Source organism: Desulfobaccales bacterium (genome assembly GCA_041648175.1).
Lineage (GTDB): Bacteria > Desulfobacterota > Desulfobaccia > Desulfobaccales > 0-14-0-80-60-11 > 0-14-0-80-60-11.
In genome coordinates, this window is the sequence record JBAZPO010000008.1 from 57,672 (window position 1) to 114,765 (window position 57,094).

Consider the following 57,094-nt stretch of genomic DNA (forward strand, 5'->3'; position numbering starts at 1 on the left):
GGCGCCATGTACCGTCAGGATCTCCACCCGGGAGGCCTGGGCCCGGGGGTCTGGTGGCTGAAAGGTTGCTTGTAAGTTAAAATCAGCCTTATTAAAGGTGGTCTCCGGGATTCCCGCTTCCGCTGCGGCCACCAGGTCCAGGTAAGTCCGGGCATTGGCCACCCCCAGAGGGCCTTCCCAGGTGGCTATCCCGGTCCAGGCGCAAGTTTCATCGAGCCAATCCGTCAGGATGTCGGCCAGGGGCCGCCGCCCCACCTGGCGCCGGGATAGCTCGAGCGATTCGGCCAGCGCCGGTAATTCCCCGGGGGAACCACCCTCAGCGGCCAGGCCGCACAATCTTTCGACCCACAGATCCCCCGGTGCTTGGGCCACTTCGGCCAGGGCCGCCAGCCCCAGAGGGTTCCAAGGACCTCTCAGGACCCCGGCCCAGGCCACCTCATCCTGGGGGCGGACCAGGGCCCTGGCCAGATTGTGGAGGTGGGCTACGACCCGGCTGTCGGCCAGCTTCAGTCCCTCTCTGACCCGGACGGCCAGCCCGGCTTCGCCCAAGGCCGTCAGATACAGGGGCAGATGGGTTCGGGTGAAGAGCAGGATGCCGATATTTTCTTTTTCTTTTAATGTTAACAGGCTTTGGGCCACCTGTTGGGCCAGCCAGCGGGCTTCCAGTTCCCGGGCCGCCAGATCGGTTTCCCCGGTGAACAGCGCCAGATGAGGGGCCGGACCCTCTGGAGCGCCGGGGCGGGGTTCGGCCCGATGGAACTGAGCTCCCGCAGTGCCGCCGGACATGACGGTGCCCTCGAACACCTGGTTGGCCCATTCGATCAGGGTCCCGGTGGCCCGGAAGTTTGTGGTCAGCCACAAGGGCGTCAGCGGCAAGGGCGACGCGGCGCCGCACGGCAAGCCGTTACGGGATTCCATAAACAGGCGAGGCCTGGCCTGGCGCCAACCATAGATGGACTGTTTGGGGTCCCCCACCACCATCAGGGTGCGTCCGGCGCCTGTCTGCCAGCCGGACATCAGCTGGCACAGCAGGGTCATCTGGTTTTCGCTGGTGTCCTGGAATTCATCCACCAGGAGATGCTTGAGCCGCCAATCCAGGCGCAGCATGATCTCGGTGGGGTCGTCCTCGTTGAGCAAATTCAGGGTCGACTGCTCCAAAGCCACGAAATCCAGGGCGCCGCGCCGGGCACAGAGCTGCTCGTAAACCTTCAGGGCTTCCCCCACCAGGATGACCAGGTCCTGGAGGGCTGCGGCTTCCTCCGGCGAGGCCCCGGAGGGGGTAAGGTCCCGGCACTGCTTCAGGGTCCGGGTCACATCCGGCGGCAGATCTTGAAGCAGCGCGGCCCACTTTTTCTGATTAACACCTTCAGGAAATCCGTCTTTGACGGAGAGGCGTTTGCGCGGCTCTCCCTGACTGGCGGTCAAAAGCACCTGGCTCATGGCCTGCCAGCCGGGCAGATCAGCAGGCGCGGTGCCGGGGATCACGGCAGGGAGGATGTCGCCGTGGGGAGCCCCCTGCAATTCCTGCCAAAATTCCGGCCAAGCCTGCCCTAACTTACTGTCTGTCAGCCCGGCCCGCAACCTGTCCAGGACCGGCACCAGTACCATCTGGAAGCGAGTCTCCAACAGGCGGCGGTATTGGGTCGCGTCCCGGCTGACCCGGGCCAGCGCCAGGAACTCGCCCAGGCTGTCCCGGCGGGACAAGAGCCCGTGCAACTCTTTGGCCAGACGCCGCCAGTCGTTGTTGAGGCGCACCAGGCGGCGCACCAGGGCCTGCCGCACCGCGTCGGTGGGGGAGCGGGCGTTCAGGCGGGTGCGCAGTTCTTCCAGGGCTTCGGCCTTGAGCCACCGGTCCTCGTCTTCTTCCAGGAGCGTGAAAGTAAGCGGCACCCCGGCCTCCTGGGGGGCCAGCTTCAGGAGTTGAGCGCAGAAGCCGTGGAAGGTCATGATAGGCAGGCGCTCCGGGGTCAGCTTGAGCGCCGCCTCATCGGCGTGACGCCGAAAAACCGCGGCCGCCAGTTCCTGGAGCTTCAAGTCCAGGGGGGAGGCATCGGGGCCGGGGGCGTGCCGTTCCCAGAGGAGTCTCATGACCCGGGCGCGCAGCTCGCCTGCGGCCTTGCGGGTAAAGGTCAGGGCCAGCATCTCCTCGGGGGTGTCCACCCGGGCCAAAAGCGTCAGGAACCGGGCCAGGAGCACCGAGGTCTTGCCACTGCCCGCCGGGGCCTCCAGGTGAAAGCCTTCAAGCGGCCCCATGGCCTGGTCCCGGACGGCCTGATCGGCGGGCTGTTCATTAGACATGTCGATAATAAAAAACCGCCATTCTGAGCACTTGCTCTGTGGGCAATTCGAGAACGTCCCTACGGCTTGTTATAATCCAAAACTTAGTGTCGTGTCCCTGGTATCCTTTTCTTAATTCCTAAGCTGAGCGGCACGACGCTTTTTTACCGAGTCCCACTGTAGCGCCTCGTTAGTCCAGCAGTTTTACTTCCTGACTACGATATCCTTCTTGGTGCTTTCGACGATTGTCACCAACTCCTCCTGTTCCTTAGCGGGCACCCCGTAGTTGTTCATCGCTCGGCGGAAGTCCGCCAGCATGGCCTGCCACTCCTTCTCGCTGATATTGAGATGAGCATGGGACTCCTTCATCCCTCGGCCTGTGTATTTGCATGGACCACCGGTCTGCTGGCATACCAAAGCGGTCAGGTGATATTTCAGGCCGGCGATTGGCACACGCTCTCGGGCTGCCTTGATAGCTGGGTTGGCATTAAGCACATCGTTCGCGTACAGCAGATCGATGAATGTGTCCACCACAACAGAGATCGGATAGACCCCTCCTAGCCTGTCGTAGAGGGATTTGGCCGGCTTCGCCTCGGCGGCTTGGGCGGAACCCACCCCAAGTAGTGCAGCCAAAAAGCTCGTAAGTATTAATGTCCTTACAAATGACCGTGTTTTGAGCATGACCATTCCTCCTTTGGTTTTGTCTAATTGTAAGAACTTTAAATTCGAATTTCAATTTTGCTCATCTTCCCCGCCCTCCAAGGCAATGGACTGGCTGAAACCGCAAAGGAGACAGTAGGGGCAATAATTACAGGCCCCCAATTCCTTTCCCGCCGGGGTCGGGTTGGGGTCGGGACGGAAATCACCTGCGGCCAGACGTCGGCCCAGGGCCGACACCCGCTCAACAAAGGCTGCAGCTGCGGCCTGCCACTTTTCCGGAGTGGCGTTAAAATCTTCGTGCTTCAAATGATGGGACCGGGGCGATTTGAGGCCGATGAATCCGGCCCGAAGACTCGCCGCCACCTGGCTCACCGACGCCCGGCCTTGCTCCACGGCCAGGAGATAACAGGGCAGTTGGGGTTCTTCCAGGTCCTCCAAGACCTTCTGCTTTTTCGGGATTTCACCGCTCTTGTAATCCCAGACTACGAGGTCGTCAATCTCCGGATGATAATCCAGGCGGTCGATGCGGCCTTTCAGAGCAAAGGGCCAGTCCTGACAGTGAAGGTCCTGGAATCCCACTTCCGTGTCCAGCCAGCGCCAGCCCGCTTCGAACCGTTCCCTTTCCAAACGCAGCCATTCCCAGAGCAGGCCGGCCTCCCCCAGCCAGCGGTCGGCCTCCGCCTGCCAGTGAAGATCGAAGCTCAAAGGGGCCAGCACCTTATGGACGGCTTCCCTGAGCAATCCCTGGGCCCGCTCGTGGTCCCAAACCCTTTCCTGTTCGAGGACCTCCCTGAACTCCGAGGCAAAGAGGGCCAGCACCTCATGCAACAATTGGCCCCGTTCCCGGGGGTCAAGTCCTGCCTCGATTTCCGGCAGTTCCCTGACCTTTAGCACATGCTCCAACAAGAAGCGGCATGGGCATCTCAGGGCGGTACTGATCTGGCTCAGGGAGATTTGGCCGGGCAAAGCAAGGGATAGGATGTGGTCCGCATATCCCGGCCAGAGCGGAGACCCCGCAGCCTCAAAAGCCGACCGGACGGCCTGCGACCGTAGCCAGGCCGGATGCGGGGAGGAAAGGACCGCCATCTCGGCTTCGGACCACTCCCCCAGATACAGCGGCGTGCTCACCCGCTCTTCCTGTTCCACCAGCTTAGGCCGGGTGAAGGTGAGGTGAGACGCGGTCCCTAAAAGATTCGCAAAGAGTCCCGCGGCAAAATGGTGCTGGCTCTGGTACGTCCCCCCCAGAACCTGGCGCTTTTCGGCGGCGGAGAGCAACGGCAGGGACCGAGGCGGCGCCGGCAGGACGCCTGAGTTCATCCCCAGGCAGAAGACCCGGGAAAAGTCCAACCCCCGCATCTCCAGGAGCCCCAAGATCTGAATCCCAGCGGTCTGAATTCCCGGCCCCGAAAGAATTACCCGGTGTGCCCCAATCTTGAGCCACTCTATGAACTCGCCGGCTTCAATTTTCTCTGAGTTCAGGGCGTTCTCCACTTCGGCCAGCAGGTCCGTGAGGCGAGCCCAGGCCTCCGTATCGACACCGTTCAGACCCCGGGGAAAGCCCAATTCCTGCCAGGCCGCCTTTAATTGAAGACACCACTCCTTCGCCGGAGCCGCGGGCATGTTCAGGAAATTCCAAACCCGATCCAGACGTGCCAGGACACCGGCCTCGGCCTCTGTGCGCATAAACCGAGTCACCGTCTTCCGCAGACGGTCCCAGCCCTGATCGCACCTATGCTCCCGAAAGAGCTGATCCCAGCGGGCCAGCGGCCGGCCGTGGATGTGCACCTTCCCATAGTAGGGGGACAGGAGCAGGGAGACCAGGTCTTCCCGGCGCTCCCGGTCGGCCAGGAATTGCACAGGCAGGAGCCCGGCCAGAAAGAGGGGGGCTTCCGAAAGGCTTGGGCCCCGGGAAAAGTTGTAGGCCCAGGCGCTCTCGGCTTCGGGCGGCCCCAGGACTTCGGCCAGGACCCGCCGCAGATGGGGAGTGTAAGTGGTGTCCATGTCCATGGCGGTGACCGCCAGGCGATGAAGCGGCGCACCACCTTGGGCCAGTTCCACCAGTTGGGCCGCCACCCAGTGCAGCTCTTGCTGGGTGTCGGGGAGACTCACCGCCTCCTGGACGTTATTCTGATCGCCTCGCACCTGAAGATACTGCACTTGGGCGCGGCGACTGACCTCCTGGAGCCAGAGCTCTTCCTGAGGGGCCGGGGTTTCCAGGCAAGCCACCAGGACCCGGCCGGGGAGCTCGAGCTTGCCTGCCCTGAGCGCGGCCATGAGATAGGCCGGGAGATCCCCGGGGCTCAACCAGTTCTCCTGGCGCAGCAAGTCGCTATAGATATGGGTGACGTGGCGGCGCCAGGCCACCAGAGGGGAATCATCCGTAGGGCGGGCGTCCCCGCCCGCCATCTTTGGCCCCAACAAGTAGCGGCACATGAGGATATGGGTTTCGTCCAGGGCCTCGGCCCAGGACAACTCCGAGGTGGAGCCGCTTGGGAGCAGTGCGGCTTTGAGGGCCTGCCGCCACAGGGCCAGGCGCACCAAAGGCGGGGCCAGGGCTTCTTGGGGCCAGAGTCTTTGAAAGAGTTCAGACCACCAGGCCTGCAAAGTGCGCAGGGCCAGGGGTTCCCAGGCGGCGCGGTGTGCCTGTAACGCGCCAAGTCGTTGCCGGTGCCAGATCTGGTGCGCCAAACGCTGGTGCGGCACCACCGTGAGGGTGCCGGGACCGGCCTGGGCCAGCACGTAGTCTTGCAGGGCGGCGCCGGAAGAAAAAGTTTTTTGAGAGCTCCCAGATAGCATAATGGGGCGTGGGGGAGAGCTAAGTGCCGATGGGCGGGCACAGAGGCCCGCCCGACCTACTCAACTTTATCAAGCAGGCTGCTCCTGAACCTTGGCGTTATTCAAAATCTCCCGTAATTCCTCGCCTTCCAGAACCTCCTTTTCCAGGAGGATTTTAGCGGCCTTCTCCAGGATAGGGCGCTCATTTTCCAAGACTTCCCTGGCCCGCTGATGGGCCCGGTTCACCAGCGCCGCCACCTCTTGGTCGATCTCCTGGGCCGTGGTTTCGCTGTAATCCTTGGAACCGGGGGGCATCATGGCTTCCAGGAACAGGGGGCGCCTTTCCCGCTCAAAGGTGATGGGACCGAGTTTTTCGCTCATGCCATACTCCCGAATCATGGAGCGAGCGATATCCGTGGCCCGGTACAGATCGTTCTGGGCTCCCGTGGAAATCTCGTTGAAGGTCAACTCTTCCGCCACCCGGCCTCCCATCATCACGGCCATGCGGTCTTCCAGTTCGGTTTTGGTCATCAAATAGCGGTCTTCGGTGGGCAGTTGCATGGTATACCCCAGCGCGCCGATACCCCGGGGAATGATGGAGACCCGGTGCACTTTGTCGGTGGTGGGCAGAGCTTCGGCCACCAGGGCATGCCCGGTCTCGTGATAGGCCACAATCTCCTTTTCTTTGGGATTCATGACCCGGTTGCGTTTCTCCAGCCCCGCCACCACCCGGTCGATGGCCTCTTCGAAGTCGTCCATCTCCACGGCAGTCTTGTTTTTCCGGGCCGCCAGCAGAGCCGCTTCATTGACGATGTTGGCCAAATCGGAGCCTACCATACCGGGCGTGCGAGCTGCCAGGGTATGGAGGTCGACATCCGGGGAAACCTTGATGGTCCGGGTGTGAATCTTCAAAATATCTTCCCGGCCCTTCAGCGAGGGCCGATCTACCAGGATGTGGCGGTCAAAGCGCCCGGGCCGGATCAGAGCAGGGTCTAAAATCTCGGGCCGGTTGGTGGCGGCCATGATGATCACACCTTTGCGGGTGTCGAACCCGTCCATTTCGGACAGCATCTGGTTCAACGTATTTTCCCGTTCTTCCGGGCCTCCCATGGGAGAAAAGCCCCGAGCCTTACCGATAGCATCCAGTTCGTCGATGAAGATAATGCATGGCGCCTTTTCCTGGGCCGTGGCAAAGAGATCCCGCACCCGGGCCGCGCCCACCCCCACGAACATTTCCACAAAATCGGAGCCGGACAGGCTCATAAAAGGCACGCCGGCCTCTCCGGCCACAGCCCGGGCTAATAGGGTTTTCCCGGTTCCTGGGGGACCCACCAACAGAACGCCCTTGGGCAGGTTCCCGCCCAAGACTTGGAATTTGGCGGGATTTTGTAAAAATTCAATGATTTCCTTCAGTTCCTCTTCGGCTTCTTCCACGCCGGCCACATCCTGGAAAGTGACCTTGGTTTCGTCCTGGACGTAAACCTTGGCCTTGCTCTTGCCCACAGTCATGAGGCCGCCAGTGCCGCTGCCGATCTTCCGGAAAAAATACATCCAGATGCCGATTAACAGCGCGAAGGGCAGCACCCAGGAAATGAGGGAACTGAGCCAGGTATTTTCCTGGATGGCTCGGTACTTAATGCTGTTCTTTTCCAAGAGCTTCACCAAGTCAGGGTCTGCCATCCTGACGGTGGCGAAGGCCGGGGGTTTCTTCTCGAACTTTTTTTCCAGGGTCTGGGGCAGGTCGGGTTTTTTCCTCTCCTTCGCCAGGTCTTCGATACCTTTGGGGAGCAGGCTGCCAGTAATGGTATCGGTGCTGATGGCCAGATCATCGACCCCATTGGTTTCCACCAGATGGCGAAATTCACTGTAACTGATCTCCACCGACTGCTTGGCGACGCTGTAATATTGGACTATCAGCAGCAGCACCAGCATGCCCAGCACATACCAGATGATTGTGCGGCTTGGGGTGGAAGGCGGGTTTGCGGCCATAATTACCTCATAACTCTCATATCGGGGATTTCTTTGCCATAATATAATGATTAGGGGGGGATAAGCAACTAGGCTCTTCTTTGGGGCTTGCGGATGGGCGCGGCGCTTCCTAACGTATGAATAGGTCGGGGCAGGTTTCAAACCTGCCCCTACTAATGACTATGCAGATTTAATAAAACCTGAGCCAAAAATTTACCCATCAAGGAGTTACTATGGAAGGATTAAAGAACTTGGATATCGACAATCTTCCCCTCCCCAAGCTGGTGGAAGAACTCCACCGGGCCGCCAAAAATTGCCAATGTGAGGGGACCCGGGAAACCGTGTTTGTTTCGCGGGGGCGGGATAATGTCGTGAATTGTCTAGCGTGCGAACCGATCTATCAGGTGCTGGAACCGTTGGAGGCGGCGTTAAAGCTGCTGCGAGCTTGATGATGACCCGCACTCGCCGGACAGCCTTAACTCCGGCGTTTAGCGGTCAAATAAGGTGGGGTGAGACCCTCTCCGGGGCAGCTTGGCGAAATACTCCGCGGCCCGGTTGGTGGCCATGCGGCCCCGGGGGGTGCGCTGCAAGAAGCCGCACTGCATCAGGTAGGGTTCATAAACGTCTTCCAGGGTGTCTTCTTCTTCACACAGGGCCGCGGCCAGGGTGCCCAGCCCCACCGGACCACCGTCATAATTCTCCAGGATGGTGAGGAGAATCTGGCGGTCCATGCGGTCAAACCCCAGTTGGTCCACATCCAGCAGGGTGAGAGCGGCATCCGCCATTTCCCGGTTGATGCGGCCGTCGCTCTTAACCTGGGCGTAATCCCGCACCCGTTTCAAGAGCCGGTTGGCAATACGGGGCGTGCCTCGGGAGCGCCGGGAGATCTCTTGCGCCCCATCGGCATCGATCTCTATACCCAGCACCTGGGCGGCCCGCAGGGTGATTTGGACCAGCTCTTCCACCCGGTAAAAATCCACCCGGAGCATCAGGCCGAAGCGGTCCCGCAGGGCCGGGGTGAGCAGGCCAGCCCTGGTGGTGGCCCCCACCAGGGTGAAATGGGGCAACTCCAGCTTCAGGGAACGGGCCCCGGGCCCTTGGCCGATAATGAGGTCCAGACGGAAGTCTTCCATGGCCGGATAGAGGATTTCCTCAACTACGGTGGGCAGGCGGTGGATTTCGTCGATAAACAGAACGTCTTTGGGGGCCAGATTGGTGAGCAGGGCCGCCAGGTCCCCGGCCCGCTCCACCACCGGTCCCGACGTGGTCTTGATGCCGCCGCCCATCTCGTGGGCGATGATGTAAGCCAGGGTGGTCTTTCCCAGCCCCGGTGGGCCGTGCACCAGGATGTGGTCCACCGCCTCGCCCCGGGCCAGGGCTGCGGCCAGGGCGATCTCCAGGTTGCGCCGCAGTTCCTCCTGGCCCACGAAGTCGGCCAGAGTCTGGGGCCGCAGCCCCGCCTCCAGCCCCAGATCATCCGCCTGGAGCCGGGGATTGACGATGCGTTCTTCCTGGGTCATATGCGGCTAATGTACCTTAGCATCAGCATATTTGCAAGCCGGGCCGGTCCGCGGTTCTGCCGGAAAACCTTGGCCCTGAAGCCAAAGGTTTGATAGACTGCATTTACGCATCAATTACGGCAAATAAGCGAGAAAGGGCGCTGCATGGCAGAAGCAACGGAACCTAAAAAAACCGGAAGACTTGGGAATCTCCAGATTCACATGGCCAATGAAAGGACCTTTCTCGCCTGGATCAGAACCAGTATTGGCATTATGGCGTTTGGTTTTGTGGTCGAAAAGTTTGCCTTATTTATCGATAAGATAGCCTATTTCTTGGGGAAGGACCATTTTCCTGAAGTTCCGCCTCATTCCTCCTTAGGATATTCCTCAATTTTTGGCATAATCTTGGTGGCAATGGGTGCGTTGATGGGCGCATTATCATTTGTGAGATATAAAAAAGTCGAACGAGAAATCGACGACGATACCTATCAACCCTCATTACTGCTTGACATAATGGTGACTATGGGAATGCTGGCAATTGGGATCTTCCTGGTTCTTTATATGATCCACAGTATTTAATGGCTTCCCCTCTTTGATTATGCAATTCGCAATATCCGCACAGGGCATCGGCAAGGCCTTCCGCACCGGTTTTTGGAAGCCGCCCAAACAGGTGCTCCAGGAGATTGACCTTCAGGTCGCCTCCGGGGCCATCTTTGGGGTATTAGGCCCCAACGGCGCGGGAAAGACCACCCTGATTTCCATCCTGGCCACCCTGCTCCTGCCGGATACCGGCCAGGCGCAAGTCTTGGGTCTGGATGTGGTTAAGGATGCCGCGCGGCTCAAGGAACGCATCAACCTGGCGGCCAGCGGGGCTCATTTCCTCTGGTGCATGACGGTGGAGGACAATCTGAGGTTCTACGGCCGCCTCTATGGACTGGGAGGCCGGGCCTTGATGAACAAGGTGGAAAGCCTCCTGGACCTGTTCGGGCTGGCGGAATACCGCACCACCACCTTTGAGCGCCTCTCCACCGGCCTCAAGCAGCGTCTTGCCCTGGCCAAGGCCCTGATCAACGACCCCGAATTGCTCTTCCTGGATGAACCTACCTCCGGCCTGGACCAGGAGATGGCGCAGCATATCCGGGAGGAAATTCTCCGCCTCAACCGGGAGACCGGGGTCACTATGCTCCTGAGCACCCACAATTTGCGGGAAGCCGAGATGCTCTGCACCGAAGTGGCCTTTTTGAAGCAAGGCCGGCTGGTGACCGGAGGCCGCATCCCGGAGTTGCAAAGGCGCCTGGGACTTGGAGACCACCTGAGCCTGCGGTTTAAGGATTCCCCCGCGCCCTTAGATTATGGCCGGCTCCCCGGGGTACTGAATCACCGCGTAGAGGACTCCCGGGTGGAACTGGTCCTGGACCGGGCGGACGACCGGCTGCCCGTCATCCTGGAAGCCATATTCCAGACCGGCAAGAAACTGGCCCAAATGAAGGTCAAGCCCGTGGACCTGGAAGAAATTTATCGTGAGATTACGCATTAACCTTTATAAAATCTGGGGTTTCAGCGTCCGCAGTTCGTTGGTGAACCGGCGCAATGTTTTTGCCATGCTTGAGATGCTCTTCTGGCCGCTCATCGGCATCTTTTCCGTGGGTTTGCTGACCCGGTTTCTCAACCTAGAGGCCGAAACGGTCTCCTTTATCCTCATCGGCGCGGTGACCATGAACACCGTCCAGATCGCCCAACTGGACCTGTCTTACGCCTTGTTGTATTCCGTCTGGTCCAAGAGCCTGAAACATGAATTCATTGCGCCGGTGCGCCTGTCTCATATCCTTATCGGTTCGGGTCTGGTGGGGTTGATCCGGGGTTTTCTGGTCTTTGCGGTTATGGGATTATTAAGCGTCTATTTTTTCGACATGGACCTGACGCGGCCGGGCCTGGACGGCTTGCTGTGGTTCCTTTTGGGCATGTTCCTCAACGCCGCCATCATCGGGGCGCTGGTCCTGGCGCTGGTGCTGCGCTTTGGCCAGCGGGCCGAAGTCGCGGCATGGGCCTTTTCTTACCTCATGCTGCTGTTGTGTGGCCTCTATTATCCCATCAGCGTGCTGCCCGAGAGTGTTCAGGTCCTGGCGCAATTCATTCCTCTGACCTATTTTCTCGATTATTTCCGCCACTTCTATGGCTTCCCCGCGGCCTCTCCCCACCCCCTGCTTTACGGTTTCGGCCAAAGTGTGATATACCTTTTCCTCAGTTACGGCCTGGTTTCTCTGACCTTGCGCTCCGCCTACAAACGGGGCACCTTGCTGCGCTTGTCGGATTAAATGCGGAAACAGAATGTGGTAGGGGCGGGTTTCAAACCCGCCTCTACAGTATAGTCATAATCTGTCCTTTTAATTGAAAACCAAAAACTAAAAACGGTATTTTACATGATCGGCGTCTTTGATTCAGGCTTCGGCGGGCTGGTGGTCTTGCGGGAATTCTTGAAGGTCCTGCCGGATTATGACTATCTTTACCTGGGGGACAATGCCCGCATCCCTTACGGCACCCGGTCCGACCGCGTGGTGATCCGTTTCACCGAACAGGCGGTGGATTATCTCTTCCGGCAGGGCTGCCGCCTCATCGTCCTGGCCTGCCACACCGCTTCAGCCCGGGCCTTGCGCCGCATCCAGCAGGTCTTTCTGCCGGCTCATTACCCCGGCCTCCGGGTCCTGGGGGTGTTGATCCCCACGGTGGAGGAGGCTGTGGCCCGCACCCGGGTAAAGCGCATCGGAGTCATCGCCACCGAAGGCACGGTGATCTCTCAGTCCTTTGAATTGGAGCTGAAAAAGCTGGACCCGGAAGTTTCGGTCGTGCAGCAGGCCTGTCCGCTCCTGGTCCCCATCATCGAGTCCGGGGAGCAGGACTGGGAAGGCACCACCCTGATCCTGCGCCGCTACCTGGCCCCCTTTAAAGACCGGGTGGACACCCTCATCCTGGGCTGCACCCACTACTCCATCCTCAAAGACCAGATTCGAGCCATCCTGGGCAACGGCCACGACCTGATCTGCTCCGGCCAGGTAACTGCGGCCAAGCTGGTAGATTACCTCAAGCGCCATCCCGATATGGAGAGCCGCCTGAGCCGGGGCGGAAACCGCCGTTACCTCACCACCGACCTTACCCCGCGTTTTGCGCAGTTGGCCAGCCTGTTTATGGGCCACCCTCTGAGTTCTGAAGTCGTGGAATTATAAAAGCTGCAGTAAGTCAGGCCCGCGCAAGTCACCGGCATCACAGGGTAAATGAACTGTTATAACAGAAAACGCCCCTACACCGAAGCTGGGGCGTTTTATCAGCTAACCTGATTGGTCCGTGAAATTATCCTTTTTGCCGCCGTCTCAAATATCCCAGTCCCAGAAAATTGAGTAACCCGGTGCCTAAAAGCAGCACGCTTGATGGTATGGGAATGGGAATGATGGCCGGTCTCCCGGCCAGGGAGAGAATGTCCCCGCTGGAATCGAAATCGACGACATCTAAGAAACCGAAGGTTCCAGCGAAGATATTGTGCGAGGCATTGCCGTTCACGTCAGCATCCGTTAAGCCGAGGCTGGCGCCGAACGGAGTAACGGTATTGCCAATCTCGCTTTCATTTTTCTGGGCGCTGGAGACCACAAAGGGGAGATAGCCAAAAAAAGTATCATCGGGGGTGAGTCCCGCGCCGCTGTTGCTCTCGGCCATGGCGTAAAGGCCGCCACCGTTATTCAGGAAATTGATGATGTCACCCTTCCGGTTGTTCAGAATATCGAGTTCGGCCTGAGTCAGAATACCGCCGAAATCGGAGGCCACCACGATGGCGCCATAGGTGGATCCCAAAGAATTCAGGGCGGTATTCAAAGTAGCAGCCGTGGCCAGATCGAAGTTGACCCCTAAGGTGTAGCCGCTGGCGATGATTCCATTGATGCCGTCGACGTGCCCGGCAGGAGGGGAAATCTGCGATTCCACAAAGAGGAATTTAGTGGCCCCAGCCGCGACAAAGGAGTTAAAGGCCGGGTCCATGACAAAATTAATAGCCGTTTGATTGATGTGCTGGGCCCCCACGGCATTGCCTCCCAACAAGGCATGGAAATCAGGGTCGTGTCCGGTGAGGAAAACGGAGCCGGCCACAGCAGAGGCCGCAAGACCTCCAACCAGCAAAAGGGCCATAACACATATGGCAAGTCTACGCATCGTCACTCCTCCTTTCTTTGAAGTTTGGATTTGCATAAGAGTCGTGACAATAAATTAGTCATTGATATTATATTGTAAAGAATTATATTCTAAGATAAATATTTTATTATAAATAAGCATTGAGCAAATTAGATTATTAAATATCTTGTTACAGAAAAACCGGGAGTTAACAGGGAGAAGATCGTAAGGCGAGCCACTTGGGGTCCGCCAGGACTACCGAGGTTTCCACCTGACGGGGCGAGATGGTCCAATAGGTGCGGAGCAGACGGTCCTTGGTCACGGGCGTGACCAGCTTAAAGCCATGCTTTTCATAGAAGCGGATGGCCCACCAGGCCGCGGCCCAGGTGCCCACCAGGATCGGTCCCGGGATATGATCCATAAGATGGGTCAACAGGCGCGCCCCCAGCCCCCGGCGTTGGGCCCCGGGGGATACATAGGCGTGGCGGATGAGGGTCACTTCCCCCAAGTCCTGGCGCCCCATCACCCCTAAAAGGCCCTCTTCGCCCTCGTAGCCGGAAAAGTCAACCCCCGCGGCGATCTCGGCCCGCAGTTCCTCTTCGGGCATGTAGGGCTCCTGCCAGCAATCCGCCGGGATTACCCCTTTATATTTCTGGGCAGCCTGGTTGATGATCGCCAGGGCGGCGTCAATTTCGTCGTGCTGAAGCGGCCGGATCATAGGTCAGGACGCTTGGGGCTGCTGCGGTGGCGGGGGGTAGTGGTCTTCTTTGAGGCGGTGGCCACATTCGGGGCAGAAGGTGGACTCAAGGGCCATTTTTTTCTGGCAGTATGGACAGGTGGACTCCTGGGCCGCCGGCGGATAGTGTTTTTCTTTGAGGCGCTGGCCGCATTTGGGGCAGAAAGTAAACCCCAGGCCCACTTTTTGCTGGCAGTTCGGACAGGTGGACTCTTGGGGTGGCGGCAGGGTGGGCTCCGGGGGATACTGGAAGGGATTGGAATACTGGCGGGTCACCTCCGAACCGGCCTGGCGCATCTTGGCCACGAACCTGCCCAGGGTTGCAGCGTACTCGGGCAGTTTTTCAGGGCCAAAGAGGATAAACGCCAGAATTACGAGGATGATCAGCGTCTCGAAGTCAATCCCAAACATGCCTGCACCCGCGATCAGACTTTCGCAATCGGCTGTCCACAATTAGGGCAGAATTTCACGTCCCCGGTATAATCCTTTTGACATTGGGGGCAGGTGAAATGCTTGGAGGCAGCGGCATTGCTGGGGGGAATCTCAATCGGAGACGCGACGCTGTCAGGGTCTTCATGAGCCTTTTTAAAGCTCCGAATGGCCTTGCCAATACTGTCTCCCAGCTCCGGCAGGCGCCGGGGCCCGAAGAGCAACAGGGCGATGGCCAGGATGATGATTAACGTGGTGATATTGTAACCAAACATGTGGCGCCTCTGGTTGCTAAGGATTTAATATTAATATAAGAAAAAAATGAAAGAACCGCAAGGGGGGGAGAGCAACTCCGTTATGGACAAAAACCCATCGCTCTTTACACCGCCACAGCCTCTGGCCGCCCAGATGCGCCCTCGAACCCTGGCCGAATTCGTGGGCCAGGCCCATTTGGTGGGCCCCGGACGCCTGTTGTGGCGATCCCTCAAGGCCGGCCGGCTTTTTGCCTCCATGATCTTCTGGGGTCCCCCGGGGAGCGGCAAAACCACCCTGGCCCGGGTCATGGCTGCAACCCTTAGCTGCCACTTTGCCAGCCTGAGCGCGGTGATGTCCGGGGTGGCGGACATTCGACGCGTGGTAGAGGAGGCGAAGCGCTACCAGGGCCAGGGGCGGCGCACCGTGGTCCTTATCGATGAGATTCACCGCTTCAACAAGGCCCAGCAGGATGCCCTCCTGCCCCACGTGGAGGAAGGGCTGATCACCCTGATCGGGGCCACGACGGAAAATCCCTACTTCGAGATTATCGGGGCGCTCCTCTCCCGGGCCAAAATCTTCATCTTCGAGCCCCTCACCAAGGCCGACGTCCTCACTATCCTAAAGCGGGCCCTTAAGGATAAAGACCGGGGTTTGGGGACCCATAAAGCTGAGGTCACCGCTGAGGCCCTGGACTACCTGGCAGAGATGGCCGGAGGGGACGCCCGGCGAGCGCTCACTGCCCTGGAACTGGCCGTGTTGAGCACCGATCCCGATCAAGGGGGCGTTATCCGGGTGGACCTCGCCGCAGCCAAAGAGTGCATGCCCCGGCGGGACCTGATTTACGACCGGCAGGGTGATGCCCACTATGATACCGTGAGCGCTTTCATCAAGAGCGTCAGGGGGTCGGATGTGGACGCGGCCCTCTACTGGCTGGTCCGGATGCTGGCCGCCGGAGAGGACCCCCGCTTCATTATGCGGCGGCTTTTGATCCTGGCTTCCGAAGACATCGGCCTGGCTGACCCCAACGCTCTGGTGCACACCGCCGCCGCGTCCCGTGCCCTGGAATGGGTGGGCCTGCCGGAAGGCCAGTACCACCTGGCTCAGGCCACGATTTACCTGTGTCTGTCCCCCAAGAGCAACTCCGCTCAGGCCTACTTTAAGGCCAAGGCCGCCCTGGAGGACAGAGGCGCCACCCAGGTGCCCACGCCTCTACAAGACGCCCACCGGGATCGGAAGGGATTGGGGCATGGTCAGGGGTATCTTTATCCCCACGATTTTCCCGGTCACTGGGTGGAGCAGGAGTATCTCCCCGAGAATTTGGCCGGCGCGAGTTTTTATGAACCGGGAACAGAAGGCCGGGAGCCGGAATTATCTGCACGCTGGCGGACTTTACGGCCCCAAGGCTCGAATATTACCAGGGATGAAAGCGAAGGAGGGGAAAAAGATCAGGGGTAGTAGGTGGCGGGCCTCCGTGCCCGCCATGTAAGGTGCGCACTGCGCACCTTACTTCCTGCACAGGCGAGACGCCTGTGCCACCAAGGCCAACGAAAAACTAAAAACAGTATTAACCGGCGGATACCCGCTTCCGGCCCCGCATCACCACCAGCCCCACCAGCCCCGAGCCCAACAGCACCAGGCCGGGCGGCACCGGAATGACCACGGCCTCCGTGGTTAAGGCGTTCCCAAGCCCAGCTTGGGAACGAGCCTAAGGGTAGCGCAGGCGCCCTCGCCTGCGCTCAAACGAGGTAGAGATACCATGTAGTGCGCACTGCGCACCAGACATGGCCCAGGCGGGACGCCTGGGCAACCTTCTTACGGCAGTTATACTCATTGCCAAAAGAGGTTCTTGCAAATATCTCCCTGCCTGTCATTCTGAGGGAGCGAAGCGACCGAAGAATCTCATAAGTGGCTGAAAATACGAGATCCTTCGCTTCGCTCAGGATGACAAAACGGCTTTTTGCAAGAACCTCAAAAGTTTTTTCTTATTAACCCCTCACCCTACCCTCTCCCACAAGGGGAGAGGAGAATTAGAGGAAAAAACTTTTGGCAAATGCTATATTTATAATTTTGCACCCGCAAAAGTGAAAATTTAGCGGCACCGCAATCGGCGGCGTATTGAGAAAATTGTTTACAATAAAATATATTGCCATATATCTAAAGTCAATTAATTTATAATAAATAAGAGTACAAGATAGTTAAAAACCTCCTAAGGGTTCAGTCCTGGTTCAGATAAAATTAATTAAAAAAAGGAAAATAAACCGGATCCTATTGGACTTTGGCGCCGGGAGTGCTTATAATTTAAACAAACCGTTACTGGGGGAGCACCATCTGCCCAAGGAGGGTGCAGGTGCCATGTCCCGCATATTATTTGCCGACAGCGAACCTCACATCCAGCAGTTGTGTCTAGAGGAATTGCAGGATGAGGGCTATGAAGTGAAGGTGACCGGGAGAGCTGACGATGTGGTGCGCCTGGCGGAAACCTTCCAGCCCGACATGGTCATCCTGGAAACGACGCTGCCGGATATGTCCGGGTTGGAGGCCGGACGCCTGATCAAAGGCAGCAACCGTAAGACTCGGGTGATAATCTATTCCTTTTTCCCTCCTCCTCACGATCTTTCCAGTTGGGGCGCCGATGATTATGTGATAAAATCCCCTAATCTGGACCGTCTCAAGGCGGCGGTGCGGCGTTTTCTGCCCGCCTAAGTACCGCCTTTCCGGAGGTCAGCATGGCGATTATGGAGATTAGCGTGGTCCCTTTGGGACTGGGGGACACCAGTGTGGGCGATTTCGTCGCCCAGGTGATCAAATACCTCCAAGCCGAGGGTATTCCCCATGAACTTACGGACATGGGCACCTTGATCCACGGCCACGCGGCCCGGTTGCTCAAGGTGGCCCAGGTCCTGCACGAACTGCCCTTTGAGCGGGGTGTCAACCGGGTGGTGACACATATCACCATTGATGATCGCCGGGACAAAGACGTCCATTTGGGCGACAAAATAAAATCGGTAAAGGCAAGACTTAAATAAAATAGATGGTGGCACAGGTTTTTATCCTGTGCAGACACAGGCAGAAGCACCCTACCCCAAGCACAGGTTGAAAACCTGTGCCACCGGATGGAATCCTGGTTCCCAAAGCTCTTGCTTGGGAACCACCTTGTTTGACGGTGCGCGGGGCGCACCCTAAACCTGGCACAGGCTGGAAAGCCTGTGCTACTTTCGTAAAAGGATATGGCAAACCAGAAAAAGGATTATTATCAGGTCCTGGGAGTATCCCGGGACGCCGGCGTTGACGAGATCAAGAAAAAATACCGTCAGGTAGCCCTTAAATTCCACCCCGACCGCAATCCCGGCAACAAAACCGCTGAGGATAAGTTCAAGGAGGCCGCCGAGGCCTACGAAGTCCTGCATGACCCTGAAAAGCGACGCCTCTACGACACTTACGGCCACGAGGGCCTGTCCTCTACCGGGTTTACAGGCTTCCGGGATTTTTCCGACATCTTCAGCTCCTTCAGCGATATCTTCGGGGACGTCTTCGGGTTCGGAGGCGGTTTTGGCGGGGGCGGGCCTCGGCCCCAGCAGGGCAATGACCTGCGCTACGATCTGACCCTGGATTTCCTGGATGCGGCTTTAGGCACCGAGGTGACTGTGGAGGTGCCCCGGGTGATCACGTGCCGTACTTGCAGCGGCAGCGGCGCCAAACCCGGAACCAAGCGGACCCCTTGCCCCCAATGCGGTGGCCGGGGAGTGGTCTCTCGCAGCCACGGCATCTTTCAGATCACCACCACCTGTCCCCGCTGCCAGGGTATGAAGGAATTTGTGGCCGAAGCCTGCCCCGACTGCCACGGCGAAGGTCGTCTCCGGGAAAAGAAAAAGCTCAAAGTAAAAATCCCCCCCGGCATGGACAGCGGCACCCACCTGGTCATGCCCGGCGAAGGCAACGGCGGCGTGCACGGCGGCCCCTCCGGGGATCTATATATCGTCATGCATGTTAAGCCGCATGAATTTTTTGAGCGCCAAGGTAACGACTTGCACCTCACGGTCCCGGTGTCCTTCGTCCAGGCGGCCCTGGGGACTCGCTTGACCATCCCCACCTTGCAAAGCTCCCACGAACTTGTCATCCCGCCGGGCACCCAACCCGGAGAAGTGATCCGGCTCAAAGGCGAAGGGGTCCCTTACCCCAAAGGCCAGCGCAAAGGTGATCTGTTGGTTGAGGTCAGGGTAGTCATCCCCCGGAAACTGAGCGCCCGGCAGCAGCATCTGTTGGATGAACTGGCCAAGGAAGAGCCCGAGTCCCAGGCCCCTCTGGGAGAGGGCGAGGCTCATGACGAAGACGAAGGGCTGCTGAAAAAACTTTGGCATACCTTCACCGACTTGGGCCACGACCATAAAGACCAAAAGAAATGAGTTTAAAGGCGCTGCCTTTGTGGCAGCGCCCTGCATATCCCTCCGCCCCAAGAGTTGATTTCCTCGGCTCTGGTGGTGATCCGGCATCTTAAGGGCAATCAAACCTGAACCAGCCTTCCCCTTGCCTTGCTTCGTCGGCGTGATTATTTAAAAAATATTGCGCCGCCGGAGCCCTATACTCATTGCCAAAAGAGCCTCTTGCAAAAGTCTCTTTGCTTGTCATTCTGAGGGAGCGAAGCGACCGAAGAATCTCAAAAAGGAGAGGAAAATGCGAGATCCTTCGCTCCGCTCAGGATGACAAAAGGCTTTTTGCAAGAAGCCTCAAAAGTTTTTTCTGATTATCCCCTCACCCTACCCTCTCCCACAAGGGGAGAGGAGAATTAGAGGAAAAAACTTTTGGCAAGCGCTATAAAGGTGCGGATTCGCCCATCCCCTTCGTTCCTGACGTCGACTATTTATATTGACAAGGGACGCTACTTGAGTAATTATTCACAATCAGACCGGTATGTGCCGGGAAGGGCAATGCTATGGCCATTGATCTCAACCTTGTGATCGGCGGCGCCGCGGGCCAGGGAGTCCATACCATTACGGGCCTCCTGGCCAGGATCATGGTGCGGCAAGGCTGCCACGTCCTCTACGTCCAGGACTATCAGTCCCGCGTTCGGGGCGGCCACCTCTTCAACCGCATCCGCATATCCGATCAGCCTTTGGTGTCCTCCCGGGAGGGCATCGATCTTTTAGTGGCCCTGAACCAGGAAACCGTGTCCCTCCACCAAGACGAGCTGGCGCCCGGAGGCATGATCGTCTACGACGCTTCGGTGGTCAAGGACTTGCCCCAGGGAGTGGGGAGCCTCCCCCTGAAGGCTGGCGAGCTTTTGCCCGACACCAAGGCCGCAGAAGTGGCCATCAACGCCGGCGCCTCCGGGGCCATCCTGGGTCTCCTCAAGCTGCCTTTGGACCCCTTTCTGGCCATGGTGCAGGAGACCTTTAAGGACAAGGGCGCTGACGTTGTGGCGTGGAACCGCCAGGCTGCCGCTCAGGGCCACAAGCAGGCCGCGGCAGTAGGCAATCACCATTCCCTGGCGGGGATCAAGGCCCCTGCTCAGCCCCGGCTTTTGATCAGCGGCCATGAAGCCATCGCGGTGGGAGCTCTGGCCGCGGGCTTGCAATTTGTCAGCGGCTACCCCATGACTCCCTGGAGCAGCGTTTTGAACGCCGTGGGGAGCCGGGCCGAAAAATGGGGGGTAGTGGTGGAACAGGCGGAAGACGAGATCGCCGCCATCAATATGGCCCTCGGCGCCTCTTATGCGGGCGTCCGGGCTATGACCGGCTCCTCCGGTGGCGGCTTTGCCCTCATGGTGGAAGCCCTGGGCCTGGCCTCGTGCTCCGAGACCCCCCTGGTCATCGTGGAAGCCCAGCGCCCGGGCCCCAGCACCGGTCTACCCACCCGCACCGAGCAGGGTGACCTCGGTTTTGTGCTCTATGCCAGTCAGGGAGACTCGCCTCGGGTGATCCTGGCGCCGGGCACCCCGGGCCAGGGATTCGCCTTGATGGCCAAAGCCTTCAACCTGGCCGACCGCTATCAACTGCCGGTATTCGTCATTACCGACCAATACTTCGCGGATACCAATTTTACCTGCGAGACCCAAGACTTTCCCAGCGAAGTTAAGATCGAGCGAGCCTTGACTATGGGCGAAGTCAAAGGCCCCTACGACCGCTATGCCTATACCGACAGCGGGGTCTCGCCCCGCCGCCTGCCCGGCTTCGGCCCCGTGGTGGTGGCCGATTCCGATGAACACACCCCGGATGGCCACCTCACCGAAGACTTGCAGGTGCGGATCAAGATGCACGACAAGCGCCTGCGCAAGCTTAAGGGGCTGGTCCAGGAATTTGACGGCATCACTACCATGGGCCCGGCTGACGCCCCTTTGACCCTGGCTTGCTGGGGCTCCAGCCTGGGGCCGGTGGCCGAGGCCGTGGCCCGGCTCAATGCCGACAAGACTCCGGCCCGCATGGTCCATTTCAGCGAACTCTGGCCCTTCCCGGCAGCAAGGGCAACACACGCCCTGGGACGCCCGAAAAAACTGGTGATGGTGGAGATGAACGCCACCGGCCAGTGCAACCGGCTGCTGCGCCAGGAGACGGGAATGAACGCCGATCGCCTGGTTCTCAAGTATGACGGGGCACCGTTTACCCCGGAGTATATTCTCCGGGGGCTGGCCGGTGAAGCTTAGGAGGCGCCATGTTGCCAATTGACCTCTATCAGGGAATCGAGTCGGCCTGGTGCCCGGGTTGCGGCAATTTCGGCATGCTCAAGGCCTTCAAGCATGCCCTGGCGGAGCTGGAAATCCGGCCGGAAGCTTTCGTGGTGGTCTCGGGTATCGGCCAGTCGGGGAAATTTCCCCACTATCTCAAGTGCAACACCTTTAATGGCATTCACGGCCGCACCCTGCCCGTGGCCACGGGAGTGCGCTTGACCAATCATGAACTGAAAGTGGTGGCCGTGGCCGGTGACGGGGACTGCTACGGCGAAGGCGGCAATCACCTTCTGGCCGCGCTGCGGCGTAACCCCGACCTCACCCTGGTGGTGCACAACAATCAAGTTTACGCCCTCACCAAAGGGCAGGCCTCACCCACCAGCGACCAGGGGTATAAAACTCTGCTGCAGCCCCACGGGGTGGCCTACCCACCGCTGCATGCCCTGGCTCTGGCGGTGGCCCAGGACTGCTCCTGGGTGGGCCGGGGGTTTGCCGGAAAAATAGAGCACCTTACTGGCCTCTATAAACAGGCCTTGACTCACAAAGGCTTCGCCTTGCTGGAAGTGTTGCAGCCGTGCGTGACTTTCAATAAGATCAATACTTACCAATGGTACCAACAGCGGGTTTATGACGTTGAGAAAGAACCGGGCTACGACCCGGAGAATGAACTCTGGGCCTATCAAAAGGCCAAGGAGTGGGGGGAGCGCATCCCCATCGGGGTGATTTATCGTAACCCCCGGCCCACTCTGGAGGAGATGCAACCGGTGCTTAAGGCCGGCCCCTTAGCGCGACAACAACCAGAGCGTCCTGTAAGGGAGCTTCTCTCTGACTTTTTCTAAGAGGTGTCTTGGCAAAAGTCAAAGTTTAATTTGAAGAAGCGTCCTTTAAGGAGCTTCTGGCAGACTTCTTCTAAAAAGGAAATGACAATGACGGCAGAAAAAGAACTTCGGTCCTGGGATATCCTCAGAGAGCCCAATCGCATCTTGCTGGAGGAAGACTACGGCTCCAAGATGGAGCTTTTGATCTACACGTTAACCTGGGCCGTCGAGATCGGCCTCTGTTTCGCCCTGGCCATCGCCTATCTCCGGGGATAAAGATGTCCGCTGCGGCGGCTGACAGCGCGGTTTTGGCACCCTTGGGATGGTAAGGCTGGGTTATGTTGCAAAACGCTACGCTTTATAACTCCGGGATAAGCGCGTTTTTTTGAATATGGTTTATAAATTTTTTGCTAATCATATTGAAATAAACTTGCATAGGGCATAGAATATACTCAGAGGAGAACCCTCAGCATCAGATTTTTGACGAACCCGCTAACTAGCGGGAATCAGGCAGTAAGTAGGCGCGAGGCAGGAACCCACCACTCCTGGGGGTTACCACAGGCACTGGCGTAAGCAAGTTCGCAGAGCCAAGGTACCTTTTGCGGCACAGGCTCAGGGAGGTGTGGTGAGACCATGATAAATGAATTGTTAGCTCCGGGCGGCAGCCTGGAAATGGTGGAGGGGGTTTTTAAGAGCGGCGCCAATGCCGTGTATGTTGGGGCCAAAGGCTTCAGCCGCCGCAAGTGCGCCTGGGAGTTGGAAGACAGCCAGATCGGGGAAGCGGTTCGCATTGCCGACGATTACCAGGGGAAGATCCGGGTTGCCTTGAACGCGGAAATCCCGGTGGAAAAATTAGCCCTGGTGGTGCAAAAGGTCGAAAAGTACGCCCACTTCGGCGTCGAAGGGGTGATTGTGAAAACCTCGGCGGTGATGCAGGAAGTACACCGGCTTATCCCGGAATTGGTCATTCACGCCAGCGTGGGTTGCAATATCCAGACCCAGGAGGAGATGGCCCGCTTTAAGGCCTACGGCGCCACCCAATTAGTGGCTTCCACGGAAATCGACACCGCGGCCAAGCTGACGCGGTTCAAACGGGAAGCCGATGAACTGGGGCTCAAGACCGAGATTTTGGTTCACGGCAACCGCTGTATCGGCGGGGTCGGAAATTGTATGTTCCACGAACTTATCGCCGATTCTTACATCCGGAAGGTCTATCGGGATGAAGATGGCAACGAGGTCGTGGAGTACGAAGGCTGGCCCGACCGGAGCGGCAGCTGTTTTCGTATCTGCCTGCTCACTGATGAGCAGCGTCGGAAAGTTTTGTCCAAACGCGGGCAACCGCTGGAAAAGATCGAGGCCATCAACGCACGGGTCCGGCAGCATCCTAACGTGGCTTTTGCGATCCTGGGTGATGAATTGAAAGCCTACCTGAACCTGGGAATCGCCACCATCAAGGTCCAGGGCCGGGAGTATGCAGTTACCATGATCTCCCGCATGATCGGCTGTTACCGTCAGCTTATCGATGCGCACGCCCGGGGTGAAGACATCAACAGTGCCTTTTACCAGCGGATTCAGGACACGCTGGCGGCCCTGGTGTCTGAGCGGGATCAGGCCCGGATGGAAAAGACCAAGGAACTCCATCGCCATATCGTGGGATTGTAGAATCTATCATTTTTGTTGATTGATCGAATAAATTTACTTTCTTGTCACGAGAAGCCTGCCTTATAATAGGGCAGGCTTTTTTATGGGCATGAAGTATTCCCCTTTAAGGAATTGTTGGGGTGGCTGAATTAAGATTAGGCATGAGGCGATAGCGGCTGTGAAGTCCTTTGACGATTCTTTCGAGCCTACGGGCTTATCCTTCTGGGTCGGCCTGCTGCTAAGCATCCTGATTCTCGTCAGCAGTTTTTATAACCTGGCCAATTATCCCACTATCTGGTGGGATGAGGCCATCTTTTCCGAAACCGCCGCTAACCTGGCGCAACATAACCGCTACGCCTTTACGGTGCAAAGTCCCAATCAGTTAAATGATCTGGACTTTCGGATCAGCGCGGGGCCCGCGGTGATCCTGCCCGTGGCCCTGGCCTACAAAATTTTCGGCGTCAATCTGTTTTCCGGCCGGCTGGTGTCCGGGGCCTATCTGGTCCTCACCTTCCTGGCCCTGTTCGTGGTGTCCCGTCGCCTCTGGGGCTCCTTTACGGCCTTGTTGGCCGTGGCCCTGGCCCTTCTGGGCACCGATGTTTTTTACTGGGGCCGCTCGGTCTTGGGGGATATTCCTGCCCTGGGGCTCTTCCTGTGCGCCCTCTGCTTTCTGATCCGGGGCCTTGAATCCCGACCGCTCTGGCCCCTGTTGTTGGGCGGGGTATTTTTGGGGCTGGCTTTTGACGCCAAGGAATTTTATGGCCTGGCCTTCCTACCCCCTTTAATTATTATGGCCCGGCAGACCTGGGGCGAAAAAAGGCGTCTGGCGCTTCGGGTCCTGGCCTTCGCCGTTGGTGCGGCCTTGCCGCTATTGGCCTACCTGTTGCTCAAGGCGCTGATCCTGGGGAGCCTGTCAGGCGCGGCCCTCCATTTCCTGGCGCAGAAAAAGCTCCTCTGCCACGAGTTTTTCACGCCCCTGACTATCGGCCGCATCTATCCCGAGAGTGTGCTTTTGCTGCTGCAGGACCCGCTTTTCTGGCTGGGAGCCCTGGGGGTTGTCTGGATCTGGAAGAAAGAAACTCCCTCCATCGGGATGAACTTATGGATTTGGAACTTCCTGCTTTGGAGCGCGGTTTACCTTACCGCGGTCTTTTGGCACCGCTTCGCTCTACCGGCCCTTTTTTTGGCTTGTCCACTGGCCGCTTATTTCCTCAAGCAAGGTGCGACCCGGCTGGCAGCCGGGGACTGCGCCCGCCCGCCCCGCTGGTTGGCCCCTGGCATCATCGCGGTTGGTCTCGTCCTGTTCTGTCCGGCCACCGGCCTGGATTTTTTTAAGCAGATCCTCACCTGTCGCAGTGATACCCCCATGCGCCTGGTACAGTATCTCCGCATGCACGTGCCCAATCGCTGCCTCATCGAAACCCCGGAATATGAACTGGCCTTCCTGGATGATGACCACCGAATCCACCTCATGCCGTCATATTACTTCGTGGAATCCACCCCGGACCAGGTAGTGCTGCATAACCCCAGGAAAGAACCTTATAACTTTGATCAGGTGGGGGCCGACGTCCTGATCCTGGGGACCTTCGGCAAGGGCGTTTTCAAGCAGATCTATCCGGCGGCGCGCATCAACCGGGAGTGGCGCCGCATCGCCCAGGTAGATTATTACGATATCTATATATTGAGAAAATCAGAAAAAAAGATGTTACAATTGATCAATCGAACCTTGGCCTCCTACCATAAAGATAGTCTGATCAGACTTGCCAGTCAGAACGATGTCCAGCCAGCGCCGGTTAATACGTTCCATCACTGATTTCCGCCGCCTCTATCGGCAGCTCGCTTCCGGTGACCTGGTGGTCGGCGTCCTGGCGGTGCGGTCCGGCGAAGAGATTAAAATGCTGGACCTGATGGCCAAAGAAGTGGCCTTCTTCCCTGCGGTTCTGTCCCAATTCTTAAGCCGCTCCAAAGCGGCCCAGGCTGAAGTTTTGGCGGACTATATGGTTCCCGGGAGTTTTGTGGCTTATGCCCTGGCCGATCTGGCCGCACACCTCCCCGAATTTCAGGGCCGGGATGCAGTGGTGGCCAAACGGGACCGTGGCCACCTGGGCCTGGGGGTCAGCCTCTGGCCCTCATTGGAAACCCTGTACAGTCTGGCAAGCCTCCAGGGGCTCACCTACCCTCTGGTTGTCCAGCCTTTCCTGGCAGACGCCCGGGATGTTCGGGTGGTGGTATTGGGCGACTATGTCGAGGCCTATGAACGGCTCAACCCCCACAGTTTTCGTAAGAATCTTTTTCAGGGAGGTTCCTCCCGTCCTTTTACCCTCACCCAAGAACGACAGCATTTTTGCCGGGAGGTGATGGCCCGGGGGAACTTTCCTTATGCCATCCTGGACCTGCTCCTTGATCCTGAAGGCGGCCGGCCTTATCTTTCAGAAATCAGCTTTAAGGGCGGACTGACCGGAGCCTGCCTTTCCCAGGCCGAGTTCCGGGATCGCGTCGCCGCTCTGGAAGAGGAGTTCTGCCGATCATGGGAAAACTCATCGAAGACCCTGCCTTAAGGGATCATATTCAGGTCTTTGTTGACCGCACTGATGCGGGCCGGCGGCTAGCTGGTTTTCTGGACGGCTATCGAGGGACTGACGTGGGCCTCTTTGCCATCCCCGCCGGCGGCGTGCCGGTAGCCACAGAAATCGCCCGGGCTCTGGCGATGCCTCTGGATCTCATCATCGTCCGCAAAATTCAGCTTCCCTGGACCACGGAAGCGGGGTTCGGGGCGCTGGACCCCGGCGGCCAGGCGATCTTCAACGAAGATTTGATCCGCCGCATGTCTCTTTCCCCCGCAGATATCGACGCCCAGGTACAAACGACCGCCGCAGGCCTAAAGCAGCGGGAAAAACGTCTCCGGCACGGCAAACCCTACGCCCTTCTTTCCGGCCGCCCAGCCCTGGTGGTGGATGACGGCCTGGCCTCGGGCTATACCATGCGGGCCGCGGTCGGCTTCCTCAAGGCCCAGGGGGCCGGGAAACTCATTGTCGCGGTGCCCACCGCGTCCGAGCACACCGTCTTTGACCTGCTTCCCCTGGTGGATGAGCTTTACTGCCTCAACGTGCGGGGTGGCTATTCCTTCGCCGTAGCCGAGGCTTATGAAAACTGGTATGATCTCACCGAGGACGAAGTCCTAAAAATTCTGGAATCATTGGCTCAAGATAATTCATAGGGCGGCCCCTGGCCCCATATCGGCGTGCACGGCACGCCCTATTTATCCTTTCCAAGCTCTGCTTGGCCACCTCAAAATGAACAAATCTCTACCTTCAAACCTGTTACCGGCTCCCATCCCCAAAAATCGGTTGGCCTTTGATATCGATGGCGTGGTTGCCGATATCATGACTACTTTTCTGGACCTGGCCCGGGAACGTTACAACCAGGGGCATCACCTGCGCTACGAGCATATCACCACCTTCATGCTTTCGGAATGCCTGGACCTGCCAACCGGGATCATCGACGAACTCATCCGGGAGCTCATCGACCGGCCCCATGAACTGGCTATTGCGCCCTTCCCCCAAGCCGTGCCGGTCTTGACCCGCCTGGCCCAGGAAACACCGCTCTTATTTGTGACGGCCCGGGACCGGGCCTGGCCCATCGAACGCTGGCTGCAGCGCAACCTGGCTGCGGTATCGCCTGCGGCCATCCGGGTCCTGGCCACCGGCGACCCCGATACCAAGATTCACTACCTCAAGGACCACGGCATTCAGTATTTCGTGGAAGACCGGTTGGAAACTTGCCTGCAACTAGCCGACCACGGCATTACCCCCATCGTCTTTGCCCAACCCTGGAACCGCCGTTCCCACCCCTTTCCGGAAGTGGCCGATTGGCCTGCGCTGGAGGGCCTGATCTTCGAGGAGAGATAGATCCATGGGAGAGGGGGCCAGGGGCTTTTTTGTAAGTGGCCCCTATCCCCTCTTTAACAACCTCCCCCCAAACCTTCCATTTTCACAAACGTTAAGATAAAATACCCTTATGACGCAGAGGGAAGCAGCATTAGCAGGCAAGATTACGCTGGCCATGGAACAGGCCGCGGCCGCCGAGGGCGTGGACCCCGAGATCATTCGCCAGGGTTTGGCTCTGGGCACTGTCGCGGTCCCGGCCAACCGGGAGCACCGGGGGCTTAAACCCGCGGCTATCGGAGCCGGCGTCCGGGTCAAGATCAACGCCAATATCGGCACCTCGCCCCACGACGTGAGTCTGGAAAAAGAACAGGCCAAATTAGCCGCAGCCCTCACGTACGGGGCGGATGCGGTCATGGACCTGTCCACCGGCGGCAACCTGGATGAAATTCGCACCGCGCTCCTGGCCAACTGTCCGGCGCCCTTCGGCACCGTGCCCATCTACCAGGTGATGACCGAAGCCAAAAGCCTGGATGACGTCAAGGCCGACGACCTTCTGGGCATGGTGCACCACCACGCCAAACAAGGCGTGGACTTCGTCACGGTACACTGCGGGGTCACGCGAGCCGCTCTACCCTTGCTCAAAAAGCGAGTCACCGGCGTGGTCTCCCGGGGGGGCGCCTTCCTCTCAGCCTGGATGCGCCGGTATAAGCGGGAAAATCCCCTGTACGAGCACTATGACAAGCTGCTGGCCATTGCCAAAGAGTACGACGTCACCCTTTCCCTGGGGGATGGCCTGCGCCCCGGCTGTCTCGCCGACGCCACCGACAAGGCCCAGCTCCACGAACTGAAAGTTTTGGGCGAACTCACCAAACGCGCCTGGGCCGCGGGCGTCCAGGTCATAGTGGAAGGGCCGGGCCACTTGCCACTTAACGCCATCCAAAAAAACGTCCGCCTTCAGCAGAAATATTGCGCCAACGCCCCGTTTTATGTTCTCGGGCCCCTGGTCACCGACGTGGCCTCAGGCTACGATCATATCGCCGGGGCCATCGGGGGGGCCTTGGCCGCCACCCTGGGCGCGGCCTTTTTGTGTTACGTCACCCCTGCCGAACATCTGAAACTCCCGGAAGTGGAGGATGTCATCGACGGCGTGGTGGCCTCCCGCATCGCGGCCCACGCCGCGGACATCGCCCGGGGCCTGCCCGGCGCCGCGGACTGGGACCTGAAAATGTCTCAGGCCCGCCGGGCCTTAGACTGGGATACCCAGATCAAGCTTTCCATCAACCCCACCAAAGCCCGGCGCTACCGGGACCTCTCCCAGGCCAAAGACGACCAGTGCACCATGTGCGGCAAGTTCTGCGCCATGAAGGTGTTTGACGATAAATTCGAGGAATAAGTTCTTGGGGAGGGGCCAGGGACGGAAGCCCAACCCCACCCCCAACCCCGTAAGCAAAAATCGTAGGGGCGGGTTTGAAACCCGCCCCTACACGGGTATTTTCATATTTTAAGGTGACATAGATTAATAAGGAAATGCGTTCAAATAGGTAATTTAGTAACCACAGGTTTTACCGTGAAAATCCAAATCCCCCTAAATCCCCCTTTTTCAAAGGGGGACTTCCTCTCCCTGCCTTTAGGCTAGCGCTTTCAGAAACGAGGGTTCAGTCGGCGCCTAACTTCATTGAAATTACCTTTATGAGCGCAAGTATTAACACCTGCTAATTAACAAACCTTAACACCATTCCGCAAATTTCCATCAAACCCGCATTCCTGCTGGTTTCTTGATTCTGGCATGTTCCTTGCTTTTGATTTAGTAACCTAAGCTGCTGGTCTGCGCGCTGAAATTTCCGGCAGACATCAACCTCCCGCGGAAAGGAGCAGGTATGGCATACAGAGGATATCGTTTCTGGGGGTTACTGGCTGTGGTTCTGGGGGCTCTCATGGTACTGACGCCTTCGCTGGCCAGCGCCAAGACCCGCACCTGCCCCCCCTTCTTTTTGAAGACCGACGACGGCAAGATCATCAATCCCCTTACCGGCGAAAATGCCGACCAGCCCTACAGCACGCGACAGACCTGCGGCTCCTGCCATAACTACGACCAGATCACCAAGGGCTATCACTTCCAGCAGGGTTGGAACAAGATCAAGGACGATTTCTCCAAAAAGAAACCCTGGGTCTTGTCCGACGGCATGATGGGGAAGTTCTGACCGCCCTCTTTTCGCCAGTTGGCGAAAAAGCACAACCAAAATCCCGATGAAATCGACCTGACCCCCTTCGCCTTTGCCGCGGCGGGCGACCCCAAGATGCCGGGAGTGCCCGGCTGCGGCGGCTGCCATCCCGGCGGCGGCGGTATGGAGTTTGACCGCGACGGCAAACGGTTCGACAAGCGCCTGGCGGCTGAACCTCAACTGGCCCAAACTCTGGACGGCGATTACTACCAGAGCAAGTGGGACAAAACCGGCGTTATCGAGGCCGACTGCTTCATCTGCCACCTGCCAGGCTACAATTTCAAGGAACGCAATAACCAACTGCAGTCCCTGAACTTCAAGTGGGCCACGGTGGCGGCTTCGGGCGTCGGACTGGTGAGCGGCACCGTCAAAGAAGGTGTGCCGCCCAAAGTAGCGTACAACAAGCGCCTGTTCAATGAAGACGGCAAGATCGTTGTGGACCTCTCCTATCCTCCGCCGGCTGAAAATTGCGTTTTCTGTCACGGCCTCGCGGACGTGAAGAAGCGGGGCTTCTCCTGGAACGACCGGATCAACCCTGACGTCCATAACTTGCAGGGCATGAATTGCGCCCACTGCCACCCGTCCGTTGAAGACAAAAAACTGAAGGTCACCAAGATTGAGCACAACTTTGCCAAGGGCCATGAGTTTGTCTCCACGGTGGCGGACAACCTGGACAACACCATCAAGACCTGCAAGGAATGTCATGAATCGGGCTATATGGGCGCCACCCGGCCCCAGCACCTGTCCATCCGGCCCAACCACCTGGACAAGCTGTCCTGCGAGGTCTGCCACATTCCGGCCTTGCACCGGGCGGGCTTCGAAGGCTTTGATGTCACCACCGGCCAGATGGTAAACTACCCGAAGCTCGGGGCCAAAAAGATCGGGGAGGAGTTCACCTGGCAGCCGGCCTTCCAGCGGGACGAACACGGCAAGCTTTGGCCGGTGAATCGGTTCAACTCGGTTTTCTTTACTAATCAGGACAAGGACGGCATCAATTATCCCCTGTTTGCCCGGGAACTGAAAAAAGGCTACGAAAAGGCTAAACCTCAACTCAACCCCAAAAATCCCATGAAACCGGAAGTGCACACGCCGGAGCAGATCAAGATCGTCCTGACGGCGTTTTCGGAGACGCTGAAGGGGGACAAGCGGTTCCAGCAGGTCAAGCCGTACTACCACAAGGGCGGCATGATGCACTTCTTAAACGACAAGGGCGAGGTGGTGAGCGGCAAGGACACCACCTGGGCCGGCCAGCTTGAGGGCTTCAATATCAACCACAACGTAGCCCCGGTGAGCCAGGCCTTAGGAGCCAACGGCTGCGGCGACTGCCACTCGGATACGGCCCACATGTTTAAAGGCCAGATCGTCACCGACATGTTCGGACCTGACGGCAAACCGGTGACCATCAGTTCCGGCCGGCTCTTCGGTTGCCAGCCCTGGGCCTTCACCTTTAATCAGATTCACCAGATCTATCTGACGCCTTATGTGAGCTGGGTCATCTTGCTCCTGGTCTTTGTCCTGGTGCTGCATTACACCGGGCAAGGCCCCAAGGTGGCGGATTTCTACGCCGCGCCCGGCGAAATCCAGCGGTTCAGCCTGGCGGAGCGCTGGACCCACCTGGTTCGCATGGTCACCTTCCTGATCCTGTTCTTTACGGGCTACATCTTCTTCTACAACAATGTCACCATGCTGCGGATGTTCTTCGGTTCGCAAGGTTCCGCAGTCATCATCCACTGGGTGGCTGGCCTCATCTTCGTGGCCGCCTCCATTGTCAGTCTCGTGCTGTGGTACAAAGACGCCGGATTCGTGAGCTACGATAAGGAATGGCTGAAAAAGCGCGGCGGCTATATCGGCGGCAAAGAAGTTGAGGTCCCGGCGGGGAGGCTTAACGCCGGCCAGAAGATTTTCTTCTGGCTCTCGGTGGTCCTCTCCCTCATTATGGGGATAACCGGCATCCTGCTCATCTTCAAGGCCAGCCTGCCGTTGACCCTTAACTGCTTTCTGTCCACGGTCCACGGCTTCTTCGCCATCATCTTCGTGGCCACCATCATCGCCCACGCCTACTTGGGAACCATCGCCAACCCCGGCACCTGGAGCGCCATGGTGGACGGCAAGGTGAGCCGTCTGTGGGCCAAGAAGCACCACTCGGAGTGGTACAAGGAGATGAGCGCCGGAGAAAAGCCGGCTGCAAAGCAGGATAAGCCGCCAGAATCCTAACCAGGTGGCCGGGGCCTGAGCGTATCAGGCCCCCGGCCTGCGAACGATTGGCGATTATTTTAACTCAAGGGGTGGCCCACAGGGTCGCCCCTACCATCTGTTCTGACCACATCCCATACCTGACCTTCGATCGGCCACCTAAAAAAATCTGTCTGCTCCCGTCAATCTATGACAATTGTGGTGTTTTTCCTGGGGTTGTGTTAAATTTCCCTTAAGACTCCTCCCATGCGATGGGGAGCTTGGATCCAAGGATTTGGACCGAGACTTAAGGAGGGAAGAGGATGGATTGTCTGCCACACACCCAGGGGGCCATGGTCGCCCCTGAGCCTGCCCAAGGGCTGAAATTCACTCAGGCTTTGGACCATATGCACGAGGAACTGGGAGGAGTGCTGGCCCAGATTACTCCCGATATGGCCGAGACCCTCATCAAGGAACTGGAAACCGCACCTCGCATCTTCGGCTGCGCTGCGGGCCGCTCGGGATTTATCCTCCGGGGCTTTTTGATGCGGCTGATGCACTTGGGTTTCACCGTTTATTCCGTGGGGGAGACTATTACCCCCCGGGTCCGCCCCAATGACCTGCTCATCGTCATGTCCGGCTCCGGCGAGACCGCCCAACCCCGGGAGATGCAGCGCCGGGCCAATCAGGCGGAAGCCCGTACTCTGGCCCTGACCACTCATGCGGCCTCCACCATCGGCAAAGAAGCCCAGGTCACCATCACCGTTCCCGGGACCACCAAACTGACCCTGAACCGGGAAGCCAATTCGGTGCAGTGCCCGGGCAGCCTCTTCGAACAGGCTACTTTCTTCTTCCTGGAAGCGGTGGTGCTGATCCTCTACCAGCGGCGCCTAGGCCGCAACCGGGGCGAAGTCCTGGACCGCCACGCTGATTTGGAGTAGGGGCAGGGATTAGGGGTTAGAGATTAGGAACCAGGAGGTTGAGGTTCAGCCAAAATGGGGCACGAAGTGCGCTCTTTCAAAGATTTAGTGGCCTGGCAGAAATCCATGGCCCTCGTTACCGAAGTTTATCGCGCCAGCCAAGGGTTTCCCAAAGAAGAAATCTTTGGACTGACCAGCTATCCGCATTGAAAAAATCATCCCCAATATCTAACCCCTAATCTCTATTCCCTAATCTCTGGGTCCATAAGGAACAACAATCATGCCTCCAATATTGCAACTCGCATTAGACTTCGTGGATTTGCACCGGGCCGTGCGCGTGGCCGAACTGGCCGTACCCGCCGGGGTGGATTGGGTGGAAGCCGGGACACCCCTTATCAAGAGCGAGGGTCTGGATGCGGTGCGGGAGCTAAAAAGGCTCTTTCCCGGCAAGACAATTGTGGCCGACATGAAGATTATGGATGCGGGGCGCATTGAAGTGGAGTCCGCAGCCAAGGCCGGAGCTCAAATCATCGACGTCCTGGGTACGGCCACCGACGCCACCATCGAGGAATGCATCCAGGCCGGGAAGAATTACGGCGCCAAAATTGCGGTAGACTTGATCGCCGTGGCCGATCCCGTGACCCGGGCCCGCCAGGTTGAGGCCTTAGGGGCCGATTATATCGCGGTGCACGTGGCCATCGACGAGCAGATGCGGGGCCGCGATCCTTTTGCCATCCTCTATGAGGTCAGCCAGGCGGTGCACCTTCCCGTGGGGGTGGCAGGCGGCATCAACTCCGAAACCGCGGCCGCGGCCATCGCCCACGGGGCCGCCTATGTTATCGTGGGCGGCGCTATCACCAAGGCTTTAGATCCTGCCATAGCCACCATGGAGATTCGCCGGGCCCTGGATGAAGGTGCGGTCATCCCCACGACATTGTTCAAGCGGGGCGGCGAGGCAGAGATTCACCGGGTGCTTTCCATGGTGTCCGCGGCCAATCTCTCGGACGCCCTGCATCGGGGCGGGGTGTTGCAAGGCTTGCGGGCCCTGTTCCCGGGGTGCCGCCTGGCAGGCCGGGCCTTGACGGTGCGCACCTATCCCGGCGATTGGGCCAAACCGGTGGAGGCCATCGACGTCGCCCAACCGGGGGATATTCTGGTGATCGACGCAGGCGGCGTAGGGCCGGCCATCTGGGGCGAACTGGCCACCCATTCGGCCATCCAACGGGGCGTGGGCGGGGTGGTCATCGACGGGGCCATTCGGGACACAGGCGATATCGTCAAGCTGGGCTTTCCGGCCTTCTCGCGCCTGGTGATGCCCAACGCCGGAGAGCCCAAGGGTTTCGGGGAAATCGGCGTACCCATCCGGGTCGGCGGCCTCAAGGTGGAGTCCGGCGACTGGCTCCTGGGAGACGACGACGGCGTCGCGGTTCTGCCCCAGAAGATCGCCGTGGAATACGCCAACCGGGCCATGGACGTTTTGGAAAAAGAAAACCGCATCCGGGAAGAAATCAAAGAAGGCCGCACTCTGGCTCAAGTGACGGATTTGCTCCGTTGGGAAAAGAAGGTCTGATTAACCATGTCGAAATGTAGTGGTGTGTTGCACAATTAAAGTGGCCCTAGATATGCGGTTTTTTTTATCCCCTTTCCTAAAGGGGGGCAGGGAGATTTTTATAACTCCCTGAAATCCCCCTTTTTCAAAGGGGGACTTAAGCTACTAAATCCAGCTACCCCGACCTAATTTAATGTCCAGCTAATTATGATTCGGACCACTAGTAAGGCTTTATTGGCCTTAAGCTCCTTCATGCTCATGGGGTTTCTGGTTTTCTATCCCGCCCTCAGGGTCGGTTTTTTGGGGGATTTTGCCGGAGACCTTTATGGAAGCCAGCAAAATTGGTTTAATTTTGCAGCGTACCAATGGAACTTTTATGTTCCCGCTATGGCGATTTATTCCGGCCTCTATAAAACCTTTCAGTTATTTCCTCTGCCCTATCATGTCGTTCATCTAGCGTTGATATTCATCAATGCTTGGCTGGTATACGTGCTGGCCCAAGAATTAGAATTTGAGTCCTGGCAATGTTGGGTCGCCGGGCTCCTGGCGCTTTTCAACTCCACCGCGTTCGAGACCTATTTCTGGTTGAGCACTATTCCTAAGGTCTTGGCCACCAGTTGCGGATTGGCCGCCTTGATCTGTCTGATTCGTTTGCGGCAAAAGAGAGCCTCAATTTGGGGTTGGGGCTACTTGATCATGGTGACCATAGGGATGTCCCTGGAATCTACCGGCTTGATCCTCCCTTTATTGGGACTGTGCCTGGACACCTATTACCGGCCCTGGAGGGTCTCCGAAGCGGATAAGGTTACTCCCCTTTCAGGCCTCAGGCTGCATTTCTGGAGTTTCGGCAGCGCGGGGATTTTTTTGCTGATCCGCCATTTTCTTGGTATTAAACCGTACGTTACGAATATCCCCATGCTCAAGAAATATCTAACTCTGACCAGAACGATCTTTAGCACCTTTTTCCATGGGCTCTCTGAACCTTTCTTGTTTGTCGTCGAAGGCATCACTCCAGTCTCTATAATGCTGGTTATGGTGTTATTGATTGTTTTAATGGGGGTCTGGTATGTCAAGCAAGGACCGGAAAAAAGACGCTTTACTGCCCTGTTGCTGTTGTGGGTAGGGGCTTGCTTGCCCCATACCATCGGGGCCAATTTTCAATCCCGCTATCTCTATTTCCCAGGAATATTCGCTGCCCTGGTATTGGCGGACCTACTGGGAACTTTGAGGCTGCGCCTCTATGCCCGGAAGTTTGTCTGGTTGTTCATTTCACTGGTTATCATCGGATATCTCGCCACGGACCTCTACGCCTTCCACCAGTCAATAAAATACTATATGGAGGCTACCCGGATTTATGATGCCGGTATCCAAAAAATAAGGAGTAACTTACCCGAGAAGCCGGACGGCATTCGTCTGGTTTTGGTTGATTTCCCTGATAGTATCAGCCGCCCTCGTACCACTCGCCGGGGTCATATAGACGGATATCGCATATTAGTTTTCCGCAATGCCCTCCCCTGGCACATGAGGTTGCTTTATCAGAACTCCAATTTAAATGTGACCTTATTAAAATTATCGGATCAAGACGGTGATGATAACCCTGAACCTTTAGGAACTCCCGCCAGTCCGGAGCAGTTAGCCAAACTGTTAGCTTCCCCGCAAACTATGACATGGCAGTACTTACCGGGGAATCCTGAAAATTTTGTCTTGAACCCCAAACCTTAATTGTCCCGTTTTTCATAGAGAAGAGAAAAGGTTCCATTGAAGTCATTACCAACAGCATCTAACAGATACCTTCTCTCTTTTAAGGACTTTTTAGGAATAATCCGGGTTAAAAACCCCATCAAGAAATTCCCCGCAATTAATTTTTTCACCAGAGGCGCTCGATGAACGGGCCATTTTCCAATCTTCCCAAATGTGCTATTATTTCAATTATGTGGAGAAAGAACAAGGTCGGTAGCAAGCTCTTAGGGGTCACCCTGTTGTCCCTGCTGGTGGCTTTGGTGGGTCTGCTCCTGGTGATGCAATACTTGGCCACCCGGCAAATCCTGGAATGGCACCGTCAACGGGTGGAGTTGGTGGGTCGCCTTGTACTGGCGGAATACCGAGAGAAACTCCAACGGGTTGAGCAGGCAGCCAATCTCCTGGCCGACAACCCCACATACGGGGAGCTACTGGCTACCGGCAATGCAGAGGCCTTGCGGCGCTTGGTAACTCCCATGATGATTGCCACCGGGCTCCACATCCTCACTATTACTGACTATCAGGGGGTCATCCAGGTGCGGGTCCACGACCCCGAGGGTATGGGTGTCAATATTTCCGGCAATCCCTTGGTGCGTGCCGGTCTTCAAGGTAAAGAAGCCTCTCGCATGACCCAGTGGAAAGATTCCATTGCCTTGAGCGCCTCGTCCCCCATTCGCTACGACAACAAGGTAGTGGGGGTGATTCTTACCGGCCTCCTCATTGACAAGGGTTTCGTGGAGTCTCTGACGCGCCCCGGGGCCGAGGTGGCCATCTTCTTCGGTAATCGCCTGGTGGTCAATTCCTTTAAAGACCTGTCCGAGAGCGCCCTAAATCAGCTCCAGCGCCACCGCGACCTGGCAATCAAGGGGCAAGGGCTGGAACAGGCCCAGCGGCTCCAACTGGGGAATGAGGACTATACCATCACTTATCTCCCCTTGGAAGAAGTCGATCAACCCTGGGAAAGCCTGATCGTGGTGGGGGTCAGCCGGCGAGAGCTGGAACCGACGCTCATGACCCTGAAGCTGATCATCTTCGGGGTGGGAGGGGCTGCGGCTGTGATCGGGGGGCTTCTCAGTTTCTGGCTGTCCTCCGGGATGCGCCGCCAGATAGCCCATTTATCCGAAGGCACTCGGAAAGCTACACTGGAGGAACTGGCTGGAGATATCCCGGTGACCAGTCACGATGAGTTGGGGGAACTGGCCGAATCCTTCAATGCCATGATCCGGGCCCTGGGGGAAAAGACCCGGCTCCTCCAGGAAGAGCGGGATCGCGTTGCCGCCAATGCCGATTTTCTCTCCATGATCGTCCACGACATCAAGGCTCCCCTGACCGGGGTGCGCCTCACTATCGAGGCCCTGGAGGACGAAACTCTGCCTCCTGAGATTCATCACAAGTTGCAAGGCATCATAGAACGGAGCGAAGGCCTCCTCCTGCACCTCCACAATGTTTTGGACTTAAGCCGGTTTGAATCCGGGCGCCTGGCCTTAAGACCCGAGCCGGTTCCTCCTGGCTTTATCATCCAGCGTCTGCTCCATCACTTCGGGGCGCTGGCCCAGCACCAGGGGGTGAATCTAGTGGCCCCGCCGCCACCGAACCTGCCCGCCATCATGGTTGATGAGCCTTCCCTGGATCGCGTCTTGGCCAATCTTTTGGTCAACGCCCTGGCCGCGACGCCCCGAGGCGGCAAAATCCAGGTGCAAGCTCTCCCTGCCCATGACCACGGGGAAGTTGAACTTGTCGTGGCGGATACGGGCTGTGGCCTGAGCCTTGAGGAACAGGAGCACCTGTTCGAAAAATACCGCCTTTCCCGTCACAAGAATAACGGCTCAGGGTTAGGGCTCTATATCTGCAAGACTCTAGTCGAGGCCAACCAGGGGCGTATCTGGTTGGAGAGCACTCCCGGTCACGGCGCGGCTTTTCACCTGTCTTTTCCCGCTGCCCAGGAAGACTTAGAATCGGCAGGCTCAGAGGAAGAGGCGCGGGTGGCCTCGAAAATCTCCAGCCCTGACTTGCATTAACGGGGATGTCTCAGATAAAATAACAGATATTTGAGCCATTTTCCCCACATGCCACCGAAATTTCCTGCCCTTTAGGAGGGATGGCTAACTCTTACCGTGCACGCTATGTGCTGGTCGATGGGAGTTGTCAGTGGACCCGAGCCCCTGGATTTTAGTGATCGATGATGAGCGCTGGATCCGGGAAGCCCTGGTGTCAATCCTGGGTCGCGCCGGTTACCAGGTCACGACCCGGGACGGGTTTGACCAGGAACTGGAAGCCGGTCACTTCCCTCAGCGCTATGAGGTGGCCGTGTTGGATTATCACCTGCCCCACCTCAACGGCCTGGAGGTAGCCAGGCGCCTGAAACAGTTCCAACCGGATTGCCGCATCGTCATGATTTCTTCCGAATTACCCCACCTACCGGAACTTGCCGGCCTGGAAGGCGTGGTGGACCGGTTTCTGGCCAAACCCTTTTCCAAGGACACCATTTTAGAGGTAATCGCCCAGCTTTGTCCCTCCCCGGTGACGTAAACCTCGCATTTATGGAAGACCCCGCCTTGGCCGGAGATCTTCCCGAGGCGGTGCTTGGCTATGCCCGGCGGGAGCACCTGTTCACCTCCAACGACCGGGTCCTGGTGGCGGTATCCGGCGGCCCGGATTCGGTAGCCCTGGTCCATCTTCTGATACGGCTACGCCCGGTGCTGAGTCTGGAGCTGGGCATGGCCCACTATGACCACGGCCTTAGGGGAGAAGACTCCCGGCGTGACGCGGACTTTGTGGCCCACCTGGCCCAGCGCCTGGGCCTACCTTGCCATATGGGGCGTGGACAGGTGAAAGAGGCGGCTCGTAGGGACAAGGTTTCAATCCAGATGGCGGCCCGGAAGCTGCGGCGCCAATTTTTCCAGGACACCCGTAACGTTCACGCTTACACCAGGCTGGCCTTGGGCCACACCGCGGACGATCAGGTGGAACTCTTCTGGCTGCGCCTGCTGCGGGGCGCAGGGCTGGAAGGTCTGAAAGGCATGGAGCCAACCACCCCCGAAGGCCTGGTGCGGCCTTTGCTGGCCATAGGTAAGGCGGTCCTGTTGGCCTGGCTGGAGCAGGAAAACCTTGCTTACCGCGTTGATGCCAGTAACCTGAGCCGGGCCTACTTGCGGAACCGGGTGCGCCTGGACCTCTTGCCTCACCTCACCCAATTCTACAACCCCCGTCTGGCCCAAACCATCTGGCGGACCCAGACTCTGCTCCGAGAAGATGAGTTCCTCTTGCGCCAAGATACGGTCGCGGCCTGGAACCGCATTGCCCGGAGATTGGCCGAGGACTGTTTTGCCTTGGATCTCGAACGGTTTTTAGCCCTGGAGGGGCCCTTGCAGCGCCGGGTGCTCAGGTTCGGGGTGGGTAAAATCGGGGCGAATCTCACTCTCACCGCCGCTCAAGTTGGCTCTCTGTTGGCCTTGGCCAAAAGTGAGCGAAGCGGCGGGCTGATCTCGCTGGGGGAAAACGTCCAGGTTGCCCGAGCCGCGGCAGCCTTGCATATTTTAAGAGGCCTGCCCGAACCGTCTCGAGAGGTCACCCTGCTGCCAGACAGAGCGGGGGAGGTGGAGTCCCCCGAGGGCTGGCGCTGGAGGTTGACCCGCCGCCCCAGTCAGCCCGGGGACGCCTGGCCGTCCCCAGAGGTGGCCTGGTTCAACCCGGCTCGGGTCTCCCTGCCCCTTAAGGTGCGAGGTTGGCGCGCCGGAGACCGCTTTTGGCCCCAGGGCGCCCCGGGTCCCAAAAAACTCCAAGATTTCCTGGTGGATGCGAAAATTCCCCGTTGGCTCAGACCCCATCTCCCCCTGGTGACCAGCGCTCAGGAGATTATCTGGGTCGCGGGCCTGCGTCTGGCCGAGCCGGTGAAACTCCTTTCAACCAGCCGGGATATGCTGGAAATTGCCGTGACACCCACCACTCCTGACACCACCCGTATCTCCGAGATTCTGCGTCAGATAAGGAATTGAGAGTTTGTCTCAGTCCGGTCCCCCGCTCCTGTTGATCAACCCCTGGATCTACGATTTCGCGGCTTATGATTATTTCGCCCAGCCGTTGGGGCTGCTCTATCTGGCGGGGCTTTTGGAGGCGCGGGGCTACGCGGTACATTTCCTGGATTGCCTGGGCGCGCCGCACGCCAAGCCTGGACCTTTCGGCACCGGCCGCTACCCTAAGGAAATCCTGCCGCCGCCTCCGGCCTTGCAAGGCATCGCCCGGCGGTACGGGCGCTATGGCATCAGTGAGGCGGCATTCCGGGCGCGCCTGGCTCAGATTCCCAAACCCGCGGCCATCCTGGTGACCTCCCTGATGACCTATTGGTATCCGGGAGTGGCCGCGGCCATTCGGTTGGCCCGAGAACACTTCCCCGATGTCCCTGTTGTATTGGGAGGAATCTACGCCACTTTGTGTCCGGAGCATGCCCGCCAGCACAGCGGCGCCGACCGAGTGGTCGCTGGACCGGGGGAGGCGGCTGTTTTCACTCTCCTTGAGGAAATCACCGCTTGGCCCAGCCCAGGGCCAACCCCTGCAAAAAGGGATGCGCTGGACTCTCTTCCCTATCCGGCCTTGCAGCTCCTTAATCATCCGTCCTATATCCCTATCCTCACCTCCCGGGGCTGCCCCCTGGAATGCTCGTACTGCGCCTCGCGCCTGCTTCAACCTGCTTACCGGCGGAGGCAGCCTCTGGCAGTGGCCGAAGAGTTGATCTACTGGCAGGAGCGCTTGGGGCTCAGCGATGCGGCGTTTTATGACGATGCCCTGCTGGTGGCGGCGGAAGAGCATCTGCTGGTGATTCTGGAAGAACTGGCACGCCTAAGCCGCAGCTTTCAGTTCCATACCCCCAACGGCCTCCACGCCCGGCTCATCACGCGGGAAGTGGCCCGTTGGCTCAAACGGGCCAATTTTGTCACCCTGCGCCTGGGAGCGGAAACCACCGCGCTGGGGCCGGCCCGCCTGGACCAGAAACTTGCGAAAGGTGAACTGGAAACCGCCCTGGCCCTCTTGCGAGAGGCCGGATTTTCCCGGGAATCGATCGGGGTCTACCTCCTCATCGGCCTGCCGGATCAGGAGGAAGCCGAAGTTGTGGCTTCCATCAATGAGGTCAAAGCCTTGGGGGCCACCCCGGTGCTGGCCTTGTACTCCCCCATTCCCGGCACCGCCCTGTGGAGCCGGGCCCAGGCCACCTCCCGCTACGACCTGAACGCTGACCCCATCTTCCATAATAACTCTTTGTTTCCCTGCTGGCCGCAGTTCTCCTGGGAGCGCTATTCCCGGCTCAAACGTCTGGCCGCCTGGTAAAAGTTGTGGTACGGTTGAACTGGGGGAAGGGCTCTGGGCCTTCATAAGTGGCCGCTACCCTGGTCCTCCCCTCACCTCATTCATAAAGGCAGTCATATGGGAACGTCCAGTGCCCGGCGGGGGCCGACTACGGCGTTATGGCGGGCGGCCAAAGGGGCGGCCACCCGGTATCTGTCGCCGGAGGGCGGCGGCGAGCTGAATGCACGGGAAGTGGTGACCCGGTATCTGGCGGCCGCAGAGGAGACGCCGGGGCAGGGGGACCGCTTGGCGGTGTTCCGGTTTACCCGGAAAGTTGGCCAGGAACTGGGGGCTTTTGGGGAAGAAGTGAAGGCTCAGGGATGGGAGCGGAGTTTGCAAGAACGAGGCCTGGCGCCGCTGGTTCACGGTGAGGTCACGATGCTGGCTCAAGGGTTGAGCGGGGTTTTGGCCGGTAGTGGCGGCGGATTGGAAGAGGCCGCGGTGCGGACTACTCTGGCGCTGGTGCTGCGACGGGCGTTGCAATCCGGGGACGAGGCAACACCTGCGAATCTGGTGCGGCAGTTTCTGGCCACTGCGGTCGCCCTCCGTCTGGCCCAGGATCTGGGGGAGCCCCTGGAAGCCGCTGCAGGCAGTTATGGGCGGCTTAAGGACGGATTCAACCACATTAAACAATTGATCGAGGTTAATATCCCGGAGGAAAATGAGCAACCGGCACCTCCGATCAGCCCCGATCACTGGCAGGGGCTCGCGGGTTGGATCTGGGTCACGGAAATAATGGCGGCTTTGATGGATAAATTTGGGTGATGAGAATTACAGGAATAGTGCGCGAATGCCAGGGGCAAAGTCCCACGAATGACTGTTTCTAACCATCATTGTGTCTTAAAGTTATGAGGAACGCATAATGGCTACTATCAAAACAAAACAGGACATATTGATGATTCTTCGCCAAAACCAGGTTCGCCTCAAGGCGCTTGGTGTAAGTAGGATAGGGTTGTTCGGATCATTTGTCCGTGGGGAACAGCATCCCGATAGCGATATAGATCTGCTCGTGGAATTTGAAGTGGGAAAGAAAACATTTGATGCCTTTATGGAACTGTCTTTTTTCCTTGAGGATATTTTGCAGCGAAAAGTAGAAGTTATAACGGCAGAATCCCTTAGTCCGTATCTTGGTCCGCATATTTTGAAAGAGGTGGAATATGTCGCTCTCGCCGCTTGAATATCTGCGCCATATCCTTGATGAAACCGAGTATCTGATTACTGAAAGCCAGGGGTTGAGCGTGGATCGATTCATGGGCAGCGAGACACTAAAGCGTGCCTTTGCAAGGAGTATTGAGATCATTGGGGAGGCCTCGAAGAAAGTCACTGATGCACTGAAACAAAAATACCCCGAAGTTGACTGGCGCTCAATGGCAGGGATGAGGGATCGCCTTATTCACGACTACTTCGGGGTGGACTATGATATTGTCTGGGATGTTGTTCAAAATAAAATACCAGTCCTTCATCAAAAAATAAAGACGATACTGGACAAAGAGAAGGTGCTGCAACGATAGCTTCAGTTCGCACACTTAGGTGCTATGATGCGTGATATAAGAATGAGGCCCGTTCATGGCGGCCCACCTTTACCTGAAAGCCCCTAACGAAAAACGCCGGCCGCCGCCGGGGATGTCTGCGGTCATCCATTTGGATGAGCCGGGCCAGTCCGGCTATCCTCTGCACCAGAATCTTTCCCGGCTATTCAGCACTCCTCGGCCTCCGGACCAGTCGGTCCAAGCCTTCCTGCTGGCGGCCCTGGGGGTTTGGACCGCGGATAAATTGCAGCCGCGCCAGAAGACAGTCGATGCCTGGACCAGGCAGCTCACCCTGCATCTGCCCGTCAGTCCTGCGTGGCTGCCCCTGGCCCCGCGCATGGAGGCGGTCTTCAATTTTCTCACCGGGGATGACTGGACCCTGAAGTTGCGGGAAGCGCCCCTGGACCTGGGAATTAACAGTAAGTGGCCCCACCCCTGGTCGCCTGATGGGGTGATGCTGTTCTCCGGGGGGCTGGATTCCCTGGTGGGGGCCGTTGATTTTTTGGAGGCCGGGCAGCGCCTGCTGTTGGTGAGCCACTATGATTTTGGGCAACTGGCCTCCGTCCAGCAAAATCTGGCCGCAGCGTTGATTGGTCATTATGGCTCGGATCGAGTGCATCACCTGGGGATTCGGGTGCAATTCCCCGAGGCCCCGGAGCTGACCATGCGGAGCCGGTCACTGCTTTACCTGGCCTTGGGGCTGACTGCGGCTGCGCCCTGGGGCACTGATACTTCCTTGATCATCCCGGAAAACGGTTGGATCAGTCTCAATCCGCCCCTGACCGTCAACCGCCTGGGCAGTTACAGCACCCGCACCACCCATCCCCACTTTTTGGAGCAGCTCACAAACCTCTGGCGAGAGGCGAATTGTGCGACTCCGCTGGTCAATCCTTATCAACTTCTCTCCAAGGGGAAGATGGTAAGCTGCTGCCGCAACCGGGAACTCCTGGAACGGCTTTTCAGGTTGAGCGTGTCCTGCGCCCGGCCGGTGGTCTCCCGTTGGCAGGGTGGCGCCGCGGGCTCGTGCGGCTATTGCTATCCCTGCCTGATGCGAAGGATTGCGCTGCACGCGCTGGGATGGGATCGGGGCGAAGACTACCGGCGGGATGTTTTGGCTGACCCGGATATCTTGGCGCACCGGGTCCGGGGAGGAGACCTGCGGGCTTTGCTGCTGGCGGTCAAGGCCTGGGAGGAAACCCCGGCGGACGTGGAAGCGCGCCTCATGTTGGGGGGAACTCCTGAGGCCCTGGTGGCGCGATTGCCCCTGGCCCGCCAGGTGCTGGCCCGGGGGTTCCAGGAAATCACCGGCTGGCTCCGGGATAAAGGGCCGGGGTGGGTGCAGGCTTATATGGCTTGATTATACTGGGGGCAAGAAAGCTCCGGCAAAATTAGTCTTTGGCAAAATGCTAAAGGCGGGATGCGCTTCGCTTTCCCGCCTGCGGGCTTTTTTCAGGCTTGGATTGGGGGCGAGATTGGAAGGTTAAGTTATCCATGGGTGCCCTCCTTTCACGAAAAGGCTATCTATCTGAGGGTATAATTATTGTGGTCATTTGTTCCTTGACACCCAAGATATTGTGTGGTAGGGATACATATGGATAAACAAAAGCCCTCCAATGTATCAGCATCGGAAGGCTTTTAGTTTGCTCCCTAATCTCAGGAAGGGACCGGGAGCGGTTGACAATTGTACCTGTTTTCACAAACTCTAACTAAACATAAGATAGTAGCGACAGGAAAAAATGTCAACTAAAAAAGGTCCCTCCAAAGGAGGGCTGATGTATTTTGCCCAGAAACCGTAGCACTGACAATCAGGGACGGTCATTCGGCTCGGCGACAGTAGGTCAGGTCTGGAATAAGGGAAGAATAATTCCGGGCTATGATTCAGCCGTCTGGCGGTATGATATGTGTGGTCAGCCTATGAAATACTCGGAGTATGGGAACACCAACTCTAAGAATGGTTGGGAAGTTGACCACATCAAGCCGGTGGCCAAAGGCGGAGGGGACGAACTCGGAAACCTCCAGCCGCTGCAATGGGAAGACAATCGCAGCAAAGGGGATGCCTACCCCTGGTCTTGCAGTTAACCAATAACCCCTCTGAGTGAAAACTTCAGGGGCCTATTAACCTGCCAGGCTGGTTTATTTGTCCAGCTTGGCAGGTCCTTCGACACATCTGTCTATCGGCCTGCCCATTATCATCAAAACCTTCGCCTTTAGCCTCCCAGGGAGACGGCCAGGGCCGTGGTTAGTTTGACCACGTCCTGATTGGTTTTGCGCAGATGGCGGGAGAGGACCTGGGCCAGACGCAAGATCAGCTTGACCCCCATGGCGGGATTGCGCTCGATCAGGTCAAGAAAATCCTTTTGATGCAGCTCCAGCAAGGAGCAATCGGTCAGGGCAGTCACCGTGGCCGACCGGGTTTCGTTTTCCAGCAGGGCCATTTCGCCGAAATAGACTCCGTGCTCGGCGTTCAGGCGGATAAACACCCGCTCTTTGGGGGTGTCTTCATCCAGCACCAGGGTGAGTTGCTTGGTGATCTCCACTTCCCCGGATTGCATGATGAAGAGACTGTCGCCGGGGTCGCCTTCCAGGATGATGACCTCCCCGGCGGGAAAGACCCGGGGCACAGTGCGAGTGAGCACCTGATGAATTTCACCCTCTTCCAGATCCTGGAACAAGAAGATTTTCCGGAAAAAAGCGGCATCCTGCATCAGAGATCCGGCCTCTTTATAGCGATGACCACGGCATATTGGCGCGGCCCCACAATCTGGGAAAGGGGTGGATTGATCTGGTAGTCGACCTTGGTACGCCCCAGGAGATGGGACATCTTGGTTTCGGCAAATTTGCGACGGATAAAGTCATCAATGGCCGAAGGCTCGTCGGACAACAAGTCTTCGAGGCTCAAGGCCCGGCCCTCGGTATACACGCCGATGAGGATGCCCTGATGCTGTTCCTGGAGGAAGGCGGCAAACTCGCTCAAGGGACGACCGTTGAAATAACTGGGGACTTCCACATCCCACAGGGTTTGCCCATCCCCCAGGAGCAGCGAGGTGTAGACGCGGTACAGGGCCGGAGACGCGATGGCCCCCGCCAGGAGCGAGCTGTCGTATTGACCCCGGATCAAGACCTCCTCGGCTCCGGCCCGCTCAAGATAGGCGCGGTTTTCCGGCCGCAGCAGTTCGGCCAGGATGCGAATCTTGTTGTGGAGGGCCTTTAAGGTGAGGGCAGTGAACAGGGTGCGTTGATCCACCTGGGCCGCGGTTTCTCCCGGTTGCCGGTCGGCCAGGATAATGGCCTTGAAGGCCCCCCGGACATTGGCCTTCAGGAGGATATCTTCCCGGGAATAGTCCCCGCGCAGATAAAAGAGCGCCCCTTCGGGGAATCTTTCTTTGACGGCCTCCATCTGTTCAGGTGGAGCTTTGTTGATCAGAACCACCGGGATGGTCTGGGGCAGACGTATGAGCAACTGGTCCAGAAGGGCTTCCGCGTCTTCCGGCCACCCCAGGAGCAGGATATGTTGTGCGGCTTTAACGGCTTCCAAACCTCTCTCCTGGCGAAACTTGCGTTCAATGAAAACCGAGGCGACGGTAGCGGTAACCAGGGAAAGGCTGATAAACCCGATTACCATGAGGGAGATGCCCACCAAGCGGCCCAGAATGGTGACGGGCACCACGTCGCCGTAACCTACGGTGGTCAAGGTGACCAGGCCCCACCACACGGCCCGCCCGAAACGGTCATACCACGGCCCCTCGGCGGGTTCAACCAGGGCAAACCCGATGGCGCCCAAGAGCAGGATCACCATCAGGACCAGGACCAGGGAAAACACCCGTTCCCGATGCAGGGTCCGGAATAAGGAGGTGAGAGAATCTTTAAGCACAGCTCCCCGGCTTGGAGGGTTCAAAGTTCAAAGTTTAAGAAAGGTTCAAGGTTAAGAACTTCGGACTTTGAACCTTGAACCTTGAACTTTGGCTACGATGACAACCCCGGCACTCTACGGGCCCTGCCGGCCGTCCCTGTTGCTTAAGCCGCAGATGGCACCCTTTACATTGGCGGTGAAAGGCATTCTTGGCGTCCAAGCGGCCTGCCTTCGGCGTCAGGCCGTGGCAGGCCTGGCACTTCTGCACCGGCTGCCCTTCGTGCCAGACGTTGCGCCTCCCCTGATAGTCGTGATGGCACTGGGTGCAGCCTACCCGCCGGGCTTCATGGAGCTTGTGGCTGAATTGCACCGGCGGTTTCCGACTGGCAGCCGGGCCAGAAATTTTAAGGAGACTCGCCGCCGGCGGCTCGATGAGTCCGGCATGGGCTCCCAAAAGGGTCAGCATTGCGAGGACCAGCCCTGCCACAGAGGCCACACGACATCTGGTTAACCGCACTTCAGTCCTGATAATAGGAGGCGCAGGAGGTATCGGATTCCCAGACGTTGACCCGGTGGACGGTTACCCCGTCGCGATCGAAGATGGCCCCCAGGCGCTCGTAGAGGTAGCGGGCCAGATTTTCCGACGAAGGGTTGCGGTCCTGAAAAGCGGCCAGTTCATTTAAATACTTATGATCGATCTCTTCCAGCACCTCTTTGGTCCGGGCCTTGACCACGCCAAAATCCAGAAGCAGCCCGGCCTGGTCCAAGGTTTTGCCCGCCAGGAACACCTCAACTTTCCAGTTGTGGCCGTGAAGATTTTCACATTTCCCATAGAAGTTTTCCAGCCGGTGGGCGGCGGCAAATTGGGTGACGATTTTTACTTCATACATATTATCGAGGGCCCCCTTTGAGGGTGCGGAGCCGGGTCTCCATGCGGGTGACAAAATTTTTCAGGTCACTCTGCAAGGCGGCCAGTTCTTTATGGCGCTTGGCCAGGACAGTTTTCATTTCCTCCAGCCAAAACTCCAGGAGCGCCAGTTCCCGCTTCCGCAGTTCGTCTTCCACCCGGTTCTTTAATTGTTTGATCAGGGCTTCGTCCATATTATACCTAATTATGGGGAATTATATACTTGACTCTCTCATGGGGTAAGCCCAAGTCCAATCAGTGACGGAAAAGGTGCCACTTCAAGCATTGCCGAAAGGGTCGGTAGGGTGAAAACGCGTCCATCCGTGTCTCGAACCACTGGCCCCAATGCATCGTTGACTCGCGCCCAACCGATGCCACCAAGAACAGCGATCAGCGGGATTCCCCCAAGCCGATTCGACTCTCCCCGAAGTCTCGCGAAGCGCAACGCCTTGTCACGAGCCGTGCCTCCGTCATTTGTGCCTTTGCATTCAAGGAGCGCTCGAAGTGTTCCTGAACTATCGAACACCACAAAGTCTGGCGCCGGTGTAACTCGGACTTCAAACCGAGAGGCGATGTCACCCTGGTTGTGACTGCCCGTGCGAATGTAGGGCACGCCGTTATCTCTGAATAGCCCCTCTACCGCGTCCTCGATCAGGTCACCCCGTTTTTTGGATGTGGCATCCAATATCTGTCGAAACGCACCGCCGTAATGACGTTGATGCAGGAACAATGAGAAGGGCACCCCACCGGAAGCGAAGATCTGCACACTCTGCCAACCATTTTCGGTGTCAGGTTTTGATTGCTTACTGACAAGGTCACCCGGTGGAACGCCGAACAGAGAACTATCAATGATCTGGGAAAGAGTCTTGGCAGCGACCTTGGCTTGCTCATTTGTGGTTGCCGTACCGCTTCGTTCCATTGCGTCCACCTTGTTCGGTGACAAGGGGCTTAGGCCAACCGGCTCCCCAGCCATGATCGTTGCGTGAGCGAACTCCCCCTTCGTGAGTCCCATAATCGTACGGAATGCCAGCAGCGTTCTAGGATTGCTCACCAGAACCGAGGTCAACTCGGCTTCCGTCACCTTCGTGAATCCGGCCGTTGCCACATCAGCAGCGGCGTAGACCTGCTCGAAATACTCTCGTCCGTAAAAATGGTCCTCATGTATATAGGCGAAATCAGCGGCAAGATGCGGCACATACAGTAATCGTGCAATTTCAGCGTAAATACTTGGATGCTCGTTAGTCCCATGTTTCTGAGGAATTAAACGAATCTGCGCGATTCGCTGATCCCAACTGTTCGCTTCGGCAATCTTTGCGATTGTGGCCTGAATATTTGACACCGATTATCCGACCTTGAATAGATATCCGGGAATTTCAAGGGCAGAATTTTCGGCGATGCGGCGACGGGATTCATCAACGAAAGGTTCATGAATTTCGAATCCCGCCGCCTTACGTCCCAGGCGGCGAGCCACAACCACTGTGGTCCCCCCACCAGCGAATGGGTCTACCACGATCCCACTCTCAGGGCTGGCGACCCTAATGAAGAACTCGGCTAGTCCCTCGGGCATTGCTGCCGTGTGTGCAACGCCTCGATGCTGGTTGTATGTCTGTGCAACGGTCACCACGTTCCCTGGGTCCGCCCCGCCCAATAGATATGTTTTCGTTCGATCACGGCCAAAACCGGCCTCTGTGTTTCGCCTGCCAAGTTTATCTAATTTGCGTCTAGCGATCTCTGCGCAGTCTGCTTTATATGGAATTCTAATTGCATTCAAGTCAAAGTACGGCCTGGCACCCCGCGCAAAGTGGTAAACGTACTCAAAACTATCCTTGGTCCGTGGACCAAACCTACCCGGAACTGCATTTGGTTTCGCCCATATATAAGTCTCAATCCAACGCCAGCCCATCCGTTGAAGGGCAATAACCAACTCATAAACGTATGGGTGCCTCTGACCTTTTAGTGGACCTTGTTTGGCCACACGATTTTTTATATTAAGAATTAGGCTGCCGCTTTCGCTCGCAGCATGATACATCGCCTTGCCGAACGGCAGGAACCAGCCCACATATTGGTCTGGGTGTATCCGACTATACGCCCGGGCATCGGCATACGGGGGGCTCGTGAAGAAAAGGTCGATGCTGCCTCGGGGAAGGCGCGGCAACAAGTCCAAGGCATCACCATGTGTTATCCCTTCATCCAGAAATCGGGATAACGCTTGAGTGTCACCTCTGTTCTGCACGGTGCATCTCCAAAAGCCGCTTGTAAATGATTTTGTTAGGGAACCTCGTATAGAATCCCTTCTTATTGACTACTCTAAAAGTGCTGTCCTGTCAATTCATTGGCTATGGAAGGGATGAAATAATTGGCGGGAGAAAAGGCTTGGGACCGAACCGATCTGCATTTGAGCATAGGCGGATCGCCTTTAAAAATACCGGATGGGCCAGTGATGTTTGCGGGCTTGGAGCCTTAAACGCCAGGAAGGGTTAACCGCCACGGGGTTCCCGATGGACCGGAACATATGGGCATCCTGGATATGGTCCCCGTAAGCGTAGGAGCGGGACAAATCAAAGCCGTGGATATAGGATAAATCCTGCAAAAGAAATAACTTATTGGGCCCACGGGGGTGCAGGCCGTCGATGGCTCCGGTGAACTTACCGTTTGAGCGCTGCAATTCCGTGGCAATGAGCCAATCCGCCCCCAGTTCTTCTTTTAAAGGCGTCAGGAGTAAGGCCAGGGAGCCGCTCAACAGGGCCACGGCATGGCCCTGGATCTGGTGCTCCACAAGACAGGCCAATCCGTCCGGACTCACCCGGGGCGCGATGTCCGTTTGGTAGCACCGCCCGGCCAGGCGGGCTACTTCCTCCACCTCCAGCCCCGCCAGGTAACTCTTGTCCTGAAAGCGGCCCTGGGGACGGTAGGCCAACTGACCGAGGAAAGACAGGGCCTGAGACACGCTGATCAGGCGTTGCCGCACCAAATAGCGGAAAAAGAAGCGCTCTGTGTGCCCTTGAACCAGGGTCTGATCCACATCAAAAATAGCAACCACCCGGCTCATAACGTCCTCCGGCGGTGAAATTGTGGTGTCTTAAGCGGGGGTCAGGCTAAACTTTGCCAGCCTGGAACAGGACACGACCATCCTGGATTACCGGGAGGCCTCGAATCAGGCATAGTCCGGTAGTAAAGAATATAAGGCCTTGATTCACAGGATGCAAGGTTATGAGGATATTGGGGTCCTTGAGCGCCAGGGCCCAGGTGAGATAAAGAAGACCGAAAATCACGCCCTTGGCCAACCCATAGAGGGCCCGCATAAACCGGGAAGCCACCAGGAAGCGCCCCAGGGCGGAGTGCATCATGCCGAAACCCGATTTCCCCTGGGTAAGGGCCACGCCTCGAATACTGTCCACGATGAAGGAGCGGATTAAAAAGATAATGGGAACCCAGAGAGGCACCAGCCCCAGGTACATGAAAGTGATCCAGAGGATATTTTCCACGGCGCGGTCGATGGCGATGTCCAGCACCGCCCCAAGTTCGGTAACTTCTTGGCGCAGCCTGGCGACATAGCCGTCAAACCAATCCATGAGAAACAGGACGATCAGCAGCCCAAGGCCGCACAGGCGCGCGGCGAAATTAGGCACAAACAGAAGACCCACCAGGATTAACAGGAGTGGCAATCGGGCCAGGGTGATGAGGTTCGCTAAAGACATCGGCACCATTCCAGCAAGACTCTATAACGGAGAAGTTACCAGAATAATCTCCATGTTACAATTTGAACTCTACTTTTGGCTCAATTTGACCGGAGAAGTTATTTATAAGTGTGGCTCGCTCAGGGAGTTCCACTCCAGCCGCCTCAACCCAAAAGGACTTTTGTGCCGGCTAGTTTTGTGTTATGTTGAGTCGGACTGATAATCAGGCCGATTTTCCCAGCCAAGGTAGGCCTCCAGATGACCCACGACCGTCCGGATCGTACTGAGACCGTTGAGTTGATCGGGCAAAGATACCTGATCGTGCGCCAACTCCGGGAAGAACCCTGGGGAGAGGTGTGGCTGGCCCAGGACAACCTCCTGAGGATCGAGGTCGGCCTCAAACTCCTACCCCGGGACGATCCGGAGTGGGCCGCAGCCCGGGATATGTTTGAAAACGAGGCGATCCTGGGTCACAAGCTACGTCATCCCCAGATCCTGGGGATCTTCCATGTGGACAAGGCAGAAAGATTTCTCTACCTGGTGGAAGAACCCTTCGCCGGCGTCAGCCTCATGACCCATTTAAGCCGGCAAAAACGGTGCAGTATGGCGCAGGCTCTAGACCTGCTGGAGCGCCTGGGTCAAGCCCTGGCCTTTGCCCACCAGCAAGGAGAGGTGCATCAATCCCTCAACCCCGCCAATATTCTCTTGCAGGAAGACGACCTGCGTCTCGCCAATTTCGGCTTCGCTCCGGCCTTTGACGATCATCCGCTGTATTTGGAGCTCAAGGCTTATGTTCCTCCCGAAGTCATTCACGGGGATCGGCTCACACCCGCGGGCAATGTGTTTTCCTTAGGGGTTCTGGGCTTCCGGCTGGTGGCCGGCAGTCTGCCGTATCCCCTGACCTTTGACGAGCCCTTTCCCTACCGTTTGGAATACCCCCCGGCGGACCTGGAAGAGATTCCCGTTCCCTTGCAGAATGTGCTATTGCGGTGCCTGTCGGAGGACCCCGAGGAGCGGCTGCCCCATGCCGGCGCCTTTGTCAGCCAATTGCGCCAGGCCCGGGAGATGATACACGGGGTTTCCAAAGAACCCTACGCGTCCTCGCGGCCGGAAAGGTCTAGGGCTAAATGGGCACCGCTGGCTCAGGCCGGACCTCTCCTGAAAAAGGTTTGGGAGGAGAATAAGCCCCGGGCGCAAAAAGCCCGGGAAATGGCCGTAACGCACTGGAACTCGCTCAAACAGGCGCCCCGGCGGCTTTGGTGGGGGACGGGTCTGGCCGTGCTGCTTATCGCCCTCATTATTGGCGGGGTCAAGCTGGTCCACCAACCCGCATCGCAGCCACAATCCCCCAGGGTGGCGGCGCCGATGAGCTTGCCTCCCATGGGTGGCGGGCCGCCCTTGCTGGAGGCCGGCGAGGCCGGAACTCCCCGGGAGCCGGTCCCACCTGCCAGGCTGGCGACCGGGCCAACCACGGCCCCGGTGCAGGCTACACCGGGAGAAACCCCGCGGGCTAAAGAAGAGCGCTACCTCCTGGTAGTCGCCACCTATGCCAACATGAAGCAGGCTGAGGCCTTGCAGCAACGGCTCCGGGCCAAAAAAATTCATGCTGTTACCGTCACGCGGAAGGCCGGGGACAAAACTCTGTACCTGGTCCAGGTGGGTCCCGTCACCGGCGCCAAGGCCGCCGAAGACGCGGCCGGCCGCATCAAAAGCCAGGAAAAGATCACCCCGAAAGTCGTGAAACTGTCGCCTCGAACCGGCGGCGCCAACCAAGTGAGGAAGCCAGCCCGATGAATCCCCCGGTCATGACCACTGCGTTACCCTTAGGCCCCCGGCACCAGGGCAAAGTTCGAGACATTTACGACTTGGGTGACAAATTGCTCCTGGTGGCCACGGACCGCATGTCCGCCTTCGATGTGGTGATGAACGAGCCCATCCCTGATAAGGGCCGCATCCTGACCCAGTTGTCCGCCTTCTGGTTTAAGCACCTGGCGGACCTGACCCCCAATCACGTGATTTCGCTTGAGGTGGCGGACTTCCCCCCGGCCTGCCAGCCGTTCCGGGAGATTTTACAAGGCCGCACCATGCTGGTGCGCAAGTGCCGGCCCCTGCCGGTGGAGTGTATCGTCCGGGGTTATTTGTCCGGTTCCGGCTGGGCTGAGTACAAACAAACCGGAGCTATCGGTGGTTTGGCTTTGCCTACGGGGCTGGTGGAGTCCCAGAAGCTGCCGGAGCCCATCTTTACGCCCTCCACCAAGGCCGAGTTGGGGACCCACGACGAAAACATCTCCTTTGCCACCATGGCCGATAAGATCGGGGCTACGCTTGCCGCCCAGGTCAGGGATCTGAGCCTGGCTATCTATGGGCGCGCGCTGGCGTGGGCCGAGCCCCGGGGCGTCATTATTGCCGACACCAAGTTCGAATTCGGTCTGGCCGATAACCAACTTCTGCTCATCGACGAAGTCCTGACCCCCGACTCTTCCCGGTTCTGGCCCCAGGAGGACTATAAGCCCGGCGGTCCTCAGAAGAGCTACGACAAGCAATATCTGAGGGACTACCTGGAATCCCTGGGGTGGAACAAAAAGCCCCCGCCGCCGCCGCTGCCCGCGGACGTGATCGCCAACACCCGGTCCCGGTATATTCAGGCCTTAAAGACCCTTACCGGCGAAGCGTTATAGCGATTGCCAAGAGTTCTTTTGCGATTGATTTATGAATTTTGAGGGCACAGTGGGTTGTGCCCTCAAATCTTTTTGACCTACCAGCCGCTGCCCCCACCGCCGCCGCCTCCGCCGCCTGAGGACCCGCCGCCGCCGCTGCCCGAAGACGACCCGGGGGCAGAAGAGGAAGAAGAAATGGCGCTGGAAAAGGAGCTGCCCAGGCTGTCAGAAAACCGCGAGGTGTTAAAGCGGTCCCAGGAGCTACCGGAATACCAGATGGGGGTGTAGGGCTGCGCCTCGGTCCCGGCCTGGGCCAGCACCTCGGCGAATTGCTCGCTCCAGGCATTTTCCACATCCAGGGCCAGGGCGTAAGGGAGGTATTTCTCGAAGAGTTCCGGCGTCTTCTCCGGGGGATTGAGGAGGTTAAGGCGGTCTTTTTCCGCCACCGAGAGGTAGAGCTTGAAACCCTCGATCTGGTCCATGATCTTGCGGCCCGCCAGGGTGGGGGCCTTGAGCAGGTGGTAGAACAGGGCGTTCAGAAAGGCCATGGCGGCCAGGGTTACGGCCGCGGGGATGGACACGGCCGAGCTGATCATGACCACCCCGAAGATCTCCCCAATAAAAAAGGGCAAGGCAAACAGGGTGGTCAGCAGGGCCCCCAGAAATTTCCACAGACCACCGCTCCGGGCGGTTTTCCATTTGGTGTAGACCGTGACCGCCAGAAAGTAGCAAGCCACCGTCCAGATGGTTAGCCATAAGGCACCGAAGCCCGCGGCCGTGCGGTCCCGGGCGGTGAGGATGACAAAGGCCGCTCCCAGTAAGGTAATGATAATCCCGGGGGTCAAGTAGCCCGAGTTGGTGACGAAGTAGATCTTTTCTAATTCCGTCTTGAGACTTTTCTTCAACGCGTCAATGGCGGCCTTAATCTTGGTGTGGTTCTTATTTTCCAATTTAATGGAACCCTTCCCCAGGAAGAGTTGCGTGGCGATGAGTTCTTCGCCCCGGGACAGGGCCTGCTTGGGGGCGTCCCGGCGAATCAGGGTGTAATCGCCGCCGTCCTCCTGGATGAGCACGGCCCCTTTTACGGCCAGGTCCACGACCGCGGCGGCAAAAGCCTTGTCATCATAGCCCATGCGGCTGAGGTAGCGCACTCCTGCAGGTGAAAACCCCGAAGGCGGGGTGTACAAGGGGATGATGGTGCCGGTGGCCGGGTCCCGGCCCACCCGGTTCCAGACCCAGAGATAGTATCCCAGGAGCGCTATCAGCCAGAGGAGGCCCAGGGCCATGGCCATATTGTCCTGGAGGAAGAAGCCCATTTTTTCCTGGCCGGAGGGCTCGTGTACCACGCCCTTGGGCCAGGCCACCGCCACGGTGAGGCCCTCTTTGGGCGCCAAACCCCGGGTGGTCTTGAAAACGATGTTGTGCTCTCCTTGTTGCACCGTAACATCGTGACCCTGGTCCCCTTGATAACCGGTGTAGGCAGCATAGCGAAGAATTTTAGCCTTGGGTGGCAGCTCGATGATGGCTTCCGCCTTATCGATGGGAAAAGTCCAACCGTTGCCGGTGACGTTCCAGTACAGTTCGTCAAAGTCCTTGAAAAAACCAAGCTCCCGGTCGGCCCGGTACCGGATGGTGTAGGTATGGACCCCGGGCTTGAGAAACACGTCTTTTTGGCCGATAAAAATCTTGACGCCGTTGCTCACCCGCTGGGTATGATAGGGCTCGGGCCGGCCGTCCCGCAAGACCTCGGTTACAGCGAAACCCACCGTGACGGTGTTGCCCAGACGGTCCCGGTAGGTGGTGGGGAAGTCCCGGATGATGCCACGCTTGATCTCCCGCCCGGTGGCCTGGACCGTGATGTGCTCCGTGACGCTCATGGCGGCGTCGGTATGGACCGTGATGACGCTCTGGAAATCGAGAATTCTCTCGGATTGGGCCGCGGCGGGGGCGGCTCCGATCACGAGGCCCAAATAGAGGGGTGCCAGGATCAAGAGGAAGAGGCGCTTCATGGCGATGGGGTCCGTTCCTTAGGGGAAAGCAACCTTGGGCACGGCCCGGTCGGCGGCGTCGGCGATTTCAAAGTATTCCACCGGGGCAAAGTGAAACGTCCCGGCAATCAAGTTACTGGGGAAAGACTGGATCAGGATGTTGAAGTTGCGGGCCGCGCCGTTGTAGTAGCGCCGGGACAGTTGGATCTGGTCCTCGATGTCGGCCAGGGACTGCTGGAGCTGGATGAAATTTTGCGAGGCCTTAAGGTCGGGATAGTTTTCGGCCACCGCGAAGAGGTTCCCCAGGGCTGCGCCCAGGGCTCCTTCCGCCCGGGCCTTGCCGCCTACACCTTGGGCTTCCAGGCTCTTGGTGCGCAATTCCGTCACCTGGTCCAGGACACCCCGCTCGTGGCCCATGTAGCCCTTGACTGACTCGATGAGGTTGGGGATGAGGTCGGCCCGGCGCTTGAGCTGCACGTCGATGCCACTCCAGCCCTCGGCCACCATGTTCTTGTTGGTTACCAGCCGGTTGTAAATCGTCACGGCCCCGACTAACAGGAGCACCACCACGCCTAGGAGAATGTATCCGGTCATTAAAACCCCTTTGTCTGCTGGAGTGAACAGGCGTCTCGTCTGTTCTTCTGGAAGGTCAAAAATCCGAAACTTTAGGCGCTTTCAATTCCTGAACGGTGAGTTCGCCAAACCATTTTCGCTTATTCCCGCAGCAGGGCCCGGAACAGGGTTTTCGCACCTTGCGAAAATAGCCGATGCAACCTACGTGAATT

General features: G+C 58.0%; 55 protein-coding genes (1 of these 55 running past the window's edge). 36 read left to right on the forward strand and 19 right to left on the reverse strand.

Annotated features, from left to right (window positions below; translation table 11 throughout):
- The 4 genes from WC600_09175 to ftsH form a co-directional block, all read right to left on the reverse strand.
- Window positions 1–2,298, reverse strand: the 5' portion of a protein-coding gene (locus WC600_09175) for a UvrD-helicase domain-containing protein (GenBank protein ID MFA4902904.1). It extends 1,089 nt beyond the left edge of the window; 2,298 of the gene's 3,387 nt are visible here — the first part of the coding sequence; it begins with the start codon at window positions 2,296–2,298; the stop codon falls past the left edge of the window.
- 183 nt (window positions 2,299–2,481) lie between these two features.
- Complete coding sequence (locus WC600_09180) at window positions 2,482–2,958, reverse strand: group 1 truncated hemoglobin (GenBank protein ID MFA4902905.1); 477 nt, start codon at window positions 2,956–2,958, stop codon at window positions 2,482–2,484.
- A gap of 51 nt (window positions 2,959–3,009) precedes the next feature.
- Window positions 3,010–5,733 carry a PD-(D/E)XK nuclease family protein gene (locus WC600_09185; protein MFA4902906.1) on the reverse strand — a complete coding sequence of 908 codons (2,724 nt, stop codon included), beginning with the start codon at window positions 5,731–5,733 and terminating at the stop codon, window positions 3,010–3,012.
- A 69-nt stretch (window positions 5,734–5,802) separates the two neighbouring features.
- Complete coding sequence (ftsH, locus tag WC600_09190) at window positions 5,803–7,701, reverse strand: ATP-dependent zinc metalloprotease FtsH (GenBank protein MFA4902907.1); 1,899 nt, start codon at window positions 7,699–7,701, stop codon at window positions 5,803–5,805.
- Window positions 7,702–7,913: 212 nt separating this feature from the next.
- Between ftsH and WC600_09195 the strand changes: the two genes are divergently transcribed.
- Window positions 7,914–8,129: a hypothetical protein gene (locus WC600_09195; GenBank protein ID MFA4902908.1), complete on the forward strand. Its 216-nt coding sequence runs from the start codon at window positions 7,914–7,916 to the stop codon at window positions 8,127–8,129.
- 39 nt (window positions 8,130–8,168) lie between these two features.
- Here the strand turns inward: WC600_09195 and ruvB are convergent, their stop codons facing one another.
- Window positions 8,169–9,200 (reverse strand): Holliday junction branch migration DNA helicase RuvB, encoded by a 1,032-nt coding sequence (gene ruvB, locus WC600_09200; GenBank protein ID MFA4902909.1) that lies wholly within the window; start codon window positions 9,198–9,200, stop codon window positions 8,169–8,171.
- Window positions 9,201–9,344: 144 nt separating this feature from the next.
- Between ruvB and WC600_09205 the strand changes: the two genes are divergently transcribed.
- The 4 genes from WC600_09205 (at window position 9,345) to murI (ending at window position 12,400) form a co-directional block, all read left to right on the forward strand.
- Window positions 9,345–9,758, forward strand: coding sequence for a DUF202 domain-containing protein (locus tag WC600_09205; protein ID MFA4902910.1), 414 nt, complete (start codon window positions 9,345–9,347; stop codon window positions 9,756–9,758).
- A 19-nt stretch (window positions 9,759–9,777) separates the two neighbouring features.
- The gene (locus tag WC600_09210; protein MFA4902911.1) at window positions 9,778–10,716 is read left to right on the forward strand and encodes an ABC transporter ATP-binding protein; all 939 of its coding nucleotides are present in this window, start codon (window positions 9,778–9,780) and stop codon (window positions 10,714–10,716) included.
- A complete protein-coding gene (locus tag WC600_09215; protein ID MFA4902912.1) occupies window positions 10,700–11,494 on the forward strand; it encodes an ABC transporter permease in 795 nt (264 codons plus the stop codon). Before WC600_09210 ends, WC600_09215 begins: the two co-directional genes overlap by 17 nt.
- A 105-nt stretch (window positions 11,495–11,599) precedes the next feature.
- Complete coding sequence (gene murI, locus WC600_09220) at window positions 11,600–12,400, forward strand: glutamate racemase (protein ID MFA4902913.1); 801 nt, start codon at window positions 11,600–11,602, stop codon at window positions 12,398–12,400.
- Between the two features lie 124 nt (window positions 12,401–12,524).
- Here murI and WC600_09225 read toward each other — a convergent pair whose 3' ends face one another.
- The 4 genes from WC600_09225 to tatA all read right to left on the reverse strand — a co-directional run bounded on the left by WC600_09225 (window position 12,525) and on the right by tatA (window position 14,771).
- A complete protein-coding gene (locus WC600_09225) occupies window positions 12,525–13,373 on the reverse strand; it encodes a hypothetical protein (protein MFA4902914.1) in 849 nt (282 codons plus the stop codon).
- Window positions 13,374–13,539: 166 nt separating this feature from the next.
- Window positions 13,540–14,049: a GNAT family N-acetyltransferase gene (locus WC600_09230; GenBank protein MFA4902915.1), complete on the reverse strand. Its 510-nt coding sequence runs from the start codon at window positions 14,047–14,049 to the stop codon at window positions 13,540–13,542.
- Window positions 14,050–14,052: 3 nt separating this feature from the next.
- A complete protein-coding gene (locus tag WC600_09235) occupies window positions 14,053–14,478 on the reverse strand; it encodes a zinc-ribbon domain-containing protein (GenBank protein ID MFA4902916.1) in 426 nt (141 codons plus the stop codon).
- Window positions 14,479–14,492: 14 nt separating this feature from the next.
- A complete protein-coding gene (gene tatA, locus WC600_09240; protein ID MFA4902917.1) occupies window positions 14,493–14,771 on the reverse strand; it encodes a twin-arginine translocase TatA/TatE family subunit in 279 nt (92 codons plus the stop codon).
- 46 nt (window positions 14,772–14,817) lie between these two features.
- Here tatA and WC600_09245 point away from each other — a divergent pair, with 46 nt between their 5' ends.
- From WC600_09245 to WC600_09380, 28 genes are all read left to right on the forward strand, one after another.
- A complete protein-coding gene (locus WC600_09245) occupies window positions 14,818–16,206 on the forward strand; it encodes a replication-associated recombination protein A (GenBank protein MFA4902918.1) in 1,389 nt (462 codons plus the stop codon).
- Between the two features lie 897 nt (window positions 16,207–17,103).
- Window positions 17,104–17,454, forward strand: a complete 351-nt coding sequence (locus tag WC600_09250; protein ID MFA4902919.1) for a response regulator — start codon at window positions 17,104–17,106, stop codon at window positions 17,452–17,454.
- Window positions 17,455–17,477: 23 nt separating this feature from the next.
- Entirely contained in the window at window positions 17,478–17,777 is a 300-nt protein-coding gene (locus tag WC600_09255) for an MTH1187 family thiamine-binding protein (protein MFA4902920.1), read from the forward strand.
- Window positions 17,778–17,978: 201 nt separating this feature from the next.
- Window positions 17,979–19,154 (forward strand): molecular chaperone DnaJ, encoded by a 1,176-nt coding sequence (gene dnaJ, locus WC600_09260; GenBank protein ID MFA4902921.1) that lies wholly within the window; start codon window positions 17,979–17,981, stop codon window positions 19,152–19,154.
- Between the two features lie 527 nt (window positions 19,155–19,681).
- The gene (locus tag WC600_09265; protein MFA4902922.1) at window positions 19,682–21,388 is read left to right on the forward strand and encodes a 2-oxoacid:acceptor oxidoreductase subunit alpha; all 1,707 of its coding nucleotides are present in this window, start codon (window positions 19,682–19,684) and stop codon (window positions 21,386–21,388) included.
- Window positions 21,389–21,396: 8 nt separating this feature from the next.
- Window positions 21,397–22,251: a 2-oxoacid:ferredoxin oxidoreductase subunit beta gene (locus WC600_09270; GenBank protein ID MFA4902923.1), complete on the forward strand. Its 855-nt coding sequence runs from the start codon at window positions 21,397–21,399 to the stop codon at window positions 22,249–22,251.
- An 87-nt stretch (window positions 22,252–22,338) separates the two neighbouring features.
- Window positions 22,339–22,506, forward strand: a complete 168-nt coding sequence (locus tag WC600_09275) for a hypothetical protein (protein ID MFA4902924.1) — start codon at window positions 22,339–22,341, stop codon at window positions 22,504–22,506.
- 357 nt (window positions 22,507–22,863) lie between these two features.
- Entirely contained in the window at window positions 22,864–23,892 is a 1,029-nt protein-coding gene (locus WC600_09280) for a U32 family peptidase (protein ID MFA4902925.1), read from the forward strand.
- A gap of 157 nt (window positions 23,893–24,049) precedes the next feature.
- Entirely contained in the window at window positions 24,050–25,684 is a 1,635-nt protein-coding gene (locus WC600_09285) for a glycosyltransferase family 39 protein (protein ID MFA4902926.1), read from the forward strand.
- Complete coding sequence (locus WC600_09290) at window positions 25,647–26,429, forward strand: hypothetical protein (GenBank protein MFA4902927.1); 783 nt, start codon at window positions 25,647–25,649, stop codon at window positions 26,427–26,429. Before WC600_09285 ends, WC600_09290 begins: the two co-directional genes overlap by 38 nt.
- Window positions 26,399–27,088: a phosphoribosyltransferase family protein gene (locus WC600_09295; protein MFA4902928.1), complete on the forward strand. Its 690-nt coding sequence runs from the start codon at window positions 26,399–26,401 to the stop codon at window positions 27,086–27,088. The genes WC600_09290 and WC600_09295 overlap by 31 nt, the downstream gene beginning before the upstream one ends.
- Before the next feature lie 76 nt (window positions 27,089–27,164).
- Complete coding sequence (locus tag WC600_09300; GenBank protein MFA4902929.1) at window positions 27,165–27,779, forward strand: hypothetical protein; 615 nt, start codon at window positions 27,165–27,167, stop codon at window positions 27,777–27,779.
- A 109-nt stretch (window positions 27,780–27,888) separates the two neighbouring features.
- Window positions 27,889–29,151 (forward strand): phosphomethylpyrimidine synthase ThiC, encoded by a 1,263-nt coding sequence (gene thiC / locus WC600_09305; GenBank protein MFA4902930.1) that lies wholly within the window; start codon window positions 27,889–27,891, stop codon window positions 29,149–29,151.
- 484 nt (window positions 29,152–29,635) lie between these two features.
- Window positions 29,636–29,959 (forward strand): hypothetical protein, encoded by a 324-nt coding sequence (locus WC600_09310; GenBank protein MFA4902931.1) that lies wholly within the window; start codon window positions 29,636–29,638, stop codon window positions 29,957–29,959.
- An 18-nt stretch (window positions 29,960–29,977) separates the two neighbouring features.
- Complete coding sequence (locus tag WC600_09315) at window positions 29,978–32,194, forward strand: formate dehydrogenase subunit gamma (protein MFA4902932.1); 2,217 nt, start codon at window positions 29,978–29,980, stop codon at window positions 32,192–32,194.
- Window positions 32,195–32,475: 281 nt separating this feature from the next.
- Window positions 32,476–33,093 carry a 6-phospho-3-hexuloisomerase gene (hxlB, locus tag WC600_09320; protein ID MFA4902933.1) on the forward strand — a complete coding sequence of 206 codons (618 nt, stop codon included), beginning with the start codon at window positions 32,476–32,478 and terminating at the stop codon, window positions 33,091–33,093.
- Window positions 33,094–33,147: 54 nt separating this feature from the next.
- A complete protein-coding gene (locus WC600_09325) occupies window positions 33,148–33,282 on the forward strand; it encodes a four helix bundle protein (protein MFA4902934.1) in 135 nt (44 codons plus the stop codon).
- A gap of 70 nt (window positions 33,283–33,352) precedes the next feature.
- Window positions 33,353–34,642 (forward strand): 3-hexulose-6-phosphate synthase, encoded by a 1,290-nt coding sequence (gene hxlA / locus WC600_09330; GenBank protein MFA4902935.1) that lies wholly within the window; start codon window positions 33,353–33,355, stop codon window positions 34,640–34,642.
- A 186-nt stretch (window positions 34,643–34,828) separates the two neighbouring features.
- Window positions 34,829–36,343: a hypothetical protein gene (locus WC600_09335; GenBank protein ID MFA4902936.1), complete on the forward strand. Its 1,515-nt coding sequence runs from the start codon at window positions 34,829–34,831 to the stop codon at window positions 36,341–36,343.
- 209 nt (window positions 36,344–36,552) lie between these two features.
- Window positions 36,553–38,379 (forward strand): ATP-binding protein, encoded by a 1,827-nt coding sequence (locus WC600_09340; GenBank protein MFA4902937.1) that lies wholly within the window; start codon window positions 36,553–36,555, stop codon window positions 38,377–38,379.
- 130 nt (window positions 38,380–38,509) lie between these two features.
- Window positions 38,510–38,890, forward strand: a complete 381-nt coding sequence (locus WC600_09345; GenBank protein MFA4902938.1) for a response regulator — start codon at window positions 38,510–38,512, stop codon at window positions 38,888–38,890.
- A 26-nt stretch (window positions 38,891–38,916) separates the two neighbouring features.
- Window positions 38,917–40,356: a tRNA lysidine(34) synthetase TilS gene (gene tilS / locus WC600_09350; GenBank protein MFA4902939.1), complete on the forward strand. Its 1,440-nt coding sequence runs from the start codon at window positions 38,917–38,919 to the stop codon at window positions 40,354–40,356.
- Between the two features lie 4 nt (window positions 40,357–40,360).
- Window positions 40,361–41,683: a radical SAM protein gene (locus WC600_09355; GenBank protein ID MFA4902940.1), complete on the forward strand. Its 1,323-nt coding sequence runs from the start codon at window positions 40,361–40,363 to the stop codon at window positions 41,681–41,683.
- Window positions 41,684–41,779: 96 nt separating this feature from the next.
- Entirely contained in the window at window positions 41,780–42,466 is a 687-nt protein-coding gene (locus tag WC600_09360; GenBank protein ID MFA4902941.1) for a hypothetical protein, read from the forward strand.
- A gap of 97 nt (window positions 42,467–42,563) precedes the next feature.
- A complete protein-coding gene (locus WC600_09365; GenBank protein MFA4902942.1) occupies window positions 42,564–42,878 on the forward strand; it encodes a nucleotidyltransferase family protein in 315 nt (104 codons plus the stop codon).
- Window positions 42,859–43,212: a DUF86 domain-containing protein gene (locus WC600_09370; protein MFA4902943.1), complete on the forward strand. Its 354-nt coding sequence runs from the start codon at window positions 42,859–42,861 to the stop codon at window positions 43,210–43,212. The genes WC600_09365 and WC600_09370 overlap by 20 nt, the downstream gene beginning before the upstream one ends.
- A 55-nt stretch (window positions 43,213–43,267) precedes the next feature.
- Window positions 43,268–44,587 carry a Qat anti-phage system QueC-like protein QatC gene (qatC, locus tag WC600_09375; protein ID MFA4902944.1) on the forward strand — a complete coding sequence of 440 codons (1,320 nt, stop codon included), beginning with the start codon at window positions 43,268–43,270 and terminating at the stop codon, window positions 44,585–44,587.
- A 542-nt stretch (window positions 44,588–45,129) separates the two neighbouring features.
- Window positions 45,130–45,309 carry an HNH endonuclease signature motif containing protein gene (locus WC600_09380; GenBank protein ID MFA4902945.1) on the forward strand — a complete coding sequence of 60 codons (180 nt, stop codon included), beginning with the start codon at window positions 45,130–45,132 and terminating at the stop codon, window positions 45,307–45,309.
- A gap of 128 nt (window positions 45,310–45,437) precedes the next feature.
- Here WC600_09380 and WC600_09385 read toward each other — a convergent pair whose 3' ends face one another.
- Genes WC600_09385 through WC600_09410 form a run of 6 tightly spaced genes read right to left on the reverse strand, consistent with a single transcriptional unit; the run spans window position 45,438 to window position 49,326 of the window.
- Entirely contained in the window at window positions 45,438–45,935 is a 498-nt protein-coding gene (locus tag WC600_09385; protein MFA4902946.1) for a cyclic nucleotide-binding domain-containing protein, read from the reverse strand.
- On the reverse strand, window positions 45,935–47,101 hold the full coding sequence (locus tag WC600_09390; GenBank protein ID MFA4902947.1) for a potassium channel family protein: 1,167 nt from the start codon (window positions 47,099–47,101) through the stop codon (window positions 45,935–45,937). The genes WC600_09385 and WC600_09390 overlap by 1 nt, the downstream gene beginning before the upstream one ends.
- Before the next feature lie 34 nt (window positions 47,102–47,135).
- Window positions 47,136–47,567, reverse strand: a complete 432-nt coding sequence (locus WC600_09395) for a cytochrome c3 family protein (protein ID MFA4902948.1) — start codon at window positions 47,565–47,567, stop codon at window positions 47,136–47,138.
- 31 nt (window positions 47,568–47,598) lie between these two features.
- Window positions 47,599–47,970 carry a 6-carboxytetrahydropterin synthase QueD gene (gene queD / locus WC600_09400; protein ID MFA4902949.1) on the reverse strand — a complete coding sequence of 124 codons (372 nt, stop codon included), beginning with the start codon at window positions 47,968–47,970 and terminating at the stop codon, window positions 47,599–47,601.
- A 1-nt stretch (window position 47,971) separates the two neighbouring features.
- Window positions 47,972–48,181: a hypothetical protein gene (locus WC600_09405; protein ID MFA4902950.1), complete on the reverse strand. Its 210-nt coding sequence runs from the start codon at window positions 48,179–48,181 to the stop codon at window positions 47,972–47,974.
- Window positions 48,182–48,219: 38 nt separating this feature from the next.
- Window positions 48,220–49,326, reverse strand: coding sequence for a hypothetical protein (locus tag WC600_09410; GenBank protein MFA4902951.1), 1,107 nt, complete (start codon window positions 49,324–49,326; stop codon window positions 48,220–48,222).
- Between the two features lie 87 nt (window positions 49,327–49,413).
- On the opposite strand from WC600_09410, the gene WC600_09415 reads away from it, so the two are divergent.
- Entirely contained in the window at window positions 49,414–49,542 is a 129-nt protein-coding gene (locus WC600_09415) for a hypothetical protein (protein MFA4902952.1), read from the forward strand.
- An 861-nt stretch (window positions 49,543–50,403) separates the two neighbouring features.
- Here WC600_09415 and WC600_09420 read toward each other — a convergent pair.
- The gene (locus tag WC600_09420) at window positions 50,404–51,036 is read right to left on the reverse strand and encodes an HAD-IB family hydrolase (GenBank protein ID MFA4902953.1); all 633 of its coding nucleotides are present in this window, start codon (window positions 51,034–51,036) and stop codon (window positions 50,404–50,406) included.
- A gap of 46 nt (window positions 51,037–51,082) precedes the next feature.
- Window positions 51,083–51,685, reverse strand: a complete 603-nt coding sequence (locus WC600_09425) for a CDP-alcohol phosphatidyltransferase family protein (protein MFA4902954.1) — start codon at window positions 51,683–51,685, stop codon at window positions 51,083–51,085.
- Between the two features lie 237 nt (window positions 51,686–51,922).
- Here WC600_09425 and WC600_09430 point away from each other — a divergent pair, with 237 nt between their 5' ends.
- Window positions 51,923–53,458, forward strand: a complete 1,536-nt coding sequence (locus WC600_09430) for a protein kinase (GenBank protein MFA4902955.1) — start codon at window positions 51,923–51,925, stop codon at window positions 53,456–53,458.
- Window positions 53,455–54,342, forward strand: a complete 888-nt coding sequence (locus WC600_09435) for a phosphoribosylaminoimidazolesuccinocarboxamide synthase (protein ID MFA4902956.1) — start codon at window positions 53,455–53,457, stop codon at window positions 54,340–54,342. Before WC600_09430 ends, WC600_09435 begins: the two co-directional genes overlap by 4 nt.
- A 77-nt stretch (window positions 54,343–54,419) precedes the next feature.
- On the opposite strand, the gene WC600_09440 is transcribed toward WC600_09435, so the two are convergent.
- Together WC600_09440 and WC600_09445 are read right to left on the reverse strand one after the other, a co-directional pair.
- Window positions 54,420–56,330 carry a DUF2207 domain-containing protein gene (locus WC600_09440; GenBank protein MFA4902957.1) on the reverse strand — a complete coding sequence of 637 codons (1,911 nt, stop codon included), beginning with the start codon at window positions 56,328–56,330 and terminating at the stop codon, window positions 54,420–54,422.
- Window positions 56,331–56,348: 18 nt separating this feature from the next.
- Entirely contained in the window at window positions 56,349–56,903 is a 555-nt protein-coding gene (locus tag WC600_09445; protein MFA4902958.1) for a LemA family protein, read from the reverse strand.
- Window positions 56,904–57,094: the final 191 nt, after the last annotated feature.

What these genes read in the sequence shown, in the direction of transcription:
- WC600_09180 (MFA4902905.1), bottom strand. Translation starts at nt 2,958, where the DNA reads ATGCTCAAAACACGGTCATTTGTAAGGACATTAATACTTACGAGCTTT.
- WC600_09185 (MFA4902906.1), bottom strand. Translation starts at nt 5,733, where the DNA reads ATGCTATCTGGGAGCTCTCAAAAAACTTTTTCTTCCGGCGCCGCCCTG.
- ftsH (MFA4902907.1), bottom strand. Translation starts at nt 7,701, where the DNA reads ATGGCCGCAAACCCGCCTTCCACCCCAAGCCGCACAATCATCTGGTAT.
- WC600_09195 (MFA4902908.1), top strand. Translation starts at nt 7,914, where the DNA reads ATGGAAGGATTAAAGAACTTGGATATCGACAATCTTCCCCTCCCCAAG.
- ruvB (MFA4902909.1), bottom strand. Translation starts at nt 9,200, where the DNA reads ATGACCCAGGAAGAACGCATCGTCAATCCCCGGCTCCAGGCGGATGAT.
- WC600_09205 (MFA4902910.1), top strand. Translation starts at nt 9,345, where the DNA reads ATGGCAGAAGCAACGGAACCTAAAAAAACCGGAAGACTTGGGAATCTC.
- WC600_09210 (MFA4902911.1), top strand. Translation starts at nt 9,778, where the DNA reads ATGCAATTCGCAATATCCGCACAGGGCATCGGCAAGGCCTTCCGCACC.
- murI (MFA4902913.1), top strand. Translation starts at nt 11,600, where the DNA reads ATGATCGGCGTCTTTGATTCAGGCTTCGGCGGGCTGGTGGTCTTGCGG.
- WC600_09225 (MFA4902914.1), bottom strand. Translation starts at nt 13,373, where the DNA reads ATGCGTAGACTTGCCATATGTGTTATGGCCCTTTTGCTGGTTGGAGGT.
- WC600_09230 (MFA4902915.1), bottom strand. Translation starts at nt 14,049, where the DNA reads ATGATCCGGCCGCTTCAGCACGACGAAATTGACGCCGCCCTGGCGATC.
- WC600_09235 (MFA4902916.1), bottom strand. Translation starts at nt 14,478, where the DNA reads ATGTTTGGGATTGACTTCGAGACGCTGATCATCCTCGTAATTCTGGCG.
- tatA (MFA4902917.1), bottom strand. Translation starts at nt 14,771, where the DNA reads ATGTTTGGTTACAATATCACCACGTTAATCATCATCCTGGCCATCGCC.
- WC600_09245 (MFA4902918.1), top strand. Translation starts at nt 14,818, where the DNA reads ATGAAAGAACCGCAAGGGGGGGAGAGCAACTCCGTTATGGACAAAAAC.
- WC600_09250 (MFA4902919.1), top strand. Translation starts at nt 17,104, where the DNA reads ATGTCCCGCATATTATTTGCCGACAGCGAACCTCACATCCAGCAGTTG.
- WC600_09255 (MFA4902920.1), top strand. Translation starts at nt 17,478, where the DNA reads ATGGCGATTATGGAGATTAGCGTGGTCCCTTTGGGACTGGGGGACACC.
- dnaJ (MFA4902921.1), top strand. Translation starts at nt 17,979, where the DNA reads ATGGCAAACCAGAAAAAGGATTATTATCAGGTCCTGGGAGTATCCCGG.
- WC600_09265 (MFA4902922.1), top strand. Translation starts at nt 19,682, where the DNA reads ATGGCCATTGATCTCAACCTTGTGATCGGCGGCGCCGCGGGCCAGGGA.
- WC600_09270 (MFA4902923.1), top strand. Translation starts at nt 21,397, where the DNA reads ATGTTGCCAATTGACCTCTATCAGGGAATCGAGTCGGCCTGGTGCCCG.
- WC600_09275 (MFA4902924.1), top strand. Translation starts at nt 22,339, where the DNA reads ATGACGGCAGAAAAAGAACTTCGGTCCTGGGATATCCTCAGAGAGCCC.
- WC600_09280 (MFA4902925.1), top strand. Translation starts at nt 22,864, where the DNA reads ATGATAAATGAATTGTTAGCTCCGGGCGGCAGCCTGGAAATGGTGGAG.
- WC600_09290 (MFA4902927.1), top strand. Translation starts at nt 25,647, where the DNA reads ATGTCCAGCCAGCGCCGGTTAATACGTTCCATCACTGATTTCCGCCGC.
- WC600_09295 (MFA4902928.1), top strand. Translation starts at nt 26,399, where the DNA reads ATGGGAAAACTCATCGAAGACCCTGCCTTAAGGGATCATATTCAGGTC.
- WC600_09300 (MFA4902929.1), top strand. Translation starts at nt 27,165, where the DNA reads ATGAACAAATCTCTACCTTCAAACCTGTTACCGGCTCCCATCCCCAAA.
- thiC (MFA4902930.1), top strand. Translation starts at nt 27,889, where the DNA reads ATGACGCAGAGGGAAGCAGCATTAGCAGGCAAGATTACGCTGGCCATG.
- WC600_09310 (MFA4902931.1), top strand. Translation starts at nt 29,636, where the DNA reads ATGGCATACAGAGGATATCGTTTCTGGGGGTTACTGGCTGTGGTTCTG.
- hxlB (MFA4902933.1), top strand. Translation starts at nt 32,476, where the DNA reads ATGGATTGTCTGCCACACACCCAGGGGGCCATGGTCGCCCCTGAGCCT.
- WC600_09325 (MFA4902934.1), top strand. Translation starts at nt 33,148, where the DNA reads ATGGGGCACGAAGTGCGCTCTTTCAAAGATTTAGTGGCCTGGCAGAAA.
- hxlA (MFA4902935.1), top strand. Translation starts at nt 33,353, where the DNA reads ATGCCTCCAATATTGCAACTCGCATTAGACTTCGTGGATTTGCACCGG.
- WC600_09335 (MFA4902936.1), top strand. Translation starts at nt 34,829, where the DNA reads ATGATTCGGACCACTAGTAAGGCTTTATTGGCCTTAAGCTCCTTCATG.
- WC600_09340 (MFA4902937.1), top strand. Translation starts at nt 36,553, where the DNA reads ATGTGGAGAAAGAACAAGGTCGGTAGCAAGCTCTTAGGGGTCACCCTG.
- WC600_09360 (MFA4902941.1), top strand. Translation starts at nt 41,780, where the DNA reads ATGGGAACGTCCAGTGCCCGGCGGGGGCCGACTACGGCGTTATGGCGG.
- WC600_09365 (MFA4902942.1), top strand. Translation starts at nt 42,564, where the DNA reads ATGGCTACTATCAAAACAAAACAGGACATATTGATGATTCTTCGCCAA.
- WC600_09370 (MFA4902943.1), top strand. Translation starts at nt 42,859, where the DNA reads ATGTCGCTCTCGCCGCTTGAATATCTGCGCCATATCCTTGATGAAACC.
- qatC (MFA4902944.1), top strand. Translation starts at nt 43,268, where the DNA reads ATGGCGGCCCACCTTTACCTGAAAGCCCCTAACGAAAAACGCCGGCCG.
- WC600_09380 (MFA4902945.1), top strand. Translation starts at nt 45,130, where the DNA reads ATGTGTGGTCAGCCTATGAAATACTCGGAGTATGGGAACACCAACTCT.
- WC600_09385 (MFA4902946.1), bottom strand. Translation starts at nt 45,935, where the DNA reads ATGCAGGATGCCGCTTTTTTCCGGAAAATCTTCTTGTTCCAGGATCTG.
- queD (MFA4902949.1), bottom strand. Translation starts at nt 47,970, where the DNA reads ATGTATGAAGTAAAAATCGTCACCCAATTTGCCGCCGCCCACCGGCTG.
- WC600_09405 (MFA4902950.1), bottom strand. Translation starts at nt 48,181, where the DNA reads ATGGACGAAGCCCTGATCAAACAATTAAAGAACCGGGTGGAAGACGAA.
- WC600_09415 (MFA4902952.1), top strand. Translation starts at nt 49,414, where the DNA reads ATGAATTTCGAATCCCGCCGCCTTACGTCCCAGGCGGCGAGCCACAAC.
- WC600_09420 (MFA4902953.1), bottom strand. Translation starts at nt 51,036, where the DNA reads ATGAGCCGGGTGGTTGCTATTTTTGATGTGGATCAGACCCTGGTTCAA.
- WC600_09425 (MFA4902954.1), bottom strand. Translation starts at nt 51,685, where the DNA reads ATGTCTTTAGCGAACCTCATCACCCTGGCCCGATTGCCACTCCTGTTA.
- WC600_09430 (MFA4902955.1), top strand. Translation starts at nt 51,923, where the DNA reads ATGACCCACGACCGTCCGGATCGTACTGAGACCGTTGAGTTGATCGGG.
- WC600_09435 (MFA4902956.1), top strand. Translation starts at nt 53,455, where the DNA reads ATGAATCCCCCGGTCATGACCACTGCGTTACCCTTAGGCCCCCGGCAC.
- WC600_09440 (MFA4902957.1), bottom strand. Translation starts at nt 56,330, where the DNA reads ATGAAGCGCCTCTTCCTCTTGATCCTGGCACCCCTCTATTTGGGCCTC.
- WC600_09445 (MFA4902958.1), bottom strand. Translation starts at nt 56,903, where the DNA reads ATGACCGGATACATTCTCCTAGGCGTGGTGGTGCTCCTGTTAGTCGGG.